The 57117-nt window shown below is 60.5% G+C and carries 53 protein-coding genes (1 of these 53 only partly in view); 33 read left to right on the plus strand and 20 right to left on the minus strand.

Features of this window, described 5'->3' with window-relative positions; translation table 11 throughout:
- The 4 genes from DXT88_RS00005 to DXT88_RS00020 form a co-directional block, all read right to left on the minus strand.
- Nucleotides 1-758: ABC transporter ATP-binding protein (locus tag DXT88_RS00005; protein WP_265210824.1), on the minus strand; the 758-nt coding region annotated here is incomplete at its 3' end.
- Nucleotides 758-1528 (minus strand): ABC transporter ATP-binding protein, encoded by a 771-nt coding sequence (locus DXT88_RS00010; RefSeq protein ID WP_116436165.1) that lies wholly within the window; start codon nt 1526-1528, stop codon nt 758-760. The genes DXT88_RS00005 and DXT88_RS00010, both read right to left, overlap by 1 nt.
- Nucleotides 1529-1751: 223 nt before the next feature.
- A complete protein-coding gene (locus DXT88_RS00015) occupies nt 1752-3386 on the minus strand; it encodes a GMC family oxidoreductase (RefSeq protein ID WP_265210827.1) in 1635 nt (544 codons plus the stop codon).
- Between the two features lie 64 nt (nt 3387-3450).
- The gene (locus tag DXT88_RS00020; protein WP_265210828.1) at nt 3451-4968 is read right to left on the minus strand and encodes a CoA-acylating methylmalonate-semialdehyde dehydrogenase; all 1518 of its coding nucleotides are present in this window, start codon (nt 4966-4968) and stop codon (nt 3451-3453) included.
- Nucleotides 4969-5159: 191 nt separating this feature from the next.
- On the opposite strand from DXT88_RS00020, the gene DXT88_RS00025 reads away from it, so the two are divergent.
- Together DXT88_RS00025 and DXT88_RS00030 are read left to right on the plus strand one after the other, a co-directional pair.
- A complete protein-coding gene (locus DXT88_RS00025) occupies nt 5160-6041 on the plus strand; it encodes a LysR family transcriptional regulator (RefSeq protein WP_265210829.1) in 882 nt (293 codons plus the stop codon).
- Nucleotides 6042-6372: 331 nt separating this feature from the next.
- Nucleotides 6373-6681 carry a 2Fe-2S iron-sulfur cluster-binding protein gene (locus DXT88_RS00030; RefSeq protein WP_265210893.1) on the plus strand — a complete coding sequence of 103 codons (309 nt, stop codon included), beginning with the start codon at nt 6373-6375 and terminating at the stop codon, nt 6679-6681.
- 350 nt (nt 6682-7031) lie between these two features.
- On the opposite strand, the gene DXT88_RS00035 is transcribed toward DXT88_RS00030, so the two are convergent.
- Nucleotides 7032-9062 carry an AsmA family protein gene (locus DXT88_RS00035; protein ID WP_265210831.1) on the minus strand — a complete coding sequence of 677 codons (2031 nt, stop codon included), beginning with the start codon at nt 9060-9062 and terminating at the stop codon, nt 7032-7034.
- 57 nt (nt 9063-9119) lie between these two features.
- Nucleotides 9120-10079, minus strand: a complete 960-nt coding sequence (locus DXT88_RS00040; RefSeq protein WP_016836183.1) for a LysR family transcriptional regulator — start codon at nt 10077-10079, stop codon at nt 9120-9122.
- Nucleotides 10080-10243: 164 nt separating this feature from the next.
- Here DXT88_RS00040 and DXT88_RS00045 point away from each other — a divergent pair, with 164 nt between their 5' ends.
- The 4 genes from DXT88_RS00045 (at nt 10244) to dnaA (ending at nt 14037) form a co-directional block, all read left to right on the plus strand.
- Nucleotides 10244-10489: a hypothetical protein gene (locus DXT88_RS00045; protein ID WP_016836184.1), complete on the plus strand. Its 246-nt coding sequence runs from the start codon at nt 10244-10246 to the stop codon at nt 10487-10489.
- A 502-nt stretch (nt 10490-10991) separates the two neighbouring features.
- Complete coding sequence (locus DXT88_RS00050) at nt 10992-11312, plus strand: hypothetical protein (RefSeq protein ID WP_016836186.1); 321 nt, start codon at nt 10992-10994, stop codon at nt 11310-11312.
- A 277-nt stretch (nt 11313-11589) separates the two neighbouring features.
- A complete protein-coding gene (locus tag DXT88_RS00055) occupies nt 11590-12357 on the plus strand; it encodes a class II glutamine amidotransferase (RefSeq protein WP_265210832.1) in 768 nt (255 codons plus the stop codon).
- Nucleotides 12358-12606: 249 nt separating this feature from the next.
- Complete coding sequence (gene dnaA, locus DXT88_RS00060) at nt 12607-14037, plus strand: chromosomal replication initiator protein DnaA (RefSeq protein ID WP_265210833.1); 1431 nt, start codon at nt 12607-12609, stop codon at nt 14035-14037.
- Nucleotides 14038-14206: 169 nt separating this feature from the next.
- Here the strand turns inward: dnaA and DXT88_RS00065 are convergent, their stop codons facing one another.
- Nucleotides 14207-14446, minus strand: coding sequence for a hypothetical protein (locus tag DXT88_RS00065; protein ID WP_162098092.1), 240 nt, complete (start codon nt 14444-14446; stop codon nt 14207-14209).
- On the opposite strand from DXT88_RS00065, the gene dnaN reads away from it, so the two are divergent.
- The 5 genes from dnaN (at nt 14369) to DXT88_RS00090 (ending at nt 21810) form a co-directional block, all read left to right on the plus strand.
- Nucleotides 14369-15475, plus strand: a complete 1107-nt coding sequence (gene dnaN, locus DXT88_RS00070; protein WP_029363922.1) for a DNA polymerase III subunit beta — start codon at nt 14369-14371, stop codon at nt 15473-15475. The genes DXT88_RS00065 and dnaN overlap by 78 nt on opposite strands.
- 205 nt (nt 15476-15680) lie before the next feature.
- Nucleotides 15681-18188, plus strand: a complete 2508-nt coding sequence (gene gyrB / locus DXT88_RS00075; protein ID WP_029363923.1) for a DNA topoisomerase (ATP-hydrolyzing) subunit B — start codon at nt 15681-15683, stop codon at nt 18186-18188.
- Between the two features lie 495 nt (nt 18189-18683).
- A complete protein-coding gene (dcm, locus tag DXT88_RS00080) occupies nt 18684-20036 on the plus strand; it encodes a DNA (cytosine-5-)-methyltransferase (RefSeq protein ID WP_265210834.1) in 1353 nt (450 codons plus the stop codon).
- A gap of 3 nt (nt 20037-20039) precedes the next feature.
- Entirely contained in the window at nt 20040-20519 is a 480-nt protein-coding gene (locus DXT88_RS00085) for a very short patch repair endonuclease (protein ID WP_265210835.1), read from the plus strand.
- Nucleotides 20497-21810 carry an MvaI/BcnI restriction endonuclease family protein gene (locus tag DXT88_RS00090; protein WP_265210836.1) on the plus strand — a complete coding sequence of 438 codons (1314 nt, stop codon included), beginning with the start codon at nt 20497-20499 and terminating at the stop codon, nt 21808-21810. Before DXT88_RS00085 ends, DXT88_RS00090 begins: the two co-directional genes overlap by 23 nt.
- An 18-nt stretch (nt 21811-21828) precedes the next feature.
- Here the strand turns inward: DXT88_RS00090 and DXT88_RS00095 are convergent, their stop codons facing one another.
- Nucleotides 21829-22950 (minus strand): hypothetical protein, encoded by a 1122-nt coding sequence (locus DXT88_RS00095; protein WP_265210837.1) that lies wholly within the window; start codon nt 22948-22950, stop codon nt 21829-21831.
- A gap of 156 nt (nt 22951-23106) precedes the next feature.
- Here DXT88_RS00095 and DXT88_RS00100 point away from each other — a divergent pair, with 156 nt between their 5' ends.
- Entirely contained in the window at nt 23107-23553 is a 447-nt protein-coding gene (locus DXT88_RS00100; RefSeq protein ID WP_265210839.1) for an SRPBCC family protein, read from the plus strand.
- 55 nt (nt 23554-23608) lie between these two features.
- Nucleotides 23609-23923 (plus strand): YdcA family protein, encoded by a 315-nt coding sequence (locus DXT88_RS00105; RefSeq protein ID WP_265210840.1) that lies wholly within the window; start codon nt 23609-23611, stop codon nt 23921-23923.
- Nucleotides 23924-23935: 12 nt separating this feature from the next.
- Here DXT88_RS00105 and DXT88_RS00110 read toward each other — a convergent pair whose 3' ends face one another.
- Together DXT88_RS00110 and DXT88_RS00115 are read right to left on the minus strand one after the other, a co-directional pair.
- Nucleotides 23936-24571 carry an ABC transporter ATP-binding protein gene (locus DXT88_RS00110; protein WP_265210841.1) on the minus strand — a complete coding sequence of 212 codons (636 nt, stop codon included), beginning with the start codon at nt 24569-24571 and terminating at the stop codon, nt 23936-23938.
- A 103-nt stretch (nt 24572-24674) separates the two neighbouring features.
- On the minus strand, nt 24675-25190 hold the full coding sequence (locus tag DXT88_RS00115) for a DUF421 domain-containing protein (protein ID WP_265210842.1): 516 nt from the start codon (nt 25188-25190) through the stop codon (nt 24675-24677).
- Between the two features lie 229 nt (nt 25191-25419).
- On the opposite strand from DXT88_RS00115, the gene DXT88_RS00120 reads away from it, so the two are divergent.
- From DXT88_RS00120 to DXT88_RS00135, 4 genes are all read left to right on the plus strand, one after another.
- Nucleotides 25420-26358: a LysR family transcriptional regulator gene (locus DXT88_RS00120; RefSeq protein ID WP_265210843.1), complete on the plus strand. Its 939-nt coding sequence runs from the start codon at nt 25420-25422 to the stop codon at nt 26356-26358.
- 71 nt (nt 26359-26429) lie between these two features.
- Nucleotides 26430-27359 carry an ornithine cyclodeaminase family protein gene (locus DXT88_RS00125; RefSeq protein WP_265210845.1) on the plus strand — a complete coding sequence of 310 codons (930 nt, stop codon included), beginning with the start codon at nt 26430-26432 and terminating at the stop codon, nt 27357-27359.
- Between the two features lie 255 nt (nt 27360-27614).
- The gene (locus DXT88_RS00130; protein WP_265210846.1) at nt 27615-28376 is read left to right on the plus strand and encodes an SDR family NAD(P)-dependent oxidoreductase; all 762 of its coding nucleotides are present in this window, start codon (nt 27615-27617) and stop codon (nt 28374-28376) included.
- A gap of 37 nt (nt 28377-28413) precedes the next feature.
- Entirely contained in the window at nt 28414-28617 is a 204-nt protein-coding gene (locus DXT88_RS00135; protein ID WP_265210848.1) for a hypothetical protein, read from the plus strand.
- Between the two features lie 6 nt (nt 28618-28623).
- On the opposite strand, the gene DXT88_RS00140 is transcribed toward DXT88_RS00135, so the two are convergent.
- The 3 genes from DXT88_RS00140 to DXT88_RS00150 all read right to left on the minus strand — a co-directional run bounded on the left by DXT88_RS00140 (nt 28624) and on the right by DXT88_RS00150 (nt 30001).
- On the minus strand, nt 28624-28962 hold the full coding sequence (locus DXT88_RS00140) for a ferredoxin family protein (RefSeq protein WP_265210849.1): 339 nt from the start codon (nt 28960-28962) through the stop codon (nt 28624-28626).
- Nucleotides 28959-29306, minus strand: coding sequence for a hypothetical protein (locus DXT88_RS00145; protein ID WP_016836217.1), 348 nt, complete (start codon nt 29304-29306; stop codon nt 28959-28961). Before DXT88_RS00145 ends, DXT88_RS00140 begins: the two co-directional genes overlap by 4 nt.
- Nucleotides 29307-29416: 110 nt before the next feature.
- Nucleotides 29417-30001 (minus strand): RNA polymerase sigma factor, encoded by a 585-nt coding sequence (locus DXT88_RS00150; RefSeq protein WP_265210895.1) that lies wholly within the window; start codon nt 29999-30001, stop codon nt 29417-29419.
- Nucleotides 30002-30321: 320 nt separating this feature from the next.
- Here DXT88_RS00150 and DXT88_RS00155 point away from each other — a divergent pair, with 320 nt between their 5' ends.
- Entirely contained in the window at nt 30322-31410 is a 1089-nt protein-coding gene (locus tag DXT88_RS00155; protein WP_265210850.1) for a sensor domain-containing diguanylate cyclase, read from the plus strand.
- On the opposite strand, the gene DXT88_RS00160 is transcribed toward DXT88_RS00155, so the two are convergent.
- The 3 genes from DXT88_RS00160 to DXT88_RS00170 form a co-directional block, all read right to left on the minus strand.
- Nucleotides 31407-33272, minus strand: a complete 1866-nt coding sequence (locus DXT88_RS00160; RefSeq protein ID WP_265210852.1) for a peptide transporter — start codon at nt 33270-33272, stop codon at nt 31407-31409. The genes DXT88_RS00155 and DXT88_RS00160 overlap by 4 nt on opposite strands.
- Before the next feature lie 23 nt (nt 33273-33295).
- Nucleotides 33296-34495, minus strand: a complete 1200-nt coding sequence (locus DXT88_RS00165) for a threonine ammonia-lyase (RefSeq protein WP_265210853.1) — start codon at nt 34493-34495, stop codon at nt 33296-33298.
- A gap of 128 nt (nt 34496-34623) precedes the next feature.
- On the minus strand, nt 34624-36165 hold the full coding sequence (locus DXT88_RS00170) for a methyl-accepting chemotaxis protein (protein WP_265210854.1): 1542 nt from the start codon (nt 36163-36165) through the stop codon (nt 34624-34626).
- A gap of 444 nt (nt 36166-36609) precedes the next feature.
- On the opposite strand from DXT88_RS00170, the gene cuyB reads away from it, so the two are divergent.
- From cuyB to DXT88_RS00210, 8 genes are all read left to right on the plus strand, one after another.
- A complete protein-coding gene (gene cuyB, locus DXT88_RS00175) occupies nt 36610-38106 on the plus strand; it encodes a cysteate racemase (protein ID WP_265210856.1) in 1497 nt (498 codons plus the stop codon).
- A 391-nt stretch (nt 38107-38497) separates the two neighbouring features.
- Complete coding sequence (locus tag DXT88_RS00180) at nt 38498-40018, plus strand: ABC transporter substrate-binding protein (protein ID WP_265210857.1); 1521 nt, start codon at nt 38498-38500, stop codon at nt 40016-40018.
- Nucleotides 40019-40118: 100 nt separating this feature from the next.
- Nucleotides 40119-41057: an ABC transporter permease gene (locus DXT88_RS00185; RefSeq protein WP_265210858.1), complete on the plus strand. Its 939-nt coding sequence runs from the start codon at nt 40119-40121 to the stop codon at nt 41055-41057.
- Nucleotides 41058-41077: 20 nt separating this feature from the next.
- The gene (locus DXT88_RS00190; protein WP_265210896.1) at nt 41078-41971 is read left to right on the plus strand and encodes an ABC transporter permease; all 894 of its coding nucleotides are present in this window, start codon (nt 41078-41080) and stop codon (nt 41969-41971) included.
- 12 nt (nt 41972-41983) lie between these two features.
- Entirely contained in the window at nt 41984-42967 is a 984-nt protein-coding gene (locus tag DXT88_RS00195; protein WP_016836229.1) for an ABC transporter ATP-binding protein, read from the plus strand.
- A gap of 10 nt (nt 42968-42977) precedes the next feature.
- Complete coding sequence (locus tag DXT88_RS00200; RefSeq protein WP_265210860.1) at nt 42978-43937, plus strand: ABC transporter ATP-binding protein; 960 nt, start codon at nt 42978-42980, stop codon at nt 43935-43937.
- Nucleotides 43938-43997: 60 nt separating this feature from the next.
- Complete coding sequence (locus DXT88_RS00205; RefSeq protein WP_265210861.1) at nt 43998-45632, plus strand: gamma-glutamyltransferase family protein; 1635 nt, start codon at nt 43998-44000, stop codon at nt 45630-45632.
- 32 nt (nt 45633-45664) lie between these two features.
- Nucleotides 45665-46450, plus strand: coding sequence for a GntR family transcriptional regulator (locus DXT88_RS00210; protein ID WP_265210863.1), 786 nt, complete (start codon nt 45665-45667; stop codon nt 46448-46450).
- A gap of 78 nt (nt 46451-46528) precedes the next feature.
- Here the strand turns inward: DXT88_RS00210 and DXT88_RS00215 are convergent, their stop codons facing one another.
- From DXT88_RS00215 to DXT88_RS00230, 4 genes are read right to left on the minus strand one after another with little or no spacing between them, the layout of a single operon-like run.
- Nucleotides 46529-46897 carry a DUF3325 domain-containing protein gene (locus DXT88_RS00215; RefSeq protein WP_265210866.1) on the minus strand — a complete coding sequence of 123 codons (369 nt, stop codon included), beginning with the start codon at nt 46895-46897 and terminating at the stop codon, nt 46529-46531.
- Nucleotides 46897-48528, minus strand: coding sequence for a PepSY-associated TM helix domain-containing protein (locus tag DXT88_RS00220; protein WP_265210868.1), 1632 nt, complete (start codon nt 48526-48528; stop codon nt 46897-46899). Before DXT88_RS00220 ends, DXT88_RS00215 begins: the two co-directional genes overlap by 1 nt.
- Nucleotides 48525-48815: a DUF3649 domain-containing protein gene (locus DXT88_RS00225; protein ID WP_265210870.1), complete on the minus strand. Its 291-nt coding sequence runs from the start codon at nt 48813-48815 to the stop codon at nt 48525-48527. Before DXT88_RS00225 ends, DXT88_RS00220 begins: the two co-directional genes overlap by 4 nt.
- Nucleotides 48816-48854: 39 nt before the next feature.
- Nucleotides 48855-51050 carry a TonB-dependent siderophore receptor gene (locus DXT88_RS00230; protein ID WP_265210871.1) on the minus strand — a complete coding sequence of 732 codons (2196 nt, stop codon included), beginning with the start codon at nt 51048-51050 and terminating at the stop codon, nt 48855-48857.
- 263 nt (nt 51051-51313) lie between these two features.
- Here DXT88_RS00230 and DXT88_RS00235 point away from each other — a divergent pair, with 263 nt between their 5' ends.
- From DXT88_RS00235 to DXT88_RS00265, 7 genes are all read left to right on the plus strand, one after another.
- On the plus strand, nt 51314-52216 hold the full coding sequence (locus DXT88_RS00235; protein WP_265210873.1) for a MurR/RpiR family transcriptional regulator: 903 nt from the start codon (nt 51314-51316) through the stop codon (nt 52214-52216).
- 272 nt (nt 52217-52488) lie between these two features.
- Nucleotides 52489-53811, plus strand: coding sequence for an aspartate aminotransferase family protein (locus tag DXT88_RS00240; RefSeq protein WP_265210874.1), 1323 nt, complete (start codon nt 52489-52491; stop codon nt 53809-53811).
- Nucleotides 53812-53868: 57 nt separating this feature from the next.
- Nucleotides 53869-54774 (plus strand): glutamate/aspartate ABC transporter substrate-binding protein, encoded by a 906-nt coding sequence (locus DXT88_RS00245; RefSeq protein ID WP_265210876.1) that lies wholly within the window; start codon nt 53869-53871, stop codon nt 54772-54774.
- A 32-nt stretch (nt 54775-54806) separates the two neighbouring features.
- Entirely contained in the window at nt 54807-55376 is a 570-nt protein-coding gene (locus DXT88_RS00250) for a carboxymuconolactone decarboxylase family protein (RefSeq protein ID WP_265210877.1), read from the plus strand.
- A gap of 37 nt (nt 55377-55413) precedes the next feature.
- Nucleotides 55414-56148 (plus strand): amino acid ABC transporter permease, encoded by a 735-nt coding sequence (locus tag DXT88_RS00255; RefSeq protein ID WP_265210878.1) that lies wholly within the window; start codon nt 55414-55416, stop codon nt 56146-56148.
- A 15-nt stretch (nt 56149-56163) separates the two neighbouring features.
- Nucleotides 56164-56838 (plus strand): glutamate/aspartate ABC transporter permease GltK, encoded by a 675-nt coding sequence (gene gltK, locus DXT88_RS00260; RefSeq protein ID WP_265210880.1) that lies wholly within the window; start codon nt 56164-56166, stop codon nt 56836-56838.
- Between the two features lie 222 nt (nt 56839-57060).
- On the plus strand, nt 57061-57117 hold the beginning of the coding sequence (locus tag DXT88_RS00265) for a hypothetical protein (protein ID WP_016836247.1). The gene runs 297 nt beyond the window's last position; 57 of the gene's 354 nt are visible here — the first part of the coding sequence; the start codon lies at nt 57061-57063; its stop codon lies beyond the right edge, outside the window.

Here is a 57117-nt window from a genome sequence, read left to right on the forward strand (position 1 = left end):
AGCAGCTCATTGAGCTTCTGCGTCTTCGATTCGAGTTCCGACGAAGCGAACGACTCGACGATCTGGCCGTGTTCCATCACATAGAAACGATCGGCCAGCGGTGCAGCAAAGCGGAAGTTCTGTTCCACCATCACAATCGTGTAACCCTTGGCCTTGAGCATCAGGATCATGCGCGCGAGCGCCTGCACGATCACCGGCGCCAGGCCTTCGGAAATCTCGTCGAGCAGCAACAGGCGTGCGCCCGTGCGCAGGATGCGCGCCACCGCCAGCATCTGCTGTTCACCGCCGGACAAGCGCGTGCCCTGGCTGTTGCGGCGTTCCTTCAGATTCGGGAACATGTCGTAGATCTCGTCGATCGACATGCCCTTGTCAGTCTTGGACACGAACGGCGGCAGCATCAGGTTTTCTTCCGCCGACAGCGACGAGAAAATGCCGCGCTCTTCCGGGCAATAACCGACGCCCTGATGCGCGATCTTGTAGGTCGGCATGGCGACGGTTTCATTGCCGTTGATCCTGATCGAGCCCTTGCGTGCACCGACCAGCCCCATGATGGAACGCAAGGTGGTGGTGCGACCGGCGCCGTTGCGGCCCAGCAGCGTGACCACTTCGCCCTTGTTCACCGACAGGTTGACGTTATGCAGGATGTGGGATTCGCCGTACCAGGATTGCAGGTCGGAAATCTCCAGCGCCGGCGTGCCGCCGGTTGCGGATGCAATACCGCCTTGTTGCAATGTCGCCGCACTTGTCACGATCGTCATCAGTGTGCTCCTTCCAGCGCGCCGGCAGTGGTGCCCATGTAGGCTTCCATCACCTGCGGATTCTTCGATACCTGGTCATACGTGCCTTCGGCCAGCACGGCGCCGCGCTGCAGCACGCTGATGCGGTCGCAGATGCCGGCGATGACGTTCATGTTGTGTTCCACCATCAGGATGGTGCGGCCGACCGAGACCTTCTTGATCAGCGCGGTCACGCGATCGACGTCTTCGTGGCCCATGCCCTGGGTCGGTTCATCGAGCAGCATCAGTTCGGGTTCCATCGCCAGCGTCGTGGCGATTTCCAGCGCGCGCTTGCGCCCATACGGCAAATCCACCGTCAGCGTATCGGCGAAACTGGTCAGGTCGACTTCGTCGAGCAAGGCCATGGCGCGGTCGTTGAGTTGCTTGAGGCTGTCGCTGCTCTTCCAGAAATGGAAGGACGTGCCGAGCGTGCGCTGCAAACCGATGCGCACGTTCTCCATCACGCTCAGGTGTGGAAACACCGCCGAAATCTGGAACGAACGGATGATGCCCTGGCGCGCAATCTGCGCCGGCGCTTCCATCGTGATGTCGCGACCGTTGAACAGGATCTGGCCCGAGGTCGGCACCAGGAATTTGGTCAGCAGGTTGAAGCACGTCGTCTTGCCGGCGCCGTTCGGGCCGATCAGCGCATGGATGTGGCCGCGCTCGACTTGCAGGTTGACTTTGCTTACCGCTGTAAAACCCTTGAATTCCTTCGTCAGGTTTTTTGTCTCCAGAATGACATCTGTCATAGTGTCTCTTCTCATTCTTCCCATGAATACCCCGCGTGTGTCCGCAGGGCCGCCTTGTGTAAATCGCTACGCTTCTGGCGCCGCAATCTGAGCCTGTGAGGCTCTCGTGCGAGAGTCTTATTTTTTTAATATCTGGCGCATAGTAGCCGAGTCGTACCATTACTACAATACGTATAAGTACCGTATTGGAGAAAGGTCGAATTTTTTATTTTCGGCGCAACTTTCAAGGCGTTCCGCGACGTGCTGCGCGGATCAATTCTGCTGCCTTTTCGGCAATCATCAGGGTCGGAGAGTTGGTATTACCGGATGTGATGGTCGGCATCACGGATGCATCCACAACCCGCAGCCCGCCTACGCCGCGCACGCGCAACTGGCTGTCCACCACGGCCTGCGCGTCATCGGCGCGGCCCATCTTGCAGGTGCCGACCGGATGGAAAATCGTCGTGCCGATTTCGCCGGCGGCTTTGTATAACTCTTCCTCAGACTGGTATTCCACACCGGGCTTGCATTCGTCGGGTTGGTACTTTCGCAACGCCGGCGCCGAGACAATTTTTCGCGTCAGCTTGAGCGAGTCGGCGGCGACCTTGCGATCGGCTTCCGTGCTCAGATAATTGAGCGTGATTTTTGGCGCTAAAGCACCGTCGTTGCTACCCAGGCGAATATGACCGCGCGAAGTCGGACGCAGGTTGCATACGCTGGCGGTGAACGCCGGGAACGGATGCAGCGGATCGCCGAATTTTTCCAGCGACAAAGGCTGCACGTGGTACTCGAGATTGGCGCTGCTCTGCGATGCATCGGACTTGGCGAACACGCCGAGCTGCGACGGCGCCATCGACATCGGACCGCTCTGGAACATGGCGTACTGCACGCCGATCATCATCTTGCCGTACCAGTTGCCGGCCATCATGTTGAGCGTCTTCACGCCCTTCACCTTGAACGCCATGCGGATCTGCAAATGGTCCTGCAGATTTTCGCCGACGCCGGCGAGATCCTTCACCACCGGAATCTGATGCTGCTGCAACAAGGCCGCCGGACCGATGCCCGACAATTGCAGGATATGCGGCGACCCTACCGCGCCAGCGGCCAGGATGGTTTCGCTGGTCGATTCGGCGTACCACTCGCTGCCGCCACCGGTGAATTCGACACCGACGCAGACCGGCCCAGTGTCTCGTTGTTCGATGCGCAGCCGTTTGACGTGCGAACCGGTCATCACGTCGAGGTTGCCGTTTTTCATGGCCGGTTTCAAAAATGCTTTCGAGGCGTTCCAGCGAATGCCGCGTTTTTGATTGACGTCGAAATAGGAACTGCCTTCGTTGTCGCCACGGTTGAAATCGTCGATCTTGGGAATGCCGGTTTCCGCCGCCGCATCGCGGAAGGCGTCGAGGATTTCCCACGACAGCCGTTGCTTCTCGACGCGCCATTCGCCGCCGGCGCCGTGGAACTCATCGCTGCCCTTGTAATGGTCTTCGCTCTTCCTGAACAGCGGCAGCACCTGGTCCCAGCGCCAGCTGTCGTCGCCGCTCAATTGCGCCCACTCGTTGTAATCGCGTTCCTGGCCGCGCATGTAGATCATGCCGTTGATCGACGAACAACCGCCCAGCACTTTGCCGCGCGGATAGATCAGGCTGCGCCCATTGAGGCCGACGTCGGCTTCGGTGCGGTACAGCCAGTCGGTGCGCGGATTGTTGATGCAATACAGGTAACCGACAGGAATATGGATCCACAGGTAATCATCCTTGGCGCCCGCCTCGATCAGGAGCACCTTGACGCCGGCATCCCTGCTCAGGCGATTGGCCAGCACGCAACCAGCCGTGCCGCCGCCGACGATGATGTAATCGTATTTACCTGCTGACTCCATATTCCTGTCTCCGTTATTTTTATCGATTGTGTTGCTGCGAACTTGCTACAAACTTATTGCGCGATTACTTCGCCACCGGCATCGTGAATTCCGCACCCTTGCCGATAGTAGCCGACCAGCGCTGCATGATGGACTTATATCGCGTATAGAACTTGATGCCCTCTTCGCCGTAGGCATGCGTATCGCCGAACAGCGAACGCTTCCAGCCGCCGAAGGAATGCCAGGCCATCGGCACCGGAATCGGCACGTTGATGCCGACCATGCCGACCTGGATGCGACGCGAGAATTCGTGCGCCGTATTGCCGTCGGCGGTGAACAGCGAAACGCCGTTGCCGTATTCATGCGCATTGATCAGGCGCACTGCTTCGGCAAAATCAGGCACGCGCACCACGCACAATACCGGTCCGAAAATTTCTTCCTTGTAGATCTTCATGTCCGGCGTGACGTTATCGAACAAGGTGCCGCCAACGAAGAAGCCGTTTTCATGACCCGGCACGGTGATGCCGCGACCATCCACCAGCAGCTTGGCGCCTGCCTTGACGCCATCGTCGATGTAGCCTTCCACCTTGGCCTTGTGCGCCGCCGTGACCAGCGGGCCCATTTCGGCGTCGGCTTCCATGCCGTTCCTGATTTTCAAGGCCTTCACGCGCGGGATCAGCGCCTCCACCAGCTTGTCGGCCACGCTGCCGACCGCCACCGCCACCGAAATCGCCATGCAGCGTTCGCCGGCCGAACCGTAGGCTGCACCGATCAGCGCATCGACCGCCTGCTCCAGATTGGCGTCCGGCATCACCACCAGGTGATTCTTGGCGCCGCCCAGCGCTTGCGCACGTAACGGGAAGGTACCGGCGCGCTTGGTCGCTTCGCTGTAAATGTATTCCGCGATCGGCGTCGAACCGACGAAAGAGATCGCCTGCACGTCCGGATGCTGCAGCAACGCATCGACCGCGACCTTGTCGCCCTGCACCACGTTGAACACGCCGTCCGGCAGACCGGCGCGCTTGAACAGGTCGGCCAGCATCAGCGACGGCGTCGGATCGCGCTCGGACGGCTTCAGGATGAAGCTGTTGCCGGTAGCGATCGCCATCGGCGCCATCCACAGCGGCACCATCACCGGGAAATTGAACGGCGTGATGCCGGCGGTAACGCCCAGCGGCTGACGCAGATTCCAGTTGTCGATGCCGCCGCCGATGTTGTCGGTGAACTGGGTTTTCAGCAATTGCGGCACGCCACAGGCGAACTCGACGATTTCCAGACCGCGCGTGACTTCGCCCTTGGCATCGGAAAACACCTTGCCGTGTTCGCGCGTGATCGCCGCAGCCAGGTCGTCATGATGCTGCTCGATCAACTCCTTGAACTTGAACAGTACGCGGGCGCGCTTCAACGGCGCGGTCTCGGCCCAGCCCGGCGCAGCGGCGCTGGCGGAAGCGACCGCGGCATTGACTTCCGCCGTCGAGGCCAATACGACCTGGCCCGACACTTCACCGGTGGCCGGATTGAAGACGTCCTGCTGGCGTCCGCTTTCGGACGGCGCAATGCGGCCGTTGATGTAATGCTGGATCGTGGATGGTGCAGCGGTCATAAGTGTCCCTTTGGTATGAATTGATATCGAATCGGAAAAAATGGCGGATTTATCCTGTTTTGAGAGAATATCGCGTAGATTCGGATGAATCCAATCAGTTATTATCAACAGCAATATAAAAATAACTGATAAAAGTGCCGCAACAGGCTTTCCTCCTCACCTGTCCATTTTTATTTTTTCAGCATTTAGCCATGGATTTCACGCAATTACGCGCTTTTATCGCCGTCGCCGAGGAAGGCAACCTGACGCGTGCCGCCGACCGGCTCCATGTCACCCAGCCGGCCGTGAGCCTGCAGATCAAACTCTTGCAAGAACGGCTCAAGCTGCAATTGTTCGTGCGCACCAGTGCCGGCATGCGACTGACCAACGACGGCACCAAGCTGCTGCCGGTGGCCGAACGGGTGCTCAACACCTTGCAGGAATTCCACCAGCACGCCGACGCGCTGCACACCAGCGCCGGCACCCTGAGCGGCACTTTGTCGCTGGGAACCATCCTCGATCCCGAGTTCATCCGCCTGGGCGCCTTCCTCAAGCTGCTGGTCGAGCGTTATCCCCAATTGTCCACACGTCTTCAACACCATATGTCCGGTTCGGTGCTGCAATTGCTGAAAACCGGCGAGCTCGACGTCGGGTTCTTCCTGGGAACGCCCGGCAAGGGCTTCCACAGCCTCACCCTGACGCCGTTCACCTATAACGTCATCGCCCCCGCCGGCTGGAAGAACCGCGTCGCCGGCAAGGGCTGGAAGGAGCTGGCGCAGCTTCCCTGGATCTGGACGCCGCCGGAGTCCGCACATCACCGTCTGCTGAACAGGGTTTTCATGCAATACAAGCTGACGCCCAATACCGTCGCGCTGGTCGATCAGGAATCCTCCATGCTGGACCTGGTGAAATCCGGCGTCGGCCTGTCGCTGGCGCGGGAGTCGATTGCGCTGAACCAGGCGCATGCGCACGGGTTGGTGATCGCCGATGCAGTCGATCTTTCTACCGAGCTGTCTTTCATTGCGTTGGAGAAACGCAAGAATGAACCAGCCATCAGCGCCGTGTTTGCCTTGTTGCAAAACGTATGGAGTTGAGTTTTTTTGTCATTTCCTGAAAGGAATTTTTTTGAGTTTTCGAAAATGACGTGAAGTAGGTTTTTAAATTAATAGTTTATATATATAAATAGTAGTAGTAGTTAACGCAGGTGCTTTTCTGTGGATAACCCGGTAAACCTGCATCGAATCATCCACTTGCGAAATTCATAAACGCTTGGCAAGTCTTGTATGGTGAAAGAACAGATGGTGGATAGAAATCGGCGCTGTGCAAAACTCTGGGACTATCCCCAATTCGCCCAAGAGATATCCAGAGACTTATCCACAGATGGTCTTCAATCAACCCCGCACGATACAAATTTTTCCCATGCCCATGGACGTAACGATACCCAAACAAGCCTACAAGGTCTCTTTGTTGCCTTCAGGACTGGAATTTGAAGCCGGCGCGGGAAGTTCGTTGCTGAACGCAGCCTTGCGAGCGCACATCCGGTTGCCCAGTTCTTGCAGGAATGGAACATGCCGCACTTGTCTGTGCATGTTGAAAAGTGGAGAAATCAGTTACCAGATCGATTGGCCCGGTTTGACCCGGGAAGAAAAAGCCGAAGGTTACCTATTGCCTTGTGTTGCGGTTGCCGAATCGGACCTGGTTATTGAAGTACCGGATGCACTTTCCCTGAAATGAAATTGACGCATCCGGTTTCCAAGGCGTTTTTCCGTTTTTGAAGCCGCTTGGAGAGAAACCGGGTTTTCAGGTTTTCGGGGTTTTAGGTTTTATATAAAAGTTTATATATATAAATAGTAGTAATAGTTAACACAGGTCCTTTTCTGTGGATAACCCGGTAAACCCGCATCAAATCATCCACTTGCGAAATTCATAAACGCTTGGCAAGTCTTGTATGGCAAAAGAACAGTTCGGGGATAGAAATCGGGCCTGTGCAAAACTCTCCATCTATCCCCAATCCGCGCAAAGCTTATTCACAAAGTTATCCACAGGATGCCGTTCTGACAAGAACCGGCATTACGAAAAGCAAGCTAGCGCCTGGCCGCCTGTGGCCTGGTTTTGCCGGGGGGAGGCGCGACCGGTTGCTTTTGCACTTCCTGCAAGAGATTGGCGCAATCGGTTTGTTGTTCACCGCTGATATTGATCAAAGGCAGGATCGCCGCCACCGGCGCCAACACACCCAATACCACCGCGCCGCCGGCCTTGAGCGCCAGTACGCCCTTGTCGACGCCGACCTTCGGATCCTTGAACGGGCCGGTCACATACAGCGGCGAGCGCAGCGAAATGATGCGCAAGCCTTTGCTTCGCGGATTGATGACCAGGTCCAGTTGTTCTTGCGCAAGATTGAGGTTGCCGCTGATGTTGATGATGGCGTCTTCGGTATCCAGCGTGAAAGTGCGCGCCTGTGCCAGGCCGTTGCTGACGGTGAAATCACCGGCCATGCAATTGAGCTTGACCTGCTTGTCGCCGAACAGCTTGGAGACCACCACGTTGCCGATGTTCAGGCCCATCTCTTCCAGCAATAGCTTGCTGATGGCGCCGTGGTTGATCAGCATCTTCAGTTCGCCGTTGGAGGAACCCAGCATCGCCGCCACCGAATTGCCGGTGGCCGTCAATGCCGCGTCGCCGTTGATTTCACCGAAGCTGGTCTGGGCTGCATCGAGATTCGGGAACAATTGCTGGATCTTGATGCGGCGCGCCGACAGCTTGACGTCCGACTTCATCTTCGGATTGCGGCCGTCCAGGTGCATGGTGGAAGCCAGGTTGCCGCCGGCGATGCCGAAGTTCAGCGGCGTCAGCGACAAGACCTTGTCCTTCAGGTGCAGGTCGGCCTGGATGTTGTTGACCGGCAGATCCTTTTCCTTGACCACGCGGTGTGCGGTCAGCTTGACGTCGGCATCGATCGCGTCCCATGCCTCGGTCTGGAACTCCTTGACCGGCAACACCTTGTCGGACGGCTGGCGCTCTTCCGCACTGCGTTTTTCCTTGCTGGCGTTGGAGTCGGCGCCGATCAGCGGGCCCAGGTCTTCAAAGCGCAACAGGTTCGACACCACTTCGCCCCTGAGCAGCGGACGCGGTTCCTTCGACTGATATTCGAGCGTGCCGCCGATGTCGCTGGAACCGACCTGGCCCTTGAATTTTTCATAGGTCCAGGTACTGCCGTTCTTCTTGCCCACCGGATTGAGTTTGCCGATCAAATGACCCGAGGTGGAGAACGGCGGGGTTTCCGGCAACAGCACGCCGGTCAATGGAAACAGATGCGCCATGCTGTCGCCGGACAGGTTCAGTTGCAGATCGAGCGCGGCCAGTTCCTGCGGTTTGGTCAGCGTGCCCTTGACGGCGATGCGGGTCTTGCCGACGCGCACGTCGGCTTCAAGCGGATACGGCTTGCTCTCATCCTGCAGCGACAGCACGCCGCCGGCCTTGCCTTCGCCGTTGATGTCGGCCTTGTTGAACGAGCCCTTCACGTTCCAGCCGATGCCGTAGATTTTTTCCTTGTCGGGATCCAGCGTGTCGATTTCAGCGCGGGCCTTGGTTTTCTGGATGGCGTCGTCGAGCTCGACCACGCCTTTGCGGATCACGATTTTTTCAGGACGGAATTGCCAGGTCGACGGACCGTCGTCGGACTTGAAGGTCCAGTTGTTGACGGCGTCCTTCTTGCGCAGCAACTGCAGGTAGGGATCCTGGGCTTCCAGATCGGGCAGCACGATCTTGTGCTGCAGCAGCGGCCAGGGATTGAGCGTGACGTTGAGCTGCTTGACAGTCGCCATGTTCGAGTCGGCGGGCGCCCACTCCGGATTGCCAAGCACGATGTCGCTGGCGCTCACGTGCGGCCACGGTATCCATCGGGCCCAACTGGTCTGCGGAGCATCGGGCTTGCGCCATTTGACGATGAGGTCGCCCTGGATCGCGAAGTGGCGCCCGGTGGCGTCGCTGACGCGCTGGTTGATCCAGGGCCGCGCGCGGTTCCAGTCGAAGGTGATGATCAGAATGACCAGCAACACGATTAGCGCGAGCACGCCGGCCAGGCTGAACCCGATTATTTTTGATGTTCGTGACATAAATCATCCTAAAGTGAGTGATCTACGCCAACGGCATCAAGAATATTCCGGGCATCGTCAGCGCTTCATGTTGATACGACCGAATTCATCATGAGTTGTTGCAACTAAATGTGCGCGCAGCCACTTATGGGCCGGATTGCGCGCGTCTCGTTCATGCCACAACATGTCCACATGCTCTTCCGGCGTTTTGAACGGAAGCTCTTTCACCACAAGGACTTCGGTCATGCCGGTGGCGGCGATCAGATGGCGCGGCAAGACCGTGATCAACTCCGAACTGGCGACGATGCGACCGGCCGTGAAGAATTGGTTCACCGTCAGCAAAATCTTGCGTTCGCGTCCCATGCCCGAGAGCACATCGTCGATCACCGCATGGGGTTTGCCTGACAGGCTGACCAGCAAGTGATCGGCGGAGCAATATGCGTCGAGCGTCAATTCCTTGTCGGCCAGCGGATGGTTCTTGTGCATCACGCACACGTATTGGCCGGTGTACAGACGTTCGTGACTGATCTGGGTTTTGACCATGCCCTGGCCATCGGCCAGCTGCGCCGTCACGCCCGGGAAAAATCCCACCGCCAGATCGACGTCGCCGCGCAGCAGCATGGCGCGCGGGTCGCGTGTGGTCAGCGGCATCATGCGGATTTTCAGGCGCGGTGCGTCGCGCATGATGGTGCGCACCAGCGACGGCAGCCACAGCGCCGCAGTCGCATCGACCATCGCCATGCGGAAGGTGTTCTGCGCGCGCGTGACGTCGAAGGTTTCGGGCGTGATCACCGCTTCCAGTTCCGACAGCGCGCGACGCACGGTCGGCCACAGTTCTTCGGCGCGCGGCGTCGGCTTGACGCCGTGGGCGGTGCGGATCACCAGTTCATCGTTGAGGGTGTCGCGCAGCCGGCGCAGCGCGTTGGACACGGCCGGCTGGGTCATCGCCAGCAGATTGGCCGCGCGCGTCAGGTTTTGCTCCGTCATCACCGCGTCAAAGACGCGCAACAGGTTCAGGTCGAGAGTAAGGAAGCTCATGTCAGCCGCGCCCCATAAGGCAGAGAGGAGGAAAAGAAATTCGCCAAGGTCAAAAAATTAGTATTCACAAACGGTATAACTGATATCTGAAAACGAAATTGGTAAAGGTGCTTCGGCGTCATTACACTGCAATGCAACATAACACATTTCGCAAGGAGTCCATCATGACCACATTGACCGCAAATTACTCGTCGAAGACCACTGCCACCGGTTCCAGCAAGCTCGGCGCCGCACTGCGCAACATCTTCGTTCGCTTTGTCCAGGCTCATGAATCGCAAGCCGCCCTGATGACCGCTGACTACAACAGCAAGGTCGAAGGCGCTTCGCAACTGAATCGCCTGGCCAACAAGTTCGAATCCAGCCAGCCTAACCTGGCAGCTGAACTGCGCTTCATCGCATCGCGCGGCTAATCAGCTTCAGCGGCCCGGCAACATCGGGCAGCCACAGCAACAACAAGCAGCCACAACCCGCATCAAGCATTTGCAGCAACACTACAGTACGGCGATGTAGTGCGCGGAACCACCCGGTAACGACGCATTTCAGCGCTTCTGTAGGGCAACAACCGTTTCAGTCCTGAGTTTCTCAGGCCCGCGTCCTGGCGCGTATGCAGGCCAACCAGCCCGCAGCGATCGCGCGACAAGGGAATCTGTCCGGCGTCTCCTCCTCCCTCTTTAGGAAGGATTTCCCCGCAAGCTTCGGCTTTGCGGGGATTTTTTTGTCTGCGAAGTCCGGTGATTCTTCGAGGATCCCCTCCACAAGCCTTGAGCATACTGCATCTCGCGCTTTATTCACAATATCTATATCTGATATCCCCAGTCTAAATTGGCACTCCCGTGCTGAAAAACCTATACTGCATTGCAATAACAGAGCAATCGCGCTCAAAAGCAGTTTCATATCAGGGAAATCAATATCATGTCCATCCTCGCCATCGCCTTTCCAGTTGAAGCCGCCGTACCGGTCGCGCAATCGCTGATCGGAGCCAGCCTCGCGCTGACGCGTCCGTTGCTGGGCCTGGGCGCGCTGGTGACCCTGCTCATGGTATTCAAGCCGCTGCTGGCCGGCATCATGCGCGCCGTCGTCGCCTTCTTCGTGCCGCGCAAGTCGTTCGAGCAACGTGTCGCCGCCCATCGTTTCAGCGGCGTGCGCATGCTCAACCGCATGGCCAACGACTACAGCGGCAGCCAACCGAATTTTGCAGCCGAGCTGCGCAACCTGGCCGCGCGCGACAACTGATCGCCGCCAGCAGCAAAGCTTATTGGCAACAAGTAACGAACACGTAGTACGTACCGCGTCTCCTCCTCCCTCTTCAGGAAGGATTAGCCCCACGAGCCCCAATTCGTGGGGCTTTTTTTATGTGCGTTCGCTTATTTGCCTATCATTTACGGAAATCCACCGGGTTTTGCGCGATTTCACCCGACAACGGCTTTCTCGCACCATGTCCGCGTGATAACGTAGGGGTCTGGTTTCCCCCTCCTATTCATTACTCCAGCCTCACCGCTTCGCCGACATCATGTGCCAGTTACTCGGGATGAATTGCAACACGCCCACCGACATCGTTTTCAGCTTCACCGGTTTTGCAACCCGCGGCGGTTTGACGGATCACCACAGCGACGGCTGGGGCATCGCGTTTTTTGAAGGCTCCGGCGTGCGTCACTTCGTCGACTACCAGTCGGCGGTCAGTTCGCCCGTGGCCGAGCTGATCAAAAGTTGCCCGATCAAGTCGCAGCACGTCATCGCCCACATCCGCAAAGCCACCCAAGGCCGCGTTTCGCTGGCCAACTGCCATCCCTTCGTGCGCGAACTGTGGGGGCGTTACTGGGTATTCGCCCACAACGGCGACCTGAAGAATTTCACCCCCACCCTCGACGGCCCCTATCGCCCGGTCGGCACCACCGACAGCGAAATGGCGTTCTGCTACCTGCTGCAGGAGCTGCGCAAGCGCTTTGGCGACACCTTGCCGTCGTTGGCCGACTTAACGCCGGTGTTGCGCGAACTTACCACCCATATCGCCGGACATGGTCCATTCAACATGCTGTTGTCGGACGGCTCGGCACTGTTTTCGCATTGCTCCACCAATCTGTACTACATCATTCGCCAGCACCCCTTCGCGTCGGCGCACTTGTCGGATCAAGACGTCTCGGTAGACTTCTCCGAACTCACCACTGCCAACGACCGCGTCGCGGTCATCGTCACCCAGCCGCTCACCACCAACGAGACCTGGACCCAGTTCGCCCAAGGCGAGTTGAAAGTCTTCGTCGACGGCGCCGTGGTCGAATAAGTTATCCGGGCGGCAAGTTTCGTCTCGATTGCCGGCCTGCCTCTTTATGTTGCACACCCTCGATATATCCGGCAAAGCTTTTGCTGGCTATCCATATACATTTTTACTCTGTCAAAAACCGCCCAGCCTGTGGATAACTTTTCCCGGTCAGAGTAGAATGGCGCCCTTACGGTGTTGATATCGGGCGCTCCAGATTCCTTCAGCCCAAGCTGATCAACACGCATCCCACCTGTTTTTATAAGAAGATTCATGGAAAATTTTTGGCAAGCTTGCTCCGCAAAGCTGGAGCAAGAGTTGACGCCGCAGCAATACAGCGCATGGATCAAGCCCCTCGCCCCGCTTGATTACGAAGACGGCCGCCTGCGCATCGCCGCGCCCAACCGTTTCAAGCTCGACTGGGTCAAGACCCAGTTTGCCGGCCGCATCACCACGATTGCCTCGGAATATTGGGAAACCCAGATCGAAGTCCAGTTCGTGCTTGACCCGCGCGTCGGCGAAGCACGCCGTGCTGCCGCAGCCGCAGCGCCGCAGGGCTCGGGCCAGGGCGCCGGCCCGGGTCAGCTTAACCGCGTCGGCAGCATGCTCGACGGCTACCCGACCGGCATCCAGGAATCCCTGGTGCAACCGGCGCCGCCGCCGCACGTGGCGCCGCGGCAGGAATTGTCGCGCATCAACTCGGTGCTGACCTTCGACAACCTCGTCACCGGCAAAGCCAACCAGCTCGCGCGCGCCGCCGCCACCCAGGTCGCCAACAATCCCGGCGTGTCCTACAACCCGCTGTTCCTGTACGGCGGCGTCGGCCTCGGCAAGACCCACGTGATCCACGCCATCGGCAACCAGGTGCTGGCCGACAATCCCAATGCCAAGATCCGCTACATCCACGCCGAGCAATACGTGCGCGACGTGGTCACGGCCTATCAGCGCAAGGGTTTCGACGACTTCAAGCGCTATTACCACTCGCTCGACCTGCTGCTGATCGACGATATTCAATTCTTCGGCGGCAAGAGCCGCACCCAGGAAGAGTTCTTCTACGCCTTTGAAGCCCTGATCGCCGCCAAAAAGCAGATCATCATCACCAGCGACACCTATCCCAAGGAAATCAGCGGCATGGACGACCGCCTGATCTCGCGCTTCGATTCCGGCCTGACGGTCGCCATCGAGCCGCCCGAGCTCGAGATGCGCGTCGCCATCCTGATGAAAAAGGCCACCCTCGAAGGCGTGGTGCTGTCCGACGACGTCGCCTTCTTCGTCGCCAAGCACCTGCGCTCCAACGTGCGCGAGCTCGAAGGCGCGCTGCGCAAGATCCTGGCCTACTCGCGCTTCCACGGCAAGGACATCACCATCGATGTCGTCAAAGATGCGTTAAAAGACCTCTTATCCGTCCAAAACCGGCAGATCTCCGTCGAAAACATCCAAAAGACCGTCGCCGACTTCTTCAACATCAAAGTCGCCGACATGTATTCCAAGAAGCGCCCGGCCAATATCGCCCGGCCGCGCCAGATCGCCATGTACCTGGCCAAGGAACTGACGCAAAAGAGCCTGCCGGAAATCGGCGACCTGTTCGGCGGCCGCGACCACACCACGGTGCTGCACGCAGTCCGCAAGATCTCCGCCGACCGCACCAAAAACCCGGAATGCAACCACGAACTGCACGTGCTCGAGCAGACCCTGAAAGGTTGATCCGAAAGACCCAATTTGCTGCTTGAAGAGGGGTTGATTTGATACAATGGAGGAGTTGGTCCGGTTTGCCCGGGCAGTGTTTTTGTTGTCAATTCGACACTGCCGGAGTTGGGGCAAACCGTAAGCGAGGATGGCATCGTCGCGCTGCAGTGAAGGCACCGGTCAGTGGTTACGTCGGCGCAAACGCAACGAAGCCCTTTTCAAATTGCAGCGCATTTGCAGAAACTCCGGCAAAACTGGGCGCAAACGGTTGACCATGCCGGATTGCAGACAGAATTTGAAAGCGGCTTTCAGCATCCTTTAAACCATTATCAACAAGGATAAAAAGACTATGCAATTGGTCAAAACCCAACGAGATACGCTTCTCCGGCCACTGCAAATAGTGAGCGGTATTGTCGAGCGTCGGCACACATTGCCGATTCTGGCCAATATCCTCATTCGCAAGGACGGCGAAAAGGTGTCTTTCCTGTCCACCGACATTGAAGTGCAGATCACCACGCACGCCGAAGTCGGCTCCGGCAGCGAAGTCACCGCCACCACCGTCGCCGCGCGCAAACTGCTCGACATCCTGCGCGCGCTGCCCGACTCGGGCGAAGTGACGGTCACCCTGTCCAACAAGCGCCTCACGGTGCAGTCCGGCAAGTCGCGCTTCGCGCTGCAGACGCTGGCCGCGGAAGAATTCCCGACCGTCGCCCAGGCCGAGCACTACAACGCGCAAGTCACGCTGCCGCAAAAAACCCTGAAGCACCTGTTCAACATGGTCCACTTCTCGATGGCGCAGCAAGACATCCGTTACTACCTCAACGGCCTGCTGCTGGTCGTCGAAGGCAAGAACGTGATCGCGGTCGCCACCGACGGTCACCGTCTGGCGTTCTGCCAGGTCGCCACCGAGCAAGAGTTCCCGCGCCAGGAAGTCATCATCCCGCGCAAGACCATCATCGAACTGCAGCGCCTGCTGGAAGAAAACGACGACCCGGTCCAGCTCGAGATCGCCAACAACCAGGTCAAGCTGACGTTCGCCGACATCGAGCTGATTTCCAAGCTGGTCGAAGGCAAGTTCCCCGACTACACCCGCGTGGTGCCGAAGGGTTACAAGAACAACTTCACCATCGGCCGCGAACAGCTGCTGCGCTCGCTGCAACGCGCCGCGATCATGACCAGCGACAAGTTCAAGGGTGTGCGCTGGGTGATCGCTCCCGGCAGCCTGAAGATCAGCTCCACCAACGCCGACCAGGAAGAAGCGGTTGAAGAACTCGAGATCGACTACGGCGGCGACAGCGTCGACATCGGTTTCAACGTCACCTACCTGCTCGACGTGTTGAACAACCTGAAGGGCGACTTCGTCAACATCGCCCTGGGCGACGCCAACTCCTCCGCATTGATCACCATTCCCGACAATGCCGATTTCAAATACGTCGTCATGCCGATGCGCATTTGATTTCAGTTAGCCGGAAGCAGACGAGGGGCCGTGCATACACGGCCCTTCGCCACTTTCAGGAATTCGGTTTCACATCGATATCGCCTCGGCTTTGCATCGATTCAGCATCGGATTCCGCCAGTTTCACCGCGATTTTCACCGCAACACCAGCGTATTTCCTTAGCAGTCAGTCAGGCAGTTCCGTTAGTTTTTTCAGAAGGTAGCCATGTCCCAATCGTCCCAAGCGCCAGCAGACAACACCGTTCAACCGCAACAAAATCAATATGGAGCATCCTCCATCCAGATTCTGGAAGGTTTGGAAGCCGTCCGCAAGCGCCCCGGCATGTACATCGGCGACACCTCTGACGGCACCGGCCTGCACCACCTCGTGTTCGAAGTCCTGGATAACTCCATCGACGAATCGCTCGCCGGCCACTGCACCGAAATCCACGTCACCATCCACTCCGACAACTCGATCTCCGTCATCGACAACGGTCGCGGCATCCCGACCGGACTCAAGATGGACGACAAGCACGAGCCGAAGCGCTCCGCCGCCGAAATCGTCATGACCGAGCTCCACGCCGGCGGCAAGTTCGACCAGAACTCCTACAAGGTCTCCGGCGGCCTGCACGGCGTCGGCGTCTCCTGCGTCAACGGCCTGTCCAAACTGCTGCGCCTGACCATCCGCCGCGACGGCAAGGCCTACGCCATGGAATTCGTGCGCGGCATCCCGCAAGACCGCCTGATCGAAGTCATCGACGGCGTGCAAGTCTCGCCGATCCGCGTCACCGGCGACACCGACAAGCGCGGCACCGAAGTCCACTTCTGGGCCGACGAAGAAATCTTCACCCACGTCGAATTCCACTACGAAATCCTGGCCAAGCGCATCCGCGAACTGTCCTTCCTCAACAACGGCGTGCACATCAAGCTGACCGACCAGCGCACCGGCAAGGAAGAAAACTTCGCCTTCGAAGGCGGCACCCGCGGCTTCGTCGAATACATCAACAAGAACAAGAGCATCCTCAACCCGACCATCTTCCAGGCCACCGGCGAACGCATGTCGGACCAGAACACCAACATCAGCGTCGACGTCTCCATGCAATGGAACGACGCCTACAACGAGCAGGTGCTCTGCTTCACCAACAACATCCCGCAACGCGACGGCGGCACTCACCTGACCGGCCTGCGCGCCGCGATGACCCGCGTCATCAACAAATACATTGAAGAGCACGAGTTCGCCAAGAAGGCCAAGGTCGAAGTCTCCGGCGACGACATGCGCGAAGGCCTCACCTGCGTCCTCTCCGTCAAAGTCCCCGAGCCGAAATTCAGCTCGCAAACCAAGGACAAGCTGGTCTCCTCCGAAGTGCGCGGCCCGGTCGAAGAAATCGTCGCCAAGACCCTCACCGACTTCCTGCAAGAACGTCCGAACGACGCCAAGATCATCTGCGGCAAGATCGTCGAAGCCGCCCGTGCGCGCGAAGCCGCCCGCAAGGCGCGCGAACTGACGCGCCGCAAAGGCGTCATGGACGGCCTCGGCCTCTCCGCCAAACTGGCCGACTGCCAGGAAAAGGATCCGGCGCTGTGCGAACTCTACATCGTCGAAGGTGACTCCGCGGGCGGCTCGGCCAAGCAAGGCCGCGACCGTAAATTCCAGGCCATCCTGCCGCTGCGCGGCAAGGTCCTCAACGTCGAAAAAGCCCGCTTCGAAAAGATGCTCTCCTCCGAGCAGATCACGACGCTGATCGCCACCCTCGGCACCAGCATCGGCCCGGACGAATTCAACGCCGACAAGCTGCGCTACCACCGCATCATCATCATGACCGATGCCGACGTCGACGGCGCCCACATCCGCACGCTGCTGCTCACGCTGTTCTATCGCCAGATGCCGCAACTGGTCGAACGCGGCCACATCTACATCGCCCAGCCGCCGCTCTACAAGGTCAAGGCCGGCAAGGACGAGCGCTACCTCAAGGACGACGTCGAAGAAGCGCAGTACATGATGCAGATCGCCCTGAACGACGCAGAGCTCGTCCCTAGCGAAGGCGCAGCACCGATCAGCGGCGCACCGCTGACCGAACTGGTCCGTCAATACAACACCGCCAACGCCATCATCATGCGGTTGACGCGCATGATCGACGCCGGCGCCCTGTCCGCCATCATGACCGGCGTCACGCTGCAACTGAACACCGCAGCAGAAGCCGAGCAATCGGCCGCAGCCCTCAAGGCCGCGATCAACGAACCCGGCGTTGACGTCGTCGTGCGTTCGGACGAACTCACCGACAAGCACATCCTGCGCATCAACCGCCTGTACCACGGCAACATCAAGGCCACCGCCATCGATGCCGACTTCGTCAACGGCCCTGATTACCAGGTGCTGGAGAACGCCGCAGCAACCTTCCGCGGCCTGATCGGACGCGGCGCACTGATCCGTCGCGGCAGCGGTGAAAAGATCAAGGAAAGCGCCATCAACGACTTCCACCAGGCCGTGGCATGGCTACGCGAAGAAGCCGAACGCGGCGTCAGCAAGCAGCGCTATAAAGGTCTGGGTGAAATGAATCCAGGCCAGCTGTGGGAAACCACCATGGACCCAACCGTCCGCCGTTTGCTGAAAGTGCAAATCGAAGACGCGATCGCCGCGGATCAGATTTTCATGACGCTGATGGGGGATGACGTGGAACCGCGCAGGGCGTTTATTGAGTTGAATGCGCTGCAGGCTGGGAATATTGATGTTTGATCGGCGGCGTTACCGATTAGGGTAAGTTGCGATTTTGGAAAAAGCCCCCGGATATTAACCGGGGGCTTTTTATTTTACCTTTTACTAAAATAGTCATCGGGGCCTCTGAGATGAGTTCCAACGTAACTATTGAGTCCTTGTCCAGCAATAGCCAGCCGTTTCAATTGGTCAACATGACCACTGCCTGGTTTGGTCGCGTTATAAGTATAAAAACGATTTCTACCACTTCTGAATTCTATGAGGATCGAGTCACCACTGATTTCATAACCGACTACGTTAGAATTTCCACCCAAGTTCTTGTAATGTTCCAAAACGTTCTCCTTTTTCTTGTCATAAATGGGAAGAGCTTCGGTACTTGGTGAAAACTACTATTCACCGTCTCGCGTTTATAGCACTGATTGCGTTTGACGAAGAAAGTAAGACATGGCATGTGCAAAATTCTGGGTCAAATGAGTGATAAAATATCACTCATTTGACCCAGAGCTAAGGTAGACCGTGGAGCCACGACAAGAAGAGTTAACCCTGTTGAAACAGGTTCTTGAAATTTACGATCAAAAATACGTCGCTGAATATCTCAACGCGATATCTCCGGACGACTGGTGCCGGGAAACAATTAATCGTTGGCTTAACGGAAAAGCATCTCCGCGCTTAAGTCACAACGAATACGAAGCACTGCAGCGCCTGCTGCCCCCACGCCCTCAGACGAAACATGAATTCGATTTCATCGATTTATTTGCGGGGATCGGTGGTATTCGTCGTGGCTTTGAAGATATTGGCGGTCGGTGCGTACTAACTAGCGAATGGAATAAATTCTCTGTCCAGACGTATAAAGCCAATTATTACAGTGACCCGCAAGCACACATATTCAACGAAGACATCAGGCAGATTACCTTAAGCGACAAAGAAGATGTTTCGGAAGACGACGCATATAAACACATTGACGCTTCAGTCCCGAAACATGATGTGTTGCTGGCAGGATTTCCCTGCCAGCCATTCTCTATAGCAGGCGTATCAAAGAAGAATTCCTTAGGCCTGAAACATGGATTTGAGTGCAAAACTCAAGGGACATTGTTTTTTGACGTTGCACGAATTATTGCAGTTAAGCGACCGGCTGCTTTTGTCCTCGAAAATGTCAAAAATCTGAAAAGTCATGACAAAGGGCGCACATTTAAAGTAATCACAGAGACCCTCGAAGAACTGGGTTACTGGATATCAGATATGCAGTACGAAGGGACCAGTGATCCGAAGATCGTAGACGGTATACATTTTGTTCCGCAGCATCGTGAACGCATCGTATTAGTGGGCTTCCGTAAAGACCTTGAAGTACATAGCGGGTTTAGCTTAAAAGAACTATCCAAGCAGTTTCCAAAGCAAAAGCCGATCTTAAGTGACATATTAGAAGACGTAGTTGACGACAAATACATACTGACCCCTAAGCTCTGGGAATATTTGTTCAATTACTCAATCAAGCACAAAGAAAAAGGTAACGGTTTTGGCTACGGTTTAGTAAAAGGGACAGATACGACTAGGACGCTCTCTGCTCGTTACCATAAAGATGGCTCGGAAATTCTAATTGACCGAGGCTTTAATCCGGAGAAGCCTCTATCGGACAAAAAGAATCAGAAGAACCGACCTCGCAGACTCACTCCGCGGGAATGCGCTCGATTGATGGGTTATGACAGTCCCGAAACAGCAGATTTTCGAATTCCCGTGTCAGATACCCAAGCGTATAGGCAATTTGGTAATTCTGTGGTGGTCCCCGTCTTTGCAGCAGTGGCCAAGCTCATGAAACCGTATATCACCGCGGCAAAAAAGCGTGATACGCAGAAATTGGCAAAGGCTGCTTAAACTGTGACGGACGTACACTCGTCGTCTGTCCGGTCAAAGAATATGCGGGCAATCCGGCATCGAGATACGAAGCCGGAGCTACTTATTCGCAAGGCTCTGCATGCGAGAGGATTTCGCTACCGTGTCAATGTAAAGACACTACCGGGAACTCCAGACATGGTTTTACCGAAATACCGTGCGGTGATTTTTATACACGGTTGCTTTTGGCATGGTCATCGCTGTAATTTATTCAAGCTCCCAAAAACAAATACGATGTTTTGGCAGAATAAAATCGAGAATAATTTCAAAAGAGATATAATTTCCCAGGGGAATCTGATAGCAGAAGGTTGGCGAATTGCCGTCGTGTGGGAATGCGCATTAAAAGGTTCGAGTCGACTGCCCGCAGACACGTTAATTGACCAATTAAGTGGCTGGGTCACCAGTCCCCAAATTCAAACGATTGAATTCTTGGGGATGGCGATTGAAGGAGTTTCACACACTTGATGCCTTACTAGATTGCTTTGAACACCTAGGCGCCCAGCATATTTATTGCAAGCTGCTAGCTGAAAACGACAATACAAAACAGCAGATCTATCTGGGCAAGAACTTCGATGTTTTGAAATTACTAAGGTTTGGGCACCTCAGAACAGAAGCAAAGGGAAAACGCCCTAACTTTAAAGCTAGCGTTCCGTTATCTTGGATTGACCGGGACGGGAATCCAGCTCCAGCGCCAGGAGCCCAGTTAATTCTCTATCCAGACTATCCGGAAGTCCGACTATCCGGATTTCTGCGTGGATGTCCGATTTCACCTAATGACTTAATGCAGCCGGTTCCGAAAGAATCCCGGCGATTTAACAATGGGCGCGATGGTCGGGTTATGTTCTTCGCAGTGGCGGAAAATGATGTCTATACCTATCTCGCCGCAGCCGGCACACCAATTGCCAACGAAATTCACTCCATAGAATTGCCGCCGATTCAGCCGCAATTTGGGATGCTCCAGGAAATTATTCGCTCTAAGGCAGAGAATCCTCTTGAGACCCTGTTATCTAAACTGCGTGAGGTGTGCGCTGCCGGCTGGCATACATCAATTCGGCTCAATAAGTTCGGTGTAACACAGCCATATGTAGCTAGCAATGGCGGTGGCTATACCCTCGAAGCACTGTTTGGAATAATTCCAAACGGACGATCCGCGCCAGATTTCCTCGGCTGGGAGCTTAAAGCGTATAGCTCTGACAGAATTACTTTGATGACACCTGAGCCTGACTCTGGTTTTTATGGAGAGCACGGTGTCGAGGCATTCTTAAGAAAGTACGGTCGGCAGCTCGAGGGCGATGTGATCTACTTTACAGGAACTCATAAAGTCGGAGTTCCTTCAAAAACATCTGGGCAGACCTTACAAATATCTGGATTTGATGAAAAAAATAGAAAGGTCACGGATGTAAACGGCGGGGTCCAACTGTTCGCGGCTGACGGTGAACTAAGTGCTGAGTGGTCATTCGCAGGTCTCATCGAGCATTGGGGGAGAAAACACGCCGCAGCTGTTTATATTCCCTACACAAAATCCGATTCAACACCTCCTAGATACCAATTTAATAGCCCGGTGTTGATGGGACAAGGAACAGAGTTTTCTCTTTTCCTCAGCGCGATGAATTCTGGGCATGTGATCTATGACCCTGCGCCAAAATTAATGAATGCGAGCAATACGAATTCAAAAACTAAAGCCCGTAGTCAGTTCCGCATGCATGTCAGAGATTTGAGTCGCTTATATTTGAAATTCACAGAGGTTGATCTTTAATCAGGTGAGCAAAGTAGACTAGCGCTCTATTGTGACATTACATAATCCGGCGTAATTGATCCTTGGTAGTTTAAGGAGAGACCCTGTTGAAATAGCATCGGCCAATTTTTCCCGGCCAGCGTTACCAAGTGCTAGCCCCGAATGAAGCAGGTGCATGCAGTCCCACCGAATCTGCATTTGCGTCCTGTTGCCATTGCGTTGTCCAGAATCTTTGCCAACGGTTTGAAGACTCTCTCCAGTAAACGCATCGCCATTAAGATTTGCTATCAACCATGCCCACTTATCTTCAAGTTCCGGAACAATCATACCTAGGGGAGGTTTGCTTTTATCCCAGATTGGATTGACCAGAATAAGATGAAGCATACCAATCCCCAATGATGCCAAGGTCCGCATCGTTTTCACGTGAGGATACTCATCGAGTCCAAAAATCTTTGCTCGTGGCGCTGGAAATTTTCTTTTGAACTCGATATATCGGAGTTCACCGTCTGGCGCGAGAACCACAGCGTCTAGGTCAGTCCCTTCACGTCCTAGATATCGTCGAAGCATACAGTTCATGAAACGACGTTGAACAGAAAGAGCAGGGAGCGTACTGGCAATTCGTCGTTCTCGCAGCCTTTGAATTGCCAATGCAGAGGCATCGCCATCAATATTGTCCATGTCTCTCACGGTGCTCTCGACAATATCTGGTAGATCAGAAAGTACTTTCGAGAGAAATTTAGGCCCGACCCACTTTGAATCTGTCCATTCGTAGGCTATCAACGATGATCGGTCACGTAGTACCTTGAAGCAGCGAGTTTTTACTTTTCTCTTTGGGTCGCAAAAAAAAACTTCCAACTTACTTAGAATTTTCTCATCACAACTATTCCATGGATTAGTTTCATCTTCAAGCCGAAACCAAAATGCTGAATTGCCAAATCTGTTATATCCAATATGCCAACCGAATGAAAAGCAAAGACCAGCGGATAAACTAGCAATTTTCTGCAGATGCTCGCGGAATAATTGTTCAAATACAAATGCATCCATTCGTTTGGATCCTTCAACTGACAACTGACGAAAAGTATCTTCCCGGCTGTCGTGCGACATAGCACCTTCGTCGAAGGCATCACAAATTTGTTTCATAGAGTTGACCAAAATACTCACCTTGTTCTAATAAATTTTTGAGATTTTATTAGACCAATTATTGCATTCTTTGGCGGTACAGAAGGTACAGAACCGTTATGATCCGATTTGCATTGCCAGCTCATTTCCCTAATTAAATCTTTAAGTGAAAAGACCGTCACTACAGGAGACAGCACCATGCCCACCGGAACCGTAGAACTCCACCGCATCCTCCGCACCACCCCCGACAAAATCTACCGCGCCTTTACTGACGCAGCCGCCCTCGCCAAGTGGCTCCCACCCTACGGCTTCACCTGCACCGTGGAGCATCTGGAAGCCAAAGTCGGCGGTACCTTCCGCATGTCGTTTTCGAATTTCACCATCGGCAACGGCCACTCTTTCGGTGGCGAATACAAGGAGCTGGTGCCGGGCGAACTGGTTCGCTACACCGACAAGTTTGACGATCCGAATCTGCCTGGCGAAATGCAGGTGACGGTGAAGTTGAAGCCGGTGCTGACCGGCACGGAAGTGCGCATTACGCAGGCGGGGATTCCGGAAATCATTCCGGTGGAGATGTGTTATCTCGGCTGGCAGGAGTCGCTGCTGCAGCTGGCCAATCTTGTCGAGCCGAATATTCCAGGCTAGCGCCAGACGCTCTTTCGCAAGTCCCGATCACAATAAAAAAGAAAGGCTGACGGGGATGAAGGCCGCTGGATTTTTGCTTGCTCTGATGCTGGTTGCTGCGCACCAGTCCGGTGTCGCGGCCAACACGCCTTGCTCGGGGAAGAAGGGCGGCGTCTCTCATTGCGCCGGTGCGGAATTCATCTGCAATGACGGTTCCGTCAGCGCGTCGAAGAAGGTCTGTTCCATGTCCAACCGGCAGCAGTTGTTGCCGCTTGCGAAGGACGATGATGACGGTGGCTGCAGTTGCCGCAGCCATCGCTACTGCACCGGACCGCGCGGCGGACAGTTCTGCTATACGGACAGCGGGAACAAGAGTTATCGGCGCCGCTGACTCTGATTTGTCTCAGTCGCCCACGTCGATGATTTCGCGCGCCGCGATCTCCGCCGGCGTCTCATAAAAACTTGCCACCCAAACCTGCGGACTCTGATCGCCCTGCTCCGCAAAACCCGCCAGCACCTCGCTCACAAAATTGATCGAACTCTTGTCCAGGCTGGCAAACGGATCGTCCAGCAAATTCACCGCCGCACCCGCAGCGAACGCCCCCGCCAGATACACCTTGCGCTTGCTGCCGGTCGACAGCATGAACAGCTTCTTCTCCGCATGCGGCGTCAGCGACAGTCCTTCCAGTAATTCCGGCAGCGCGGTGTCGTCGAAGTCGGGGAACCGCGCCTTCACCGACGCAAAGTATTCCGGCACGCTCAGTTGATCGAAGGCTTCCGTGCGCGGGTCGACGTAGTAAACCTGTTGCTTGTATTGCGCGGCTTGTTCATCCAGGCGGACGCCGTTGATGGCCAGTTGGCCGCTGCTTGCCTTGAGCTCGCCGGCCAGCACGCGGATCAGGCTGGTCTTGCCGCGACCGTCGCCGCCGCGGATGACGGTGACGCCGGCGAGCAGGGCCAGCGAGATGTTCTTGAACACTTCATGGTCGGGGTAGCTGAAGCTCAGGTCGGTGGCGTGCAGGATGGTCGGGCTGGTCATCGGGTTCGGTGGGTTCTGTGGCTGCGGTGGATTGCTGGTGTCGTCATGCGGACTGCTGCTTGCCGACGCGAGAGGCGATTGTAAATCACCTGCGCCGGCCGGATCAGTGCAGCCGCTCCGCCGGCGCATTCACGTCACGCAGCGTGATGGTGATCTCGCCATTGCGCTCCAGCACCGCGCGCGCCACGTGGTCCAGCGTGGCGCCGTCTTCCTTCTTGCGCAGTGCGACGTCGATGTCGCGATCGCTGATCAGGCCGGCGCGCATCTGGTGCGGGTCTTTGCGGCCGTCCTTGACGAGCAGGCGTTCGGTGCCGCTGATGAGGTCGTCGAGCCAGGCCCAGCGCGTGACCAGCACGCCGATCAGGCGATGCAGCAGCACCAGCACGGCGCCGGCGGCGAGCGTGGGCGGCAGCGGCGAGGCGCCGACGATGGCGCGGCTCAGGATCGCGCCCAGCAAGACCGTGATGCACAGGTCGAAGGCGCTGCGCTGGCCGAACGAGCGGCGCCCGGCAATGCGTAGAAATATCAGCGTGAAACAGAACACGATCAGCGCCCGCATCGCCATGGCGGCGGCGCTGAGGTCGTTGGAGGCTTCGATGAGTTGGCGGATGTCTTCCATGCGGTTTCCTGAGGTGTACTGAATGCTGAGTAATGGAGGCGGCAGTGCGCGAGTCGCCATTGTGCATGAGCCTCCGTGGCGAGCGCCAGTGCCGGCCAGCGACTTCCGCTTTAAAATCTTGTCGTCAAGGCAATGCCGAAACGGCATGGGACATTCCCATGCCGTATTTGTATAGTGTCATGCCGGAAAGTATGCGGCGGTCAATGCCTGCCAGAGAGAGCGCGAACAAATGGAAATCAAATGGGTGGAAGACTTCCTGTCGGTGGTCGAGACGCTGAACTTCAGCCGTTCGGCCAAGCTGCGCAACGTCACGCAGCCGGCCTTCGGTCGCCGCATCCGTTCGCTGGAAGCCTGGCTCGGCGCCGAGCTGTTCGACCGCTCCACGTATCCCTGTGCGCTGACCTCGGCGGGCGAGTCCTTCGTGCCGATCGCGCGCGAGATGCTCAACCAGTCGACCCAGGCGCGCCTGATCCTGCGCGGCCAGCTGGCCGGCGCGCAGGCGACCGTGAAGTTCGCCATGCCGCACACGCTACTTCTTACGCTCTACCCCAAGCTGCTGTCCGAAATCGAGAAGTGCACCGGCGCCATGGCGACCACGGTGCAGGCGACCAATGTGCACGACGCCGTGATGGCGCTGGTCGAGCGTCACTGCGACCTGCTGATCTGCTATCACCATCCGCAGCAGGGCATCGACCTCGACTCCGAACGCTACGCCATGCTGTCGCTCGGCAAGGAGCCGCTGCGCCCTTACGTCAAGGCCATCGGCAAGGGCGTGCCGAAGTACACGCTGCCGGGCACGGCGAGCGAGCCGGTGCCGTTCCTGAGTTACTCTTCCTATTCGTCGCTGAGCCGCATCGTCGAGAAGCAGCTCAGCGCCAGCCCGCGACCGGTGCACGTGTTCCGCCGTTTTGAGTCGGACCTGGCCGAGGGCCTGAAAAGCATGGTGCTGGAAGGCCATGGCGTGGCCTGGCTGCCGGCCAGCGCGGTGACGCGCGAAGTGGCCGAGGGCAAGCTGACGCTGGCGATCGCGCCCAACGACAACGAGGCGCTTTCGACCGGCCTGTGGAGCGACGAGATGGACATCCGCTTGTATCGTCGCATCGATGACGCCCGCTCCGATCTCGACCGCATCTGGGCTTGCCTGAAGGCCGCGCACGCAGTGCGTTAGCAATTACAGGATTTCGTTTCTGCATCAACCTGCATCAACTTGCATCAACCAACGTTTAGAAGAGGACCACCGTGAAGCTCATCACCAACCAGCAAGTCAGCGAACTCGTCACCACCGCCGACGCCGTGCAAGCCATGCGCGAAGCCTTCGCCGCAGCCGGCAGCGGCGCGCAGCAGGCACGCGTGCGCACCAGCGCATCCAACGGCGTGATGCTGTCGATGATGGGTGCGGTGATCCCCGATGCGGGCATCGCCGGCGCCAAGGTCTACACGACCATCAAGGGCGCGTTCAAGTTCGTGATCACGCTGTTCTCGACCGAGACCGGCGCGCCGCTGGCGACCATCGAAGGCGACACCATGACCGGCCTGCGCACCGCCGCCGCGACCGCAGTGGCTTGCGATGCGCTGGCGCGCAAGGACGTCGAGACGCTGGCCGTCATCGGCACCGGGGTGCAGGCGCGCTCGCACATCCCGGCGCTGCTGCAGGTGCGCAAGTTCAAGGAAATCCTGATCGCAGGCTTGTCCGGACAGCAGGAGCTGGCTGACGAAGTGACAAAAACCTACGGCGTGCCGGCGCGCGTGGTCGAGATCGACGACGCCGCCCGTCAGGCCGACGTGCTGGTGACCGTCACACGCGCATCGACGCCGCTGTTCTCGGGCGACTTGTTGAAGCCGGGCGCCTTTGTCGCCGCCGTCGGCGCCAGCAAGGCCACCGTGCGCGAGCTGGACGACGTCGCCATCAAGCGCGCCGCCGCGCTCGTGGTCGAGTGGAAACCGCAGGCGCAAATCGAAGCCGGCGACCTGGTGCAATGCGCACCGGGCACCTTCGACTGGGCCAATGTGTGGGAACTGGGCCAAGCCGTCGACGGCAGCATCGGCTACAAGCGCAAGGAAGGCAAGGACGACGATATCGTGATCTACAAGGCCATCGGCATCGGCCTGGAAGACGTGGCGCTGGCGGGCCTGGCGTATCGCAAGGCGGCGGCGCAGAACGGCTGGTAGGCTGGCACCTTGCCGCTGAAGCAATAGCCCGGTGCAAACGGCGGCCTGCGGGTCGCCGTTTTGTTTTGTGCTCCGCTCGCTGCTTCCTCGCCTCCTCTTCTCTCCTACAGCAGCTTGCGGCAGTGTCCGATGTCCATCGGCGGCGGGCCTGACTACAGTAATACCTATCCCCCGACATTTTCCCGCCCCGCCTTGTGACATCCCGGCGGCAAGGCGCCTCCGCGTCCCCAGGGAAATCTCACATTGGAGACCGCCATGAATCGTTTTGAAGACAAGGTCGTCATCGTCACCGGCGCCGCATCCGGCATGGGCAAGGCCACCGCGCATCGCTTTTCCAGGGAAGGCGCCAAGGTCGTGCTGGCCGATCGCCAGCATGAAAAACTGCAGGAGACGCTCGAGGAATTGCCATCGGACCGCACCGCAGCGCGCCTGACCGACGTCTCCGCGCATGAACAGGTGCGCGACCTGATCGATTTCGCGATTGAAAAATTCGGCAAGCTCGACGTGCTCGTCAACGACGCCGGCATCCACGTGCCCGGCAATGTGCTTGAGGTCAGCGTCGACGACTGGCATCGGGTGCAGGCGAACAATGTCGACAGCGTGTTCTTCGGCGCGCGTGAAGCGATCCCGCACCTGGCCAAGACCAAAGGCAGCATCGTCAACGTCGCTTCGGTCTCGGGCCTGGGCGGCGACTGGGGCATGAGCGCCTACGATACGTCCAAGGGCGCGGTGGTCAATCTCACGCGCGTGCTGGCGCTGGACTTCGCCAAGAAGGGCATCCGGGTCAACTCCGTCTGTCCCTCGTTCACGTACACCGCCATGACCGCCGACATGGTGGACGACAAGGAACTGATGGCGAAATTTGCCGAGCGCATCCCGCTCGGGCGCGGCGCCCAGCCGGAAGAAATCGCCTCGGTGATCGCCTTCCTCGCCAGCGAGGATGCCGGCTTCGTCACCGGGGTCAACCTGCCGGTGGATGGCGGCCTCACCGCGTCCAACGGCCAGCCGGCCCAGTAGCCTTCAACACGAGTTTCCACACAACAAAGGAACAGCCATGGCCAACCGCCCCACCCTGCATCTGCCGCAATCCGCCGGAGGTAATGCTGATGACAACGCTGATGCGCCGGTCAATCCGGATCGTGAATACGAAGAGTCGACCGAGAGCAAGCTCGACCACAGCAAGCCGCCGCGTCACGACAAGACGGCGGCCGACAAGAAGCACAAGGATGAGCCGCAGATCTCGGTCGGCAAGCCCTAAGAGAAATTACGCGGCGGCGCGCACCAGCGTGATCGCGCGTTCCGGGCAAGCCGTGACGCACAGGCCGCAGGCGCGGCAGGCATCGGCGTTGGGCGTGTAGGCGACGTGCATGCCGTGCACGCGCAGTTTGAATTTGTTGAGCATGCCCAGCGACTGATAGTCGGCGTCGTCGATGCGGCGGATTTCAAAAACATCTTCCGGGCAGACCACCAGGCAATCGCCCTTCCCTTCGCAACGTTTCAGATTGACTGCCGGCACGATGACGCCGGGGGCTTGTTTGCAGCCGCCGGCCGCTTGTCGCTGCGCCGGCGGCTGCTCTGAAGTCCGATCCAGGATTTTATTCATTGCGGATCTTTGGGGGCGGCGGACGGACGCGCATCGGCGACGTCGTTGCGCCCCCAGCGGCCGCGCCAGCCGCGCATGCCCTGTTTGAATTTCTCGCGTTCTTCATCGCTCATCTGTTCCCAGCGCTGGCGATGATGATGGTGGCAGCCGCGTCCGCGGAAGCCGCCGAACAGGATCTTGCTCAACACCAGCAAGCCCAGCGCCTGCAGGTACGCAATCTGATGCACCCCCGGGAACAGCGACGGCAACAGCCAGTTCCACAGCGACATGACGACCCAGCCCAGCGCGGCGACCCCGGCGATGACGAGTACCAGGATTTTCCAGAATTTGCGTTGACAGCCCATGTTGTCCTCCTTTGCTTGATGCGAGTGAGCGAATTAAAAGATAAGAAAAAATAAGAAAATGTGAAAATTCGTAGCTGGTCGGAGCGGCTTTCAGTACACGCTTCCGGCCTTCATTCCAGTTCGTCGTACAGCGTCTGCAAGCGTGAGCGCAGATGCAGTACGGCGTAGCGTTTGCGCGCCAGCAGCGTGTTCACGCCGACGCCGGTTTCTGCGGACAGCTCCTTGAAGCTGCGCCGCTCGAGTTCATGGGCGATGAAGACGTCGCGCTGTTCCGCCGGCAGTTCTTCCAGCGCGTCGTGCAGCTCGGCCAGCAGCAGCGAGCGCGCATAGGCGGCTTCCGGGCCGGCGTCGGTGTCGGGCAGCAGTTGCTCGAGCCAGCCGTCGTCTTCATCCTCGTCTTCGCCGCCGGAAACAGGCAGCGCCTGCTCGCGCTTCTTGCGAAAGCGGTCGACGATGCGGTTGCGCGCCACCCGGAACATCCAGGCGCCGACCTGCTCGATCGGCTCGGGCAGGCGACAGGCCTCCACCAGTTCGTAGAACACGTCCTGGAGAATGTCTTCCGCTTCGGACGGATCCGGCACCCGCGTACGGATGAAGTTGCGCAGGCGTGAACGCTCGCGCAGCACCGTGTCGGTAATACGTTTATTGTTGTTGTCGGCTTCGGCCATCGGCGTTGAAGGCAGCGTCGTTTCCATGCCGTGAAGACGGATCACGGCGGCGGATATTGTGGGATATGGAAAATAAACATGGAACAGCGGGCGGGCGCTCACCGCCGATGCTAGCGGCAATTGCCTGCAGGCGGGGCCGCGGGACTGAAAATTACCGGAGATTGCCTGATTGATATTGTCGCAATGACATGAATGTGTGGCGCGATTATACGTGCCGGGGGCAAAACGCGATGTCGCTCATTTGGGGGATATACAGTTCGCCGATATCGTTTTACATTCTCTGCATCAGCGCAGAACAACAGAAAAAGAACAGAAAGAACAGGCAATGATCTTATGACCGTTTCAACATGACCAACCTGCGTGCGGCCCGCAGCGACCAGCAGCAGCCCGGCTTCGGCCTGGCCGCTGCTGCGTCCGTGCGTTTGCCCGGCCATCCGGCCAGCGAACCCGATGAGCGCCTGGGCCAGCTCTTGTGGAACGTCACCTCGCTGGCCGGCATGTTGTGCGACACGCCCATCGCGATGGTGTCGCAGTTGCAGGGCCAGTTCGACTGCACCGAAACCGGCGCGCTGTCGTTGGCCGCGGCGGTCGCGCTCGACGGCGGCATGGATCAGCGCCGCCAGTGGTGGCGCTTGTCCGGGCAGTCGGACATTGTCTGCAGCACCGCCGATTTCGGTCTGTGCGAATCGGCCGCCCTCACGCCCGAGCGCATCACTGAAATCAGCGACCTTACCCTCGACCAGCGCTTCGCCCCTGGCGGCATGGCCAAAGGACCGACCGGCTTGCGCTTCTATGCCGCCATGCCGATGTGCAACCAGCGCGGCGACCTGCTCGGCACCTTGTGCGTGCTCGACCGCAAGCCGCGCCTGCTCGAGCAGCACCAGCGCAGCGGCCTGCATCTGCTGGCGCGACAATTCATCACGCAAGTGGAATTGCATCGCGACCTGCAGATGCTGCAACGGCAGACGCTGACGGACCCGCTCACGGGCGCAGGCAACCGGCGCGGCTTCGACCGCCGGCTGCGCGAAGAATGGTCGCGCCATCTGCGCAGCGGCGAGGTCTTGTCCTTGCTGATGATCGACGTCGACATGTTCAAGCAGTACAACGACACCTACGGCCATCCGGCCGGCGACGATGTATTGAGTCTGTTGTGCGAGTTGCTGCGCATGCCGCTGCGCGCCAGCGATTTCGTCGCGCGCGTCGGCGGCGACGAGTTTGCGGTGATTCTGCCCAATACGCCGGAGGTCGGCGCCGAACTGGTGGTGGAGCGCATCCAGGCCATGCTGCAGGCAGCGAAATGGCCGCATTGCCCGGTCAGCATCAGCGCCGGCGTGGCGACCTTGTCGCCGGGCGAAGTCTGCGATTTCGCTACGCTGCTGCAGCGCGCCGACCAGGCCATGTACATGCGCAAGCACAGCCGCCGCGGCGACGACTAGTCCCGTCTGTTCCGGTCCTTGTCCTTACCTTGCAAGGCCGCCAGCATCATCTTCCCCATGATTTCCGGACGACCATTGAAGATGGTCTGCACCGCATCGACCCCGGTCAGCTCGCGCCGCAGCTGATTGCGCAGCGCGTGGTCGTCGGCCAGCCGCACGGTGGCCTTGACGTACTCATCGACCGTCGGCGTCACCAGCCATTGCGGGAATTTCAAGCGTCCGAACAAGCCTTCGTCGATGTGCTCGTGCACCTCGGGCCCGGTCTTGCACACGCCGGCCAGGCCGGCGCTGACGGTGTCGATGATGCCGTTGGTGTTGCCGAACGGGAAGGGGTTGATGAACATGTCGCAGCGCGCGATCACCTGCATGTAGGCGCCGTACTGCTGGTGCGGATAGACGGTGGCGGCGTCGCCGAGGAATTGCCCGATCACGCGCTTGACCTGCGGATAGATCAGCATGCCCTGGGCCTGCCCGATCAGGAAATGGAAATGGATCTTGCTGTTTGCCTCGTGCAGGATGCGCTGGCAGGCGCGCAGGAAATCGGGATTGAGCTTCATCGTGGTGGAGGCCACCACGATCTGCACCACGTCGGGCGTCTCGCGGATTTCCGTTGGCAAATCCAGTTGCTTCGCATGCGCCGAGGCGCGATACGGCATGCCGTCGGTCGGCAGGCGCAGCAGCTGCTCGCTGAAGCAGGCCGGGTCGCCGACGTAGTCGTCCTCGACCACGACGTAATCCATCTCGGGCGAGTGCGAGGTCGCCGGATGACCGAGCGCCATCGCCTGCACCGGCGCCAGGCGCAGGTTGGACAGGAACATCGTCAGCGCGAACATGCCGACGCTGGGCATGTAGAACACCTGTGCGGCCTTCTCTTGCGCGACGCCGCGGATCTGCTTCAATTGGTCGAGGATTTCGCCCGGCGCGATCTCGACGAATTCATCGAACACCGCGCGGCCGGCCTCGTCCACCGTGCTGGCGTAGCCCATGCCGACCACGTGGAAGAGTTCGCGCGCCGCTTCCAGCGTGCGCGAGTGCGTGCGGTAGATCGAGTGCGCCGAGCTGAACCATTCCACCACGACCAGCAGCACGGGTTTGCGCTTGCCACCTGGGCCATCAGCCTGGACCGGCGTATTTAGTGACGTAATGCCGGCACGTTCGATGCTGCGCCGGATCAGGGCATTGATCGGCTTCTTGATGTCGTGCTTGTCGGCGCGGCGGGCGTAGCTGCAGTGCATGTAGACGTCGTGCAGGATGCCGGCCGGCAGCTGCGCCAGGTCCTCGATCTGTTCCAGCCGCGCCGACAGCCACGGCAGGATCTGCTCGCGCTTTTCGTAGGCCACCGGCGTGGCCAGCAGGCGCGGCGACAGCAGCGCCAGGCACAGGCTGGCGACCAGCGTCTTGTCGTGCGCCCAGAAGGCGTCGAGGTCCATCGGGATTTCGGACTCGGGCGAATACAGAAGGCAGAACTTGATCAGGTCGCGGTTGCTGATTTCCACCTCGCGCAGGTTGCCCTTGCCGCGGATGTTCCAGGCGCGCACCACGTGGTCGGCATTGCGGAACGAGCTGGCGGCGAACAGGCTGGACAGCCAGCGATGCATCACCAGCATCTGGCCGAAGCCGAGCTGGGAGAACTGGAACTCGCTGTCCGCGAACAGGCAGGAAATCGCCGCCGCGATGCGGGTGACGACGTGCTCGTTGAGTTCGTCGGCCTGCACGCTGGAGAGCGGCTTGGCGGTGAAATCCTCGCCCGGCAGGCCGTAATTGGCGTCCAGCGCCGACAGCAGCGCCATCAGCTCGCGCGCGGCCTCCTCATGCTGGCGCGAGTAGGCCAGGTATTCGAAATTCTCCAGCGAAAACGCCATCGCTCCCCCGTTCTCTTGCTTTTTTAGTGTTGTTCTTCGGCCTCGAAGCCGGCCTGGCGCAAGGCGTTCAGCACCAGCGCCAGGTGTTCGCGGCCGCGCGTCTGCAGGACCAGTTCGATGTCGACGTTCTGCGCCGCCAGCATGGTAAAGGCGCGCTGGTGATGCACTTCGTCGACGTTGGCGCCGGCTTCGGCGACGGTGGCGGTGATGCGCGCCAGCACGCCCGGCACGTCGCGTGCCGACACGCGCACGCGCGCCAGCCGGCCGGCGCGCACCATGCCGCGTTCGATGATCGCGGCCAGCAGCAGCGGATCGATATTGCCGCCCGACAGCACCATGCCCACGCGCTTGCCGCGGAAGCGTTCCGGATGACGAATCAGCGCCGCCAGCCCGGCCGCGCCGGCGCCTTCGACCAGGGTCTTTTCGATTTCCAGCAGCATCAGCACGGCTTGTTCGATGTCGCCCTCGTCGACCAGCAGCAGGTCGTTGACTTCGCGCGCGATGATGTCACGCGTCAGCACGCCGGGCGTGGCGACCGCGATGCCTTCGGCGATGGTGCTGGTGCCGAGCGCATGGGTGGTGCCCTGCACGGCGTTGATCATCGACGGGAAGCGCTTGGCCTGCACGCCGACGATGTCGATGCCGGGTTTGCGCGCGCGCGCCGCCACCGCCATGCCGGCCAGCAGGCCGCCGCCGCCGATGGCCACCACCAGCGTGTCGAGGTCGGGCACGGCGTCGAGCATTTCCAGCGCGACCGTGCCCTGGCCGGCGATGATGGCTTCATCGTCATAAGGATGGACGAAGGTCAGGCCGCGTTCCTGCGCCAGCGCGAAGGCATGGGCGCGCGCTTCTTCCAGCGTGTCGCCATGCAGCACCACCTCGGCGCCGAAGCCGCGCGTGCGTTCGATCTTGACGCCCGGCGTGAAGCGCGGCATCACGATCAGCGCGTGCAGGCCGAGCCGTTGCGCGTGATAGGCCACGCCTTGCGCATGATTGCCGGCCGACATGGCGATCACGCCACGCACGCCGGCGGCGGCCAGGTCGGTCAGCTTGTTGCAGGCGCCGCGTTCCTTGAATGAGGAAGTGAACTGGAGGTTTTCGAATTTGAGGAAAACCTGGGCGCCGACGATCTCCGACAGCGTGCGCGATTCCACGCACGGGGTGTTGAGGATTTGGCCTTGCAGGCGCGCGGCGGCGCGCTGGATATCTTCGATGGTGGTCATACGGTCCGCTCAAGTCTGCACAAAAACAGGGAGCAGACATTGTAGCGAGAGAGACGGCGGCTGCGGGAAGGAAATGCGTTGTTACGCTATTCCCGCAGCCGGCGGGGAGGAAACCCGGCCGGGCCGGATTATGCCTTGAGCTTGAAGATGCCGACGATCTGCGCCAGGTTGGCGGCCTGGTCCTGCATGGCGCGCGCGGCGGCGGCGGCTTCTTCGACCAGCGCGGCGTTCTGCTGGGTGCTTTCATCCATCAGCACGATGGCGCGGTTGACCTCTTCGATGCCGGTGCTCTGCTCGGTGCTGGCGGCGCTGATTTCGCCGACGATGTCGGTCACGCGGCGCACGCTGGCGACCACTTCGGACATGGTGGCGCCGGCGTTTTCGACCAGCTTGCTGCCGCTGTCGACCTTGTCCACCGAGGCGGTGATGAGTTCCTTGATTTCCTTGGCCGCGCCGGCCGAACGTTGCGCCAGGCTGCGCACTTCACTCGCCACCACCGCGAAGCCGCGGCCCTGCTCGCCGGCGCGGGCGGCTTCCACTGCGGCGTTCAATGCCAGGATGTTGGTCTGGAAGGCAATCCCGTCGATCACGCTGATGATGTCGACGATCTTCTTGGACGATTCGTTGATGGCGCTCATGGTGTCGATCACCTGTCCGACCACGGCGCCGCCCTGGGTTGCGACTTCGGAGGCCGATACCGCCAGCTGGTTGGCCTGGCGGGCGTTTTCGGCGTTCTGCTTGACGGTCGAGGTGAGTTGTTCCATGGCGGCGGCGGTTTCTTCCAGCGAGCCGGCCTGCTGTTCGGTGCGGCTCGACAGGTCGAGGTTGCCGTTGGCGATTTCCGCCGACGCGGTGGCAATGGTGTCGGTGCCGGTGCGGACCTGGCCGACGATATTGACCAGGTTGTCGTTCATGTCCTTGAGCGCCGCCATGAGCTGGCCGGTTTCGTCGCGCGATTCCACCGTGATGACGGTGCCGAGGTCGCCCTGGGCCACCCGGCCGGCGACGCCGACCGCGGTGACCAGCGGTCGCGTGATCGAGCGCGTGATGAACACCGCCAGGCCGATGCCGGCCACCAGCGCGATGCCGCCCAGCACGATCATGAGCAGGCGCGCGGTCTTGAACAGGTCGTTGACCTGGTGCGTCAGCGTGGTGATGGCGTCGCTCTGCAGATTGGACAGTTTCTCGATCGAGGCCAGGTACAGCTTGCTGTTGGGCAGCAACTTTTCTTCCACGACCTTGCGGGCGCCTTCTTCGTTGCCGGCGTCCTTTTCCTTGAAGACCTCGGTGTTGGCGGCGATCACCACCTTGCGGCGTTCGTTGATCTCATTGAGCAGCGCCTTGCCCTGGTCGTCGACGATGGTCGCTTCCATCTGCTTGACGTATTCGTTGTTCTTGGAAATGGTGGCGACGATCTGGTCCTTGTAGAACTTCTGCTGTACTGGGTCGGCGTTCTTGGCGGCGGCGACGATGCGGCCGACGTTGAGTTCGATCGACTTGTAGAAAGCATTGACCAGCCGTTCCTTGGCCAGCGCGTTGTTGACCATGTAGTCGGTCATGTTGCCCACCGATTGCAGGCGCCAGACGCCGATCGCGGTAATGATGCTCATCAGCACCAGGATGGCGGCGAAACCGATGCCCAGGCGCGTACCGATTTTCAGGTTTTTCATTGTCTTCCCTCGAGGTTGGGCGCTGTTCGCCGCTTGCCTTGTCCCCTCCGGCCATGTTTGCAGCTTGTGGCTGTTGGCTCTTCATGCAGGAACAGGCAGATATCCGGTCGATACGATGCGCATCCTGACATTAACGGATGCTGCGATGCCGTACTTGAGGGGAAAGCGAGCCGGTCGCTTAATTATTCCTCGGGGTCAGGAGACCGTCAGCTTATGTCCATCGGCTGTCTTCCTTGTTGCCGGGTTGGCGGCGCCCGGACGGCGACCGTACAATGCCTGCCCGGTTGCATGTATATCAGGTGCAACCGGGCGTGGAAAGTCCCGCCCGGCGCCTGTTGCGGCAAACTATGCTTTGGCGACATAACCTCCGTACTACTTTGCATAGCGTCGCGCGCCGCAACGATTATGCTCGGCACATAGAACAACATCCGTGCGAGCGTATCCATGAAAGTCGAACAAATCCAGCGAGCAATGTCGGTCGGCGTGATCGGCGGCCTCGGCGCCATCGGCAGCGCGGACCTGTACGCAAAAATGACGCGCACCGCAGCCAGGACAGTCGGCAAGGACCGCGTCAAGGTGCTGTTCGGCCAACTGGCTTTCGACGACGCCGACATGGCCGGCGCGGAGAATGCCCAGACCAACACGCGCAAGCTGTACGTGTTCGACATGCTGCGCGACTTCGAGCAGCGCGGCACCAGCGCCGTGCTGCTGCCCTGCTTCATCAGCCACACCTTCATCGACGAAGTGCAGGCCGAGATCGGCGTGCCCATCATCGACATGGTCGCCGCCATCCGCAGTCACCTGGCACAGCGCCTGCCCAAGCTGCAAAAGATCGGCGTGCTGACTTCCAGCTACGTGCGCAAGAAGGCGTTGTTCGAGAAATATTTCGCCGACGACTGCGAGCTGCTCTATCCGTCCGCCGTGATGCAGCATGCCTGCCTGATGCGCGCCGTCTACGGCACCACCGGCATCAAGAACGGCTACCTCGACGGCGAGTCGATCGACCTGCTGTACCGCGCCTGCAAGGACTTGCTCGACCAAGGCGCGCAGGTCATCGTGCCCGGCATGACCGAGATCGCCACCGTGGCCGAGGCGCTCAGCGCGCGCGGCATCCCGATCATCGACACCAACCAGATCTATGCGGAATCGGCATTGAGCTTCCAGGCCGAACAGGTGGGACGCTCGTTCAAGATCGGCGTGGTCGGCGGCGTCGGCCCGGCGGCCACGGTCGACTTCATCGAGAAGGTCATCAAGAACACGCCGGCCGCGCGCGACCAGGACCACATCAAGCTGGTGGTCGAACACAATCCCAAGATCCCCGACCGCACCGACAACCTGATCGGCGACGGCGCCGATCCGACCGTGGCGATCTACGCCGCCTGCAAGCGCCTCGAGAGCGACAACGCCGACATCATCGCGATCCCGTGCAATACCGCGCACGCCTTCGTCGAACGCATCCAGTCCTACCTGTCGATCCCGATCGTCAACATGCTGTCGGAAACCGTCAGCTACATCGAGAAGCGCCACGGCGACAAAAGCTGGATCGGCCTGCTGGCGACATCCGGCACCATCGCCAGCGGCGTCTATCAACAGGCCGTCGACCAGAACGGCGAGCGCAGCAACGGGCACGGCAAATTCAGCATGATCGTGCCCGATGCCGAGCACCAAGCGCTGGTCATGGACGTCATCTATGGCGAGCAAGGCGTCAAGGCCGGCTTCGTCAACGACGACGTGCGCGCCAAACTGGAGCGCGCCATCGCCCACCTGGTCGCCAACGGCGCCGACGTCATCGTGCTCGGCTGTACCGAATTGCCGCTGCTGATCGCCCAGGACGACAAGTTTGCCGTGGCAGGTAAGCGCGTACCGGTGCTCGATCCGACCGAAATCCTGGCGCGCCGCTGCGTCGCCCTGGCCAGCCCGCAAGGGCGCAAGGCGACGTGAAGCACGCGTTGGCGTTGGCAAACTGCAACAGCGCGGGTTTTGCGGCGACGGCGTTGAAGCAGCGCTGACCGCGCATCGCCGGCGTAAACTCATGCGTCGCACCATTTAGGTGGCACGGCAAAGTCGAGGTTGCACCAAGGCGCACTTTCTCGCATGTCATGAATTTTCTTTTTGGCAATATCCTGATGGCGATTTGTCGCCGTGAACCGCCCTCGTCCGGCGGTTTCTTGTGCGCCGCAATGGCGCTCCGGACAAGGCTTTCCTGCCTTCCGGCCAAATAAAAACCAGGCTTTCTCGCCGTTTTACGCTGCTCTCCGTCCCCAGCCTGTGGCACGATAAATGCATGTCTACTTTGATGTATACATTGGTGCCTACATTTAAAGGAACAACGATGAGCCAGTCTTTTCTTCCGCTTTCATATGCATTAACGCGTCTCTTCACCCGTCTTGCCGCCGCCGGTCTGCTGAGCGGCGCGGTGCTGTCGGCCTCTGCCGCGGTCATCAATATTTCGCTGGACGACGATCCCGGCAAGCTCGATCCGACGCAATCGTCGATGATCACCGAGCGCATCGTCTATCAAAGCATCTTCGACAAGCTGGTGGACCTCGACGAGAGCGGCAAGATCGTGCCCATGCTGGCGCAGCGCTGGACCATTTCCGATGATCAGAAGACCTACACGCTGTATCTGCAAAAGGGCGTGAAATTCCAGGACGGCACACCGTTCAACGCCAAGGCGGTGGAATTCAACCTGCTGCGCGGACAGGAGAAAGCCTCCCTGCGCCGCAATGAGCTCAAGTACATCAAGCAGATCACGGTGATCGACGACAGCACCGTCAAGCTCGAGCTGACTGCGCCGTTCGCACCGTTCATGTCGATCCTGACCGATCGCGCCGGCATGATGTCCTCGCCGGACGCCGTCAAGAAATACGGCGACGACTACGTCAACAACCCGGTCGGCACCGGTCCCTTCATCTACAAGGGCCGCCTCAAGGGCGCCACCATCACGCTGGAAAAGAATCCGCACTACTGGCAGGCCGGCCTGCCGAAAGTCGACGGCGTCACCTACCGGATCATGAACGACGTCAACGTCGCCTTCAACAATCTGCGCAGCGGCCAGGTCGACATCACCAACCGTTTTCCGTACAAGGAAATCACCAACATCGACGCCGGCGCCAAGTACACCGTCATCAACAAACCGTCGCTGGGCTTCCGCGGCTTTTACCTGAATACCTCCAGGCCGCCGTTCGACAAGAAGGAAGTGCGCGAAGCCGTCGACATCCTGATCGATCGCAACGCCATCGCCAAGGTGGTCTACAACGGCGCCGTCGCCGCCGCGCATTCGCCGTTCAGCAAGGCCCAGTTCGCCCATGGCGACGCCGATGCACCGCCGAAAGTCGACCTTGCGCGCGCCAAGGCGCTGCTCAAGGCGGCCGGCAAGGAAGCCGGTTTCAGCTTCCGCCTGACGTTGCCGACCACGCCGTATGAATCGCAGGTCGGCCAGATGATCCAGGGCATGCTGCGCCCGGCCGGCATCAGCGTCACGCTGGAAAAAGCCGAGCTGGCCACGCAGATCGAGGCAGGCAAGGCGGGCACGCATGAAGCGTTGTTCGTCGGCTGGAGCGGCCGTCCCGATCCCGACCAGAACGTCTACGACTTCACCGTCACCAACGGCTCGCTGAACTATTCCAAGTACGGCACCAAGGAAGTCGACGACCTGCTGCAACAAGCCCGCCTGGAAAGCAACGAGGCCAAGCGCAAGGTCTTCTACGACCAGGCCATGCAGATCCTGGTGAAGGATGTGCCTTACGTCTTCCTGAACCACGACAACGTGCTGTTCGGCATTTCCAAGTCGATCAAGGGCTTCAGGCTGGTGCCGGACGGCGTGATCCGTACGGCCACGCTGTCGAAGTAACCGGTCGATAGCGGTTGCGATTGCCGCCGTGGGCGAGGACCTGCGGCGGCAATGCCTTCCGGCCACATTACATGCATTACCCCAGTCTTTTACATCACCCATGTCGCCACTGATCAAACGCATCCTGCTGGTCATCCCCACCCTGCTGCTGGTCAGCATGGTGATCTTTTCGCTGCTGGCGATCCTGCCCGGCGATCCGGTGACCGCCATCCTCGGCCTGGAAGCGACACCCGAAGCGGCGGTCGCGTTGCGCCTACAGCTCGGTCTCGACGATCCGCTGTACGTGCAATACGCGCGCTGGTTGTGGAATGTGCTGCACGGCGACCTCGGGCGCTCTTTCATCGACCGCACGCCGGTCATCGACGTGCTGATGCAGCGCCTGCCGGTGACCATCGAACTGGCGGTCGGCAGCTTCGCCGTCGGCATCCTGATCGCGGTGCCGGCCGGGATCCTGTCGGCGGTGCGCCCGCGCGGCATCGCCAACTACTTCACCACGCTGGTGGCGCTGTTCGGCATGTCGGTGCCGCACTTCTGGCTGGGCATGATGTTCATCATCCTGTTCGCGGTCAAGCTGGGCTGGCTGCCGGCCTCGGGCTACGTGCCGTTCACCGAGGACTGGCGCGGCAACCTGGCGGCGATGTGCATGCCGGTGCTGGCGACCGGGCTGCGCGAGTCGGCGATCCTGATGCGCATGGTGCGCAGCAGCCTGCTCGAAGTGCTCAATGAAGATTACATCCGCACTGCGTTCTCCAAGGGCCTGCGCGACTGGCAGGTGGTGATCGGCCACGCGCTGCGCAATGCGCTGATCCCGGTGGTCACGGCCAGCGGCCTGATGGTGTCGGTGCTGCTGGGCGGGCTGGTGATCACGGAAAGCATCTTCGCCATTCCGGGCATGGGCAAGATGATCGTCGACGCCATCTTCCAGCGCGACTACGTCATGGTGCAGGGCGGCGTGCTGGCCGCCGCGCTGATGGTGGTGATCGTCAACCTGGCGGTGGACGTGCTGTACACCGTCATCGATCCGCGCATCGAAAGGTGACCGCCAACATGAAAGCAAATATGGACCAGGCCATCGCCACCCCATCCAACGCAGCGGACGCCCTGCCCCGCCGGCAACGCTTCACCGGACTGCGCCGTTTCGCCGGCAATCGCCTTGCCGTGCTCGGCGCCGCCATCATTCTGCTGCTGGTGCTGATCGCGATTTTTGCGCCGCTGCTGGCGACGCACGATCCGATCTTCGATCAGGACTACGGCAACCTGCTGTCGGGTCCCGATACGACCCACTGGATGGGCACCGACGATCTCGGCCGCGACATCTTTTCGCGCATGCTGTACGGCGCGCGCATTTCGCTGCAGGCGGCCCTGATCGCGGTCGGCCTGGCCTTCTGCGTCGGCGTGCCGGTCGGCATCGCCAGCGGCTACTTCCGCGGTTTCTGGGATGAGTGGGTGGTGATGCGCATCGTCGACGCGCTGCAAGCCTTCCCGCCGCTGATCCTCGCGCTGGCCCTGGCGGCGGCGCTGGGCGGCGGCTTCTACAACGCCATGGCGGCGGTCGGCATCGGCTTCGCGCCGGCCTTCATCCGTCTCGCACGCGGCCAGGCGATGAGCATTCGCAATCTCGATTACGTCATGGCGGCGCGCTCGGTCGGCGCCGGCCACCTCCGCATCATGTGGCGCTACGTCCTGCCGAATGCGATGGCGCCGCTGATCATCCAGGCCACCTTCGCGATGGGCTCGGCCATCATCGCCGAAGCCGGCTTGTCCTACCTCGGCCTCGGCGCCCGCGCGGAAGATCCGAGCTGGGGCTCGATGCTGCATATCGCGCAAGGCTACCTGAACACCAATCCGACGCTGGCGCTGTGGCCGGGCGTGGCGATCTTTGCGGTGGTGCTGGGTTTCAATTTGCTGGGCGACGGCATCCGCGAAGTATTCGACCCGAAACTGTACCGCTAGAGAGAACCGGCCATGTTGGAAGTAAACAATCTCAAAGTCGAATTCGTCCGCAACGGCAAGCGCGTGGCGCCGGTCGACGGCGTCTCGTTCTCGGTCGGCGCCAATGAAACCGTCGGCCTGCTGGGCGAATCCGGTTGCGGCAAGAGCGTCACCGCGCTGTCCATCCTGCGGCTGTTCCCGATGGCCAGCAAGGCGCAGCTGAGCGGCTCGGTGCAATACAACGACGGCGTCAGGGTCAGCAACATGCTGGAAGCCGACGACGCCACCTTGCGCAGCATGCGCGGCAAGGAGATCGCCATGATCTTCCAGGAGCCGATGACATCGCTCAACCCGCTGCATCGCATCGGCCACCAGCTGCGCGAGATGCTCAAGGTGCACGGCAATCTGAGCCGCAAGGACATCGATGCGCAGGTCATCGCCATGCTGCAGCGGGTCGGCCTGCCGCGCGCCGAGCAACTGGTCGACGACTATCCGCACAGTCTCTCGGGCGGCATGCGCCAGCGCGTGATGATCGCCATGGCGCTGCTGTGCAATCCCGGCCTGCTGATCTGCGACGAGCCCACCACCGCGCTCGACGTCACCATCCAGGCGCAGATCCTCGACCTGATGCGCGCACTCAAGCGCGAGCACGGCACCGCGATCCTGATGATCACGCACGACCTCGGCGTGGTCGCCGAAATGTGCGACCGCGTGGTGGTCATGTATGCCGGCCAGGTGGTCGAGCAAAGCAGTGTGCGCGACCTGTTCGACGCGCCCGCCCATCCTTATACGCAAGCGCTGATGCGCGCGCGGCCGGCGCTGGATGCCGTGCCGGGCGAGCCGCTGGAAGCGATTCCCGGCGCGGTGCCGTTGCCGGGTTCGGTGGAATCCGGCTGCCGCTTCGCTGCGCGTTGTCCGAAGGTGCAGGAGCGTTGCCGTCGCGATGCGCCGACGCTTGATGCCGTAGATGATCGCGCGGGCGACGGCCATCTGGCGCGTTGCTGGTATCCGAATTGAAGAGGCCGACATGAGTTCCGCTCCCCTGCTCCAGGTCTCCGGCCTGAAAAAACATTTCGCCGCCGGCAAGCGCGGCGCGTCGCCGGTCAAGGCGGTGGACGACGTCTCGTTCGCCATCGAGGAAGGCAAGACGCTCGGCCTGGTCGGCGAATCCGGCTGCGGCAAATCGACCACCGGCCGCAGCGTGCTGCGCCTGATCGAGCCGACCGCCGGCAGCGTCAACTTCATGGGCGAGGAAATTTCCAAATTATCTTCTTCCGCCCTGCGCGCCATGCGCCGCAACATGCAGATGGTGTTCCAGGATCCGTTCGCGTCGCTCAATCCGCGCATGACCATCGGCGAGGTATTGGAAGAACCGTTGATCGTGCACGGCCTGTTCGATCGCGCCACGCGCAAGCGCAAGGTCGCCGAAATCCTCGACGTGGTGGGGTTGAGCCAGGCTTATGCCAGCCGTCATCCGCATGAATTCTCCGGCGGCCAGCGCCAGCGCGTCGGCATCGCGCGCGCCATCATCACGCGGCCGAAACTGGTGGTCGCCGACGAAGCAGTGTCGGCGCTCGACGTCTCGATCCAGGCGCAAATCCTCAACCTCCTGCAAGAGCTGCAAAAGGAATTCGCCCTCACCTATCTGTTCGTCTCGCACGACCTCGCCGTGATCCGTCACGTCAGCGATAGCATCGGCGTGATGTACCTCGGCCGCATGGTCGAGTACGGCAGCTGCGAGAGCGTCTACGGCGCGCCCAGGCATCCCTACACGCAGGCGCTGCTGTCGGCGATCCCGCGCGAGCATCCGGACCAGGTGCGCCAGCGCATCGTGCTGCAAGGCGGCATCCCCAATCCGGCGTCGCCGCCGCCGGGTTGCCATTTCCATCCGCGCTGCGCGTCCTGCATGGATATCTGCAAAACTGAACTGCCGCCTAATATCGAGACCGCGCCGGGCGAGTATGTCGCCTGCCATCTATATCGCTAGAATTCACCTTTGAATTATTTACCTGTTCATTCGCCCAGATCAGAAACCCGAAAGCATCCCATGCCAACCTTCAACGCCAATCACTACCCCTACGCTTCCCGCCGCAGCGCGGTCTTCGCCAATCGCGGCATGGTCGCGACCGGCCAGCCGCTGGCCGCACAAGCCGGCCTGCAAGTGCTGCAAGCCGGCGGCAACGCGATTGACGCCGCCATTGCAGCGGCCGCGGCATTGACCGTGGTCGAGCCGACCGCCAACGGCATCGGCGGCGACGCCTTCGCATTGATCTGGCACAAAGGCCAGCTGCACGGCCTCAACGCCAGCGGCCCGGCGCCGATGGCGATTTCGCTCGATGCATTCAGCGCGGCCGGACACAAGAACGTGCCCAAGTACGGCGCCCTGCCCGTCACCGTGCCGGGTACGCCGTCGGCGTGGGCGACGATGGCCGAGCGCTTCGGCCGCCTGCCGCTGTCGCGTTCGATGGCCGGCGCCATCAGCCTGGCGCAGGACGGCTTCCCGGTGTCGCCCATGGTGGCGGTGGCGTGGCAGCAGGCCTACAAGAATTTCACGCGTGAATTCAAGGACGATCATTTCAAGTCGTGGTTCGACACCTTCGGCTCACTTGACGCGGGTGTGGGTCAGGGCCGCGCACCGCAGGCAGGTGAAATGTGGCGTTCGCCCGGTCACGCCGCGACGCTGCAATCGATTGCCGACGACAACGCACGCAGCTTCTACCAAGGCGCACTGGCGGAGAAAACCGCCGCCTTCGTGCGCGCCGCCGGCGGTTACCTGGATGTCTCCGACCTGGCCGACTACCGGCCGGAATGGGTCGACCCGATCCGCGCCAACTATCGCGGCTACGACGTCTGGGAAATCCCGCCGAACGGCCACGGCCTGGTCGCCTTGCTGGCGCTGAACATGTTGAAGGGCTTCGATTTCAGCGAGCGCGACACCCTGCTCACCTACCACCGCCAGATCGAAGCGATCAAGCTGGCGTACGCCGACGGCCTCGCCCACATCGCCGACAGCGGCCACATGCGCATCCCGGTGCAGGACCTGCTGTCGGACGCCTACGCCGACGAGCGCCGCAAGCTGATCGGCGCGCGCGCTGCGTTACCGGCGCCGGGCGAGCCGCCGCGCGGCGGCACGGTGTACCTGTGCACCGCCGACAACGAAGGCAACATGGTGTCCTTCATCCAGAGCAATTACATGGGCTTCGGCTCGGGCCTGGTGGTGCCGGGCACCGGCATCTCGCTGCACAACCGCGGCAACAATTTCACGCTCGACGCCGCTCATCCGAACTGCCTGGCGCCGGGCAAACGGCCGTATCACACCATCATCCCCGGCTTCCTCACCAAGGACGGCGAAGCGGTCGGCCCGTTCGGCGTGATGGGCGGCTTCATGCAGCCGCAAGGCCATGTGCAGATGGTGATGAACACGGTCGACTTCGGCCTCAATCCGCAATCCTCGCTGGACGCGCCGCGCTGGGAATGGGAAAGCGGCAACAAGGTCAGCATCGAACACACCACCGCCGAGCACCTGTTCCGCGGCCTCGGCCCGGCCGGGCTCGGGCATGAAGTCAGCTGGTCCGGCAACCAGCTCGGTTTCGGCCGCGGCCAGATCATCTGGCGCGACGCCAACGGCGTGCTGTGCGGCGGCACCGAACCGCGCAGCGACGGTTGCGTGGCGGCCTGGTAGTTTCACTCTTTTCTGAAAAAGGCTGTGCGCCCATGCATGCTTCACCCGATCCGTCGCTGATGGACAGCGTCGCCGCAGAGCCGGCCAAGTCGTCGTCCTTGCCGGAGTATGTCTACGCGCGCTTGCGTGAAGACATCTTCGAGATGCGCCTGCTGCCCGGCGACCAGGTCACCGAGACCGAAGTCGCGGCCTACTTCAAGGTCTCGCGCACGCCGGTGCGCGAGGCGCTGCAACGCCTGCAAAGCGACGGCCTGATGCAGGGCTACGTGCGCGGCGGCTGGGAAGTGGTGACGATGGATTTCAAACGCTTTGCCGACTTGTACGAGTTGCGCCAGCTGATCGAAGTGCATGCCGTCAGGCGCCTGTGCGCCGGCCATGTCGATGGCAAACGCGCCATCGACATGGCGCAGATCGAGGCCCTCAAGGCGGACTGGTGCGTACCGGTGGAACAGCGCCTGACCGACGGCCGCGCCGCCGCCGCGCTCGATGAAGCCTTCCACCAGACGCTGGTGCGCGCCACCGGCAACCAGGAAATGGCGAGCGCCTTCGACCGCCTGACCGACCGCATCCGCATCGTGCGGCGGCTTGATTTCGTGTACGGTGATTGCGTTGGATCGACCTACGAAGAACATGCCGCCATCCTTGCGCAGATCGACGCCCGCGCCGGCGATGAAGCTGTCAGGTTGATAACCGAGCACATCGACGGCAGCCACGCGGAAGTCAACCAGATCACCCTGCATCGCCTGCACAGCGCGCGCGCCTCCGCCGCGACCGAACGCCTGCCTTACGTCACCGTGAGGGTCATGCGTTCATTCTGAGCAAGCTCTGCGAAGATCGTCTTTGCACCTGTTTTGTCGCCGGCAATTTACTGTTGTTGTCAGCCACGCGGGAAGGAATTACACCAGGCCGGTCGCCAGCGTGAGCAGCAACGCCAGCCACAACGCCGGCTTGCCCGTGCGCGGTACCGACTTCGGCGCGTAGCACAGCTGCAGCACCAGCAGCAGGGCGGCGACGGTCATGGTGCCGAGCCAGACCACCGGGCCGATGCCCCAGCCGCTGTCGCGCACGCACACGGCGAAGGCCGCCGTCAGCGCCAGCGTGCCGAGCCGGCGGCCGCGCTTGCGCAGCGCTGCGCTTGGCTCGGCGCCGCGGCCGTTGATGTCGGCGTAGTGGCGGTCCATCGCCAGGCTCAGCGCCACCCAGGCGCTGTAGGTCAGCGCCAGCGTCGCCAGGAATGGCAGCGGGATCAGGTCGGCCATGCTCATCACGCGGCCTCCTGCAGCTTGGCTTCCGACGTTTCTTGCGGATGCTGTTTGCCGCTTTTCTTTGCCGCTTTCTTCTTGCGGCCCAGGTGCCATGCCGCGAGCGCCAGACCGATTCCCAGCGCCAGCACCGTCAGGTCGAAACCGGCCACCGACCATGGACCCTGCGCCATGAACAGCGTCACGCCCAGGTGCGACGAGGTGGTGAAGACATTCAGCACCGGGATGCCCATGAAGAGCAGGGCGCCGGTCCACAATTGCCATTGCCACATGCGGCGGTCGGGACGGATCTGCGCCAGCACGGCGGCCACTCCCCAGGCGATGAAGAACCAGCTGATCTCGGCATCGGGGCGCCTGGGCATCGCCACCGGCAGCAGGCGGTTGGCCCAGAAGTAGGCGGCGAAGGCGATCGGCAGGCCGGCGATGGCGCCGATGTTGAGCGCTTCCACCAGGCGCAGGCCGAAGCCCACCCGTCCACCGGCGGCGAGTTTCCTGGCGTAACCCTGGCGCGTCTTGACCGCCCACAGCAGCGCGCCGGTGGCGACCATGGCGCAGCCCGACAGGCCGCACAGGAAGAACAGCACGCGCAGCAGCGGATTGGCGAAGTGGCCGATGTGCAGGCCGTACAGCACGCCGCGGGTGGCGTTGGCGCCGCCGATGTCTTCATTGTCGGCGCTGACCAGCGCGCCGGTGACGCCGTTGAATTGCACGCTGGGCTGGATGTAGTTCAGGCCTTTTTCTTCCTGACGACGGATTTGAATCGTCGCGTTGGCGTCGCCCGGATGATTGATCGTGATGCCCACCGCCGGGATGCCGTGCCAGCGCTGTTCGGCTTGCGCCAGCAGCGGTTGCAGCGGCGTCAGCGGCATCGGCTTGCCGGCAGGTTTGCCGTTCCTGGCGCTCGGGAAGACGTCGGCGAAGAAGCTTTCCTGGTTCCCTTTGTACGCCGTCTGGATGCCCCACGGCATGTACATGAACATCAGCGTGACCAGGCCGGTGTAGGTGATCATCAGGTGGTAGGGCAGGGCCAGCACGGCGGTGGCGTTATGCGCGTCGAGCCAGGAGCGCTGGCCCTTCTTCGGACGGAAGGTGAAGAAGTCCTTGAAGATGCGCTTGTGCGTGATCACGCCGCTGACGATTGCCACCAGCATGAACATGGCGCAGAAGCCGACGATCCAGCGCGCCCACAGCGCCGGCATGTAATGCAGGTCGAAGTGCAGGCGGTAGAGGAATTCGCCGCCGCGCGTCTCGCGCACGTCGGGCATTTTTTCACCGGTCAGCGGATCGATGATCTGGCTGGTGAACTTGCCGCGCGTCTTCGGCGGCGCATCCTTGGGCGGCGGGCTGATCCAGCCGATGCGCAGTGCCGTGCTGCGTTCGGCAGGCAAGGTGATGAACCAGCGCGAGGCATCCGGCGCCTTGCTTTGCAATGCGGTCAGCGCGGTTTGCGCAGCCTGGGCATCGCTGATCTGCACGCTGTGCGACGCATGCAGTTCGGGCTTCATCCACAGCGTGATTTCTTCGCGGAAGTAGGATGCGGTGCCGGCGCAGAACACCAGGAACAGCACCCAGCACACCAGCAGGCCGGACCAGGTGTGCAGCCATGCCATCGATTGGCGGAAACCTTCTCTCATGCCATGCTCCGCTGTACCAATAAACCAAGACCGAGCAACACGCCCGGCGCCACGATCCCGCCCCACGCACGCCACGCCGTGCGCGCCGCGAACACCCACAGCACCGCGCAGCAAAACACGATGAACGACAACAGCGTGGCGGTGATCACCGCTTCGGCAGGGTGCATCGGCAACACCACGGCAAGCAGGGCGGCGACCGCGGCGGAGAGCGCGTAACCGCCGCCGATGGCGGCTACTGCGCGTGAAGCGACGGCGAGGCGATAACGAAGGGCAGGATTCAGGTTCATTTCTTTACGTGGTGGTGATGCGGCGTCGGCTATGTACGATTACCAGCCGTACGACAGCGTTGCCGTCGCAGTGCGGCCTTCGCCGTACAGGCAGTAATTCGTCGAGCAGATACCGGGGTAATACACTTTGTCGAACAGGTTCTGGATGTTGAAGGCCAGACGTGCGCCCTTGAGTTTCGGATCCAGTTTCGCCAGGTCGTAACGCAACATCGCGTCGACCAGGGTGAACGACGCGATCTTTTGCGTGTTGCCGGCGTCGAGCCACATTTTACCGGTGTAGCGCGCACCGGCGCCGAAGCCGAGACCGTTCAACGGGCCGTTCTTCACTTCGTAGTCGGCCCATACCGACGCCGTATGCGGCGCCAGCGAGGTCGGCGCCTTGTCCTGCGCCGGCGCGCTGGCTTTCAGGTATTTGCCGGCGGTGTAAGCGTAAGCGGCCGTCAGGTTGACGCCGTTTTCCAGCGTCAGCTTGGCTTCCAGTTCAATGCCTTGGGTGCGCAATTCGCCGGTTTGCACCGAGCATTGCGTACCGCCGGCGCAGACATGCGTCGGATCCGGATCGGTCATGGTGTTGTTCTTCTGCTTTTGCTGATACACCGCAGCAGAAAACAGCGCGTTGTATGCCTTCGGCTGATAGCGCACGCCGGTTTCATACAGCACGCCCTTGGTCGGGATGAACGGCTTGCCGAAGAAGTCGGTGCCGCTGATCGGTTCAAAGGATTCCGAATAGCTCACGTACGGCGCCACGCCGTTTTCGAACAGGTACAGGGCCGCGAGGCGTTTGGTGAAGGCGCTGTCTTCCAGCCTGGCCGTGGTGGCGAGGGTGCTCTGGTTGCGGGTGCTGGTGCGCGCCTGTTCATAGCGGCCCGCCAGCGTAAAGCGCCAGTTGCCCAAGGCAGCCTGGTCTTGCAGATAGACGCCGGGGCGTTCCTGTTTCTGCAGCGTCGGCGCGGCAAAGGTGTACGCCGAGGTCGGCAGGGTGCCGTACACCGGATTGAAAATATCGATCGGCCTTGCCGTGGCGCTGGCCGAACGGGTGTCTTCTTCATACTGCGAATAGTCGAAGCCGACCAGGCTGGTGTGCTTGACCGGACCGGTGTCGAACTTTGCTTCCAGATGGGTATCGACGTTGGTGGTCTGGCTTTGGCGCCAGGCTTGCGACGCCGAACGCAACACCGTGCGGTTGTCGGCCTGCAGATTGGCGAAGCTGGTCGGCGAGATCGCGCGCGAGTAGGCGTTAACGTCGGTGAAGCGGAAGTTCTGGCGCAGTGTCAGCGCCTCGTTGAAGCGATGCTCGAACGCGTAACCGACGGCGTGCTGCTCACGCGTGTAGATGTTGTAGTCCGGCTCACCGAGATTGCGGTCGCGGGCAATCTGGCCGAGCGGATTCACGAACAGCGTGCCCTTGGACGGGATGAAATTGCGCGGGCTCAGGTCTTCGCTCAGGTAATGCGCCAGCAGCGTGAAGCTGGTGTCGCCGGAAGGCCGCCAGGTAATGGCGGGCGCGAAGTAGCGGCGGTTGTTCTTGACGCCGTCGACGCTGGTGCCGGCATCGCGAATCAGGCCGTTGAGGCGGTAGCTCAGCTTGCCGTCTTCATCGATGGCGCCGCCGATATCGAAGGCGGCCTGCTTGCGGTCGAAGCTGCCGTATTGCACCTGCAGTTCACGGATCGGCTCCGCGGTGGGACGCTTGCTGACCGAGTTGGCGATGCCGCCCGGTGCGTTGGTGCCGTACAGTACCGAGGCCGGGCCGCGCAATACTTCAACGCGCTCCAGGCCCCAGGTTTCGGTACGCATGGTGACGGCGCCGCCGCCGCCCGAATAGACCACGCGCAGGCCGTCCAGATATTGCGACGCGAAGAAGCCGCGAATGTATTGCCAGTCGCCGTTCGGGTCAGGGTAGGGTGCGCCGACGCCGGGGGTGTAGGCCAACGCATCGATCAGGTTTTGTGCGCCGCGCGTGTTCATTTCGTCGCGCGTGACGACGGAAACCGATTGCGGTGTTTCCAGCAACGGTGTTTCGGTCTTGCTGCCGGTCAGGGTCTTTTTGGCGACGAAGCCGTTGACCGGACCGGTCGCGGTCTGGTCGGTGGCGGCGGTAACGTTCACCTCCGGCAAGGTGCTGGCGTTGCCGGCAGGTTCCTGCGCCAGGGCGGCGTTGGCGATGCAAAACAAGGCGGTGGCAACAGCGGCTGAAACAGCCGTCGGCCGCGCGTCGAGCGAGCGGTAAGACATGGTGATTCCCTCTGAGTTATCGTGGTCCTGTGCCTGGCAACGATAAGATCGAGAGCTGGGTATCCGGGGTAAGTCGCTGAATTATTTTGATTTTTATCTCGACTTATTTCTAGATGATAACAATTCTTATTACAAATGTCATCCCCGGTGGTATGTGTACGACACGAGTGAAACCAATGTTGCACATTCCTGTACATCTGCAATTTGTGAAACAATGCAGCCTCGCCGATTCACTCCCTGATCTATTCCACGCACACGCCGCCATGACGGACTCCACCGCTGCCCACGCTGACGCTCCCGCCGACTTCGCCGAACTCGACGCCCTGATCCGCGCCAACTACGCCGGCATGCGACCGCAGTTCCAGGCCGGTGCGGCCTTTTTGCTCGACAATCCGGGCGAGGTGGCGGTGTCGACCATGCGCGCGGTCGCCACGCGCGCGGGCGTGCAGCCGTCGACGCTGGTGCGGCTGTCGCAATATCTCGGTTTCCCCGGCTGGGGCGAGCTGCGCGCGCTGTTCGTCGAGCGCCTAGCGGTCACGCCCAAGGCTTACGCCTACAAGGCGCAGAACCTGGTCAAGCGCAACAACAGCGACATCCTGATCGCCGAAATCTTCCAGGCCCAGCGCGCCAACCTCGACGCCTCCGAGCCGAAGAACGCCGACGAACTGCTGCGCGCCGCACGCACGCTGACCAAGGCGCGCCACGTGCACATCGCCGGATTCCGCGCGGCGTATTCGGTGGCCTTCATGCTGGAATACCTGTATCGCCTGTTCCGCCCCAGCGTCACGCTGATCAAGGGCACCGCCGGTTCGCTGGCGATGGAGCTGCGCGCCGTCGCGCCGCAGGATGCCACCATCGTCATCAGCTTCGCGCCGTATTCGATCGAAGCGGTACAGGTGGCCGAAGCCGCCAAGCGCGCCGGCAGCAAACTCATTGCGCTGACCGACAGCGCGGTGGCGCCGATCGCGCTGCAGGCCGATCACACTATCCTGTTCTCGCACGACAGCCCGTCGTTTTTCCCGTCGATGGCGGCCGCCGTCGCGGTGGCGGAAAGCCTGATCGAACTGGTGATCTCGCTCGACGACGACAAGGCCGTCAAGCGCCTTGAGCACGCCGAGGAAGAGCTGTACCAGAGCGGTGCTTACGTGAAGGCTGGCGGCAAGTAAGTTTGCCCGGCCGGATTATGTTGCAACAACTGTTGCAGCAGCGATTTCCCTCCTTTCGATTTCCCTGATGCGCCGGTAACGTCACGGCGGTACGGACTTGCGCGTCAGGTTGTGCGTCATGTGGCGGTGCCCGGCACGGCGATCCGGTTTGGTGCGCATTTACGGTGCGACGCACCAAAAAATGCAATATAAAATATTTATGCAACAAACGTTGCAAAAGCATTTCTTTCAATTTATAGTTGGCCCCAATTCGAACGTACAAGGCCAGCTTCATGACACACGTCTTCCATCGCTATCCGAAAATCAACCTGCCGGTCGCCACGGCGGGCGAGGGCATCGAGCTGATCGACAGCAAGGGCAAGCGCTACCTCGACGCCTGCGGCGGCGCGGCGGTGTCTTGCCTGGGCCACGGCCATCCGCGCGTGCTGGCGGCGATCCACAAGCAGATCGACGAGCTGGCTTACGCGCACACCTCGTTCTTCACCACGGCCGTCGCCGAGCAGCTGGCCGACGAGTTGAGCGCCTCCGCGCCGGGCGACCTGAATCACGTGTATTTCCTGTCGGGCGGTTCGGAGGCGGTCGAGGCGGCGCTCAAGCTGGCGCGCCAGTACTTCGTCGAGAGCGGACAAAAGCAGCGTCGCCATTTCATCGCGCGCCGCCAGAGTTATCACGGCAACACGCTCGGCGCGCTGGCCATCGGCGGCAACGCCTGGCGCCGCGAAGCCTTCCTGCCGCTGCTGACGCCTGCGCATCACGTGGCGCCGTGCTATGCCTATCGCGAGCAGTTGAGCGGCGAATCCGACGCGCAGTACGTGCAACGCCTGGCCGACGAACTGGAAGCAAAAATTCTTGAACTCGGCGCCGACGAAGTCGCCGCCTTCGTCGCGGAAACCGTGGTCGGCGCCACCGCCGGCGCAGTACCGCCGGTGGGCGATTATTTCAAGAAGATCCGCGCCGTCTGCGACAAGTACGGCGTCCTGCTGATCCTCGACGAAGTCATGTCCGGCATGGGCCGCACCGGTCACCTGTACGCTTGCGCCGAAGACGGCATCGCGCCCGACATCCTGGTCATCGCCAAGGGTCTCGGCGCCGGCTACCAGCCGATCGGCGCGATGATCGCCAGCGACCGCATCTACAACACCGTGGTCGGCGGCAGCGGCTTCTTCCAGCACGGCCACACCTACATCGGCCACGCCACTGCCTGCGCCGCCGCGCTCGCCGTGCAGCAGACAATCCGCGAAGAACAGCTGCTGCTCAACGTGCAGGCGCGCGGCGAGCAACTGCGCGCCCGCCTGCGCGAAGTTTTCGCCCATCATCCCAATGTCGGCGATGTGCGCGGCCGCGGACTTTTTGTCGGCGTCGAACTGGTGGCCGACCGCGACAGCAAGCAGCCGCTCGACCCGGCGCGCCGCACGCACAGCCGCGTCAAGAGCGAAGCCATGCAGCGCGGCCTGCTGGTGTACCCGATGGGCGGTACCGTCGACGGCCGCCAGGGCGATCACATCCTGATCGCGCCGCCGTTCATCAGCACCGCCGCCGACATCGACGCCATGGTTGAGCGATTGGCGCCGGCGATCGATGCAGCGCTCGTCTGAATCAGAAAAACAAACATTCAAGCAGCACCCATCTATATCTTCAGGAGAGGAAGCGCCATGAAACGATTTACCCACCCGCTGCTTGCATTGCTGTCCACGCTGGCCTGTGCGAGCGCGGTGCACGCCGCCGACGCCGGTCTCGGTCCGACGCTGCAAAAGATCAAGGACGGCAACGTCATCGCCATCGGCCACCGCACCAGCTCGATTCCGTTTTCCTACTACGATGAAAACCAGAAGGTGGTCGGCTATTCGCAAGACCTGTGCAACAAGGCCATCGACGCGGTCAAGGCGAAACTGAACCTGCCCAACCTGGAAGTGCGCATGATCCCGGTGACCTCGCAGAACCGCACGCCGCTGCTGCAGAACGGCACCATCGATCTCGAATGCGGCGTCACCAGCAACCTCAAGGATCGCTGGCAGCAAGTCTCCTTCAACACCACCTTCTTCGTCGCCAGCAGCCGTATCCTCACGCGCAAGGACAGCGGCATCAAGGACTTCCCCGACCTCGCCGGCAAGGCCGTCGTCACCAATGCCGGCACCACGTCGGAACGCCTGCTGCGCACGCTCAACGAGCGCCGCAAGATGAACATGCAGATCCAGAGTGCCAAGGACTACGGCGAAGCCTTCCTGATCCTGCAATCGGGCCGCGTCGCCGCGTATGTGATGGACGATATCCTGCTGGCCGGCGCGCGCACCACCGCGCAAAAACCCAACGACTGGCTGCTGACCGGCACGCCGTTCGGCGCCGAACCGTACGGCTTCATGGTGCGCAGGGACGATCCGCAATTCAAGCAGCTGGTCGACGGTGCATTGAGCGGCCTGATGAAGAGCGGCGAGATCAATCGCATGTACGCCAAGTGGTTCACCTTCCCGATTCCGCCGAAGAACATCAGCTTCAATTTCCCGATGCCGGAAGACGTCAAAAAGCTGTATGCCAATCCAAGCGACAAACCGATGGATTAAGCTGAGCGCTTTATCCCTCCCGGAGCAACCACATGAGCCAATCACGCCTGCCCGTCTTCGACGCAGCCCACGCCACGCCGGACCAGAAAGCGCTGCTCGACGACATCCTGTCGGGTCCGCGCGGCAATCTCAACGGGCCGTTCGTGAGCTGGATCCACAGTCCGGAATTCGGCCAGCTGGCGCAAAAGCTCGGCGCCTACTGCCGCTATGAAACCGGCCTGCCGCTGCGCTTGTCCGAGCTGGCGATCCTGGCGACTGCGCAGCAATGGCAGTCGCAGGCCGAGTGGTACATCCACCTGCCGATCGCGGTCGGCGCCGGCCTGTCGGCCGAGGTCGCCGAGCAGATCCGGCGCGGCGAGACGCCGATGTTTGCGCTGGAAGACGAACGCGTGATCTGGTCCTTCGCCAGCGAGCTCGGCCAGCGCAAGCGCGTCACCGATGCCACCTATGCACGCGCGTTGGAATTGTTCGGCATCAAGGTGGTGGTCAACCTGATCGGACTGCTCGGCTACTACGCATTGGTGGCGATGACGCTCAACGTGTTCGGCATGCGCGCCGAAGGCCAGGCATCGCTGCCTTTCCCTGAACCACCGCCGGCCTGAGCGCTGCCGGCATTCGATCCTCTCCTGAGAACACCACATGGACTACCGCTGGAACTGGAGCGTCTTCCTCCACCAGGCCGCCGATAACCAGACCTACGCCGACTGGCTGATGTCGGGTCTGTCGGTGACGCTGGCGCTCGGGCTGTCGGCCTGGTGCCTCGCCTTGGCGCTGGGCACCGTGCTCGGCATCATGCGCACCTTGCCCAATCGCTGGCTGCGCGGCGCGGCCGCGACTTACGTCGAACTGTTCCGCAACGTGCCGCTGCTGGTGCAGGTGTTCATCTGGTATTTCGCCATGCCTGAAGTACTGCCGTTCGGCATCGGCGACGACATCAAGAGCATGAGCCCGCTGGCGCAGCAGTTCGTGACCGCCATGCTGTGCCTGGGGTTCTTCACGGCGGCGCGCGTGTGCGAACAGGTGCGTTCGGGCATCGGCGCCTTGCCGCCCGGACAAAAGAACGCCGGCCTGGCGATCGGCTTCACGCTGGCGCAGACGTATCGCCATGTGCTGTTGCCGATGTCGTTCCGCATCATCCTGCCGCCGCTGACGTCGGAGTTCCTCAACATCTTCAAGAACTCTGCGGTGGCCTCCACCATCGGCCTGCTGGAGCTCGCCGCGCAGGGACGCCAGCTGGTCGACTACACCGCGCAGCCATATGAGGCCTTCATCGCCGTCACGCTGACCTACATGCTGATCAACATCACGGTCATGGCGCTGATGCGCCGGCTCGAAGGGCGCCTCGCCCTGCCGGGTTCCGGCGGCGGAAAATAGAGAGGGCGCGCGATCATGAGCTATCAGTTCGATTTCAGTTCCATCACGCCCGGAGCAATTCAGGTGCTCGGCCACGGCATGGCGATCTCGCTGCAGATCACCGCCACGGCGATCGTGTTCGGCATCGTCTGGGGCACGCTGCTGGCGATGATGCGGCTGTCGCCGTCGAAGCCCTTGCAATGGTTCGCCAGCGGCTACGTCAACCTGTTTCGCTCGATCCCGCTGGTGATGGTGCTGCTGTGGTTTTTCCTGATCGTGCCGCAGCTGCTGCAGAAGGTGTTCCATCTGTCGGCGTCGAACGACCTGCGCATGATCTCGGCGCTGGTGGCGTTTTCATTGTTCGAGGCGGCCTACTATTCCGAGATCATCCGCGCCGGCATCAAGAGCGTGGCGCGCGGCCAGCTGGCGGCGGCGTTCGCACTGGGGCTGACCTATACGCAGACGATGCGCCTGATCATCCTGCCGCAGGCGTTCCGCAACATGGTGCCGCTGCTGCTGACGCAAGGCATCATCCTGTTCCAGGACACATCGCTGGTGTACGTCAGCGCGCTGGCGGATTTCTTCGGCCGCGCCTATGGCATCGGCGAACGCGACGGCCGCATCATCGAGCTGCTGTTCTTCGCCGGCGCGGTGTATTTCGCGATCTGTTTCAGCGTGTCGCTGTGCGTCAAACGCTTCCAGAAAAAGTGACCGCGTAGCAGACAGACAATGCCGGCAGGCATCCTCGCGGCGGGTAGGTTGGGCGACGTGATTCTCGACAATCTTTCTACTAAAACATCGAACGATCGATCTATAAAACAGGATTCAAAAACTATTCTGAATTCGACCTTGCACTTGGTCTTTATCTTGACTAGATTGGGTATTCCATCAGAAAAACAGCGCACTTATCTGTTGACCTCAAGGAGCACGGTAATGAGTCCTGCATCTTTCGCAACGGAAGACCGTTCAGCCATCCACGCCAGCGCCATC

It is taken from the genome of Herbaspirillum lusitanum (assembly GCF_026127345.1).
Lineage (GTDB): Bacteria > Pseudomonadota > Gammaproteobacteria > Burkholderiales > Burkholderiaceae_D > Herbaspirillum > Herbaspirillum lusitanum.

What these genes read in the sequence shown, in the direction of transcription:
- DXT88_RS00010 (WP_116436165.1), bottom strand. Translation starts at nt 1,528, where the DNA reads ATGACAGATGTCATTCTGGAGACAAAAAACCTGACGAAGGAATTCAAG.
- DXT88_RS00015 (WP_265210827.1), bottom strand. Translation starts at nt 3,386, where the DNA reads ATGGAGTCAGCAGGTAAATACGATTACATCATCGTCGGCGGCGGCACG.
- DXT88_RS00020 (WP_265210828.1), bottom strand. Translation starts at nt 4,968, where the DNA reads ATGACCGCTGCACCATCCACGATCCAGCATTACATCAACGGCCGCATT.
- DXT88_RS00025 (WP_265210829.1), top strand. Translation starts at nt 5,160, where the DNA reads ATGGATTTCACGCAATTACGCGCTTTTATCGCCGTCGCCGAGGAAGGC.
- DXT88_RS00030 (WP_265210893.1), top strand. Translation starts at nt 6,373, where the DNA reads ATGGACGTAACGATACCCAAACAAGCCTACAAGGTCTCTTTGTTGCCT.
- DXT88_RS00035 (WP_265210831.1), bottom strand. Translation starts at nt 9,062, where the DNA reads ATGTCACGAACATCAAAAATAATCGGGTTCAGCCTGGCCGGCGTGCTC.
- DXT88_RS00040 (WP_016836183.1), bottom strand. Translation starts at nt 10,079, where the DNA reads ATGAGCTTCCTTACTCTCGACCTGAACCTGTTGCGCGTCTTTGACGCG.
- DXT88_RS00045 (WP_016836184.1), top strand. Translation starts at nt 10,244, where the DNA reads ATGACCACATTGACCGCAAATTACTCGTCGAAGACCACTGCCACCGGT.
- DXT88_RS00050 (WP_016836186.1), top strand. Translation starts at nt 10,992, where the DNA reads ATGTCCATCCTCGCCATCGCCTTTCCAGTTGAAGCCGCCGTACCGGTC.
- DXT88_RS00055 (WP_265210832.1), top strand. Translation starts at nt 11,590, where the DNA reads ATGTGCCAGTTACTCGGGATGAATTGCAACACGCCCACCGACATCGTT.
- dnaA (WP_265210833.1), top strand. Translation starts at nt 12,607, where the DNA reads ATGGAAAATTTTTGGCAAGCTTGCTCCGCAAAGCTGGAGCAAGAGTTG.
- dnaN (WP_029363922.1), top strand. Translation starts at nt 14,369, where the DNA reads ATGCAATTGGTCAAAACCCAACGAGATACGCTTCTCCGGCCACTGCAA.
- gyrB (WP_029363923.1), top strand. Translation starts at nt 15,681, where the DNA reads ATGTCCCAATCGTCCCAAGCGCCAGCAGACAACACCGTTCAACCGCAA.
- DXT88_RS00100 (WP_265210839.1), top strand. Translation starts at nt 23,107, where the DNA reads ATGCCCACCGGAACCGTAGAACTCCACCGCATCCTCCGCACCACCCCC.
- DXT88_RS00105 (WP_265210840.1), top strand. Translation starts at nt 23,609, where the DNA reads ATGAAGGCCGCTGGATTTTTGCTTGCTCTGATGCTGGTTGCTGCGCAC.
- DXT88_RS00110 (WP_265210841.1), bottom strand. Translation starts at nt 24,571, where the DNA reads ATGACCAGCCCGACCATCCTGCACGCCACCGACCTGAGCTTCAGCTAC.
- DXT88_RS00115 (WP_265210842.1), bottom strand. Translation starts at nt 25,190, where the DNA reads ATGGAAGACATCCGCCAACTCATCGAAGCCTCCAACGACCTCAGCGCC.
- DXT88_RS00120 (WP_265210843.1), top strand. Translation starts at nt 25,420, where the DNA reads ATGGAAATCAAATGGGTGGAAGACTTCCTGTCGGTGGTCGAGACGCTG.
- DXT88_RS00130 (WP_265210846.1), top strand. Translation starts at nt 27,615, where the DNA reads ATGAATCGTTTTGAAGACAAGGTCGTCATCGTCACCGGCGCCGCATCC.
- DXT88_RS00135 (WP_265210848.1), top strand. Translation starts at nt 28,414, where the DNA reads ATGGCCAACCGCCCCACCCTGCATCTGCCGCAATCCGCCGGAGGTAAT.
- DXT88_RS00140 (WP_265210849.1), bottom strand. Translation starts at nt 28,962, where the DNA reads ATGAATAAAATCCTGGATCGGACTTCAGAGCAGCCGCCGGCGCAGCGA.
- DXT88_RS00145 (WP_016836217.1), bottom strand. Translation starts at nt 29,306, where the DNA reads ATGGGCTGTCAACGCAAATTCTGGAAAATCCTGGTACTCGTCATCGCC.
- DXT88_RS00150 (WP_265210895.1), bottom strand. Translation starts at nt 30,001, where the DNA reads ATGGAAACGACGCTGCCTTCAACGCCGATGGCCGAAGCCGACAACAAC.
- DXT88_RS00155 (WP_265210850.1), top strand. Translation starts at nt 30,322, where the DNA reads ATGACCAACCTGCGTGCGGCCCGCAGCGACCAGCAGCAGCCCGGCTTC.
- DXT88_RS00160 (WP_265210852.1), bottom strand. Translation starts at nt 33,272, where the DNA reads ATGGCGTTTTCGCTGGAGAATTTCGAATACCTGGCCTACTCGCGCCAG.
- DXT88_RS00165 (WP_265210853.1), bottom strand. Translation starts at nt 34,495, where the DNA reads ATGACCACCATCGAAGATATCCAGCGCGCCGCCGCGCGCCTGCAAGGC.
- DXT88_RS00170 (WP_265210854.1), bottom strand. Translation starts at nt 36,165, where the DNA reads ATGAAAAACCTGAAAATCGGTACGCGCCTGGGCATCGGTTTCGCCGCC.
- cuyB (WP_265210856.1), top strand. Translation starts at nt 36,610, where the DNA reads ATGAAAGTCGAACAAATCCAGCGAGCAATGTCGGTCGGCGTGATCGGC.
- DXT88_RS00180 (WP_265210857.1), top strand. Translation starts at nt 38,498, where the DNA reads ATGAGCCAGTCTTTTCTTCCGCTTTCATATGCATTAACGCGTCTCTTC.
- DXT88_RS00185 (WP_265210858.1), top strand. Translation starts at nt 40,119, where the DNA reads ATGTCGCCACTGATCAAACGCATCCTGCTGGTCATCCCCACCCTGCTG.
- DXT88_RS00190 (WP_265210896.1), top strand. Translation starts at nt 41,078, where the DNA reads ATGGACCAGGCCATCGCCACCCCATCCAACGCAGCGGACGCCCTGCCC.
- DXT88_RS00195 (WP_016836229.1), top strand. Translation starts at nt 41,984, where the DNA reads ATGTTGGAAGTAAACAATCTCAAAGTCGAATTCGTCCGCAACGGCAAG.
- DXT88_RS00200 (WP_265210860.1), top strand. Translation starts at nt 42,978, where the DNA reads ATGAGTTCCGCTCCCCTGCTCCAGGTCTCCGGCCTGAAAAAACATTTC.
- DXT88_RS00205 (WP_265210861.1), top strand. Translation starts at nt 43,998, where the DNA reads ATGCCAACCTTCAACGCCAATCACTACCCCTACGCTTCCCGCCGCAGC.
- DXT88_RS00210 (WP_265210863.1), top strand. Translation starts at nt 45,665, where the DNA reads ATGCATGCTTCACCCGATCCGTCGCTGATGGACAGCGTCGCCGCAGAG.
- DXT88_RS00215 (WP_265210866.1), bottom strand. Translation starts at nt 46,897, where the DNA reads ATGAGCATGGCCGACCTGATCCCGCTGCCATTCCTGGCGACGCTGGCG.
- DXT88_RS00220 (WP_265210868.1), bottom strand. Translation starts at nt 48,528, where the DNA reads ATGAGAGAAGGTTTCCGCCAATCGATGGCATGGCTGCACACCTGGTCC.
- DXT88_RS00225 (WP_265210870.1), bottom strand. Translation starts at nt 48,815, where the DNA reads ATGAACCTGAATCCTGCCCTTCGTTATCGCCTCGCCGTCGCTTCACGC.
- DXT88_RS00230 (WP_265210871.1), bottom strand. Translation starts at nt 51,050, where the DNA reads ATGTCTTACCGCTCGCTCGACGCGCGGCCGACGGCTGTTTCAGCCGCT.
- DXT88_RS00235 (WP_265210873.1), top strand. Translation starts at nt 51,314, where the DNA reads ATGACGGACTCCACCGCTGCCCACGCTGACGCTCCCGCCGACTTCGCC.
- DXT88_RS00240 (WP_265210874.1), top strand. Translation starts at nt 52,489, where the DNA reads ATGACACACGTCTTCCATCGCTATCCGAAAATCAACCTGCCGGTCGCC.
- DXT88_RS00245 (WP_265210876.1), top strand. Translation starts at nt 53,869, where the DNA reads ATGAAACGATTTACCCACCCGCTGCTTGCATTGCTGTCCACGCTGGCC.
- DXT88_RS00250 (WP_265210877.1), top strand. Translation starts at nt 54,807, where the DNA reads ATGAGCCAATCACGCCTGCCCGTCTTCGACGCAGCCCACGCCACGCCG.
- DXT88_RS00255 (WP_265210878.1), top strand. Translation starts at nt 55,414, where the DNA reads ATGGACTACCGCTGGAACTGGAGCGTCTTCCTCCACCAGGCCGCCGAT.
- gltK (WP_265210880.1), top strand. Translation starts at nt 56,164, where the DNA reads ATGAGCTATCAGTTCGATTTCAGTTCCATCACGCCCGGAGCAATTCAG.